This window comes from Ruminococcus sp. N15.MGS-57, assembly GCF_000980385.1.
In the GTDB taxonomy this organism is placed as follows: domain Bacteria; phylum Bacillota; class Clostridia; order Oscillospirales; family Ruminococcaceae; genus Hominimerdicola; species Hominimerdicola aceti.
Window position 1 is genome coordinate 1 of sequence record NZ_LARF01000020.1, and the last position, 42,094, is coordinate 42,094.

Sequence of the window (42,094 nt, forward strand, 5' to 3'; positions counted from 1 at the left end):
CACAACATAGAATATTTTTGTTTTTTGCGCTGTCTACTTGACAGGGGGCGGGTCAGTTTGAGTGCCGTCAATTTTTTTGCTATAGCAGAAAAGCTCTTAGATCATAGGAACGATCTAAGAGCTTTTATTCTGGTGCCGCTAACCGGACTTGAACCGGTACGGGTTTTACCCCGAGGGATTTTAAGTCCCTTGTGTCTGCCTATTCCACCACAGCGGCATACAAGATATATTATAACACTTTTTTTGCAAAATGTCAACGCTTTTTTGCAAATTAAAAGTTGTTAAACAGAAATAAATGGTAATTGTGGAATGGCAACGGTGTTTATTTTAAATCTTTTTGCCTTGAAACTGAAAATCTGTAGATAAATAAAGATATCAAAGCGGTGACGACTTCTGTTATCCAGAATGCGTTCCATACGCCTGTTGGTCCCGTGAGCTTGCAGAGGAAGAACGCAAGTGGCAGTATTATCGCAATAAATCTGCACAGAGATATCATAAGCGATGGAATGCCCATGCCAAGTCCCTCCAGCGCACCTGATGAGGTGACGGATACTGCGGAGATAACAAAGCCGATACAGATAAGGCGCAGTGCTGTTTTGCCTATGGCGATAGTGTCAGCGTTTTCCGTGAAAAGCCCTATGAGCTTGGCTGGGAAAAGTGCGCATATGATAGTTCCTGCCGCCAATATCACACCTGTCATGTAAAGAACAATGCGGTAAATTTTCTTCACACGCTCCCTCTCGCCTGCTCCGTAGTTAAAACTGATAACTGGTCGCATACCCTGAATAACACCATTTGCGGGTAGATAAAGAAAGGTTTGGAGCTTGTAGTAAATTCCAAGAACAAGCACATAGCTTTGTGAATATGCCGCAAGTATGCCGTTGAGGGCGGATATGAGAAGTGACGGCAGTGCAAGATTAAGCGTTGCAGGAATGCCTATGGAGTACATTTTTGCGATTATTATGCCGTCGGGACGCTTGTGTTTTGCGGAAAGTTTAACAGGAAGCTCACAGCGAAGATATGCTATTATGTATATGACAAGGGTCAGCACCTGACCGATACCGGTGGCGAGTGCAGCACCCATTATACCCATTTCAGGAAAAAATCCAACGCCAAAAATAAGCAGAGGGTCAAGGATTATGTTTGCGATACAGCCGCAGAGCATACTGAACATTGTTATCTTCATTCTGCCGACAGATTGGAATATCTTCTCAAATGCAATGGCAAGCATTAATGCAGGAGAGAATGTAAATACAATGTTGCAATACTGCACGCCAAGATCTACAACGTTTTTATTACTTGTGAACATAGATAGAAATGCAGGCATTATAAGTATACATATTATCATGAGGACAATGCCGTGCACCGCTGAAAGTGCAAGCCCCTGAGTTGCGGCAATGTCAGCCTTTTCCTTTCTGCCTGCACCAAGATATATGGCAATGACCGCATTGATGCCGATACCAAAGCCGATAGCAGTGGCACTTATAAAATTCTGCACAGGGAACACCAGTGAAAGCGATGTCATTGCGTCCTCGCTTATCTTTGCCACGAAAAAGCTGTCAATGATGTTGTAAAGAGAGTTTACAAGCATTGATATCACCATTGGCAGGGACATTGAAAGCAGAAGAGGGAAGATCGGTCTTGTTTTCATGAAATCACTGTTCATTTATTTTTTACACTCCTTTTGTCTGTGGGCAGAAAAAAAGCCGCACAGCCTGTTTGCTGTGTGGCGAAAAGTGACATACTGTCAGGAAAAATCCACGCAAGTTTTACAAAGTATATTTTAACATAGCGGTATGATTTTATCAATAAATTTTCTTTAATATTATGTTTCAAAAAAGTATACAAACACGCTAATTGTAGATTGACAAGATTTTTCTGCTATGGTAAAATGTTATTATGATAATTTATGTTAGGGGAGAAAGCGTAATGACTTTTATAGAGTGGCTCAAAGACTGTAATGAAGCAGACCCTTTGACTAAAAAGGTTTACATATGTAATGATTATCTCAATGCCGAGAGAATGTTGGAGAACTCAAGCGGTGAAAATATTGTTATAAGGCTTGAAAGATACACAGTCGCAGATCATGCAAAGCATATTATCGAAACCAGTGCCGAGTATATGGACAGCAGGATAATAACGATGTCAAACGCTGAGGGCTGTGAGATAGTAAGACGTATTATTGATGAAAGCGGTATAAGCTATTTCAAAAGCGATGATCATAATGCCTGCATGGAGATATTCAAGACAATATCAGAGCTTAGAATGAACTGTATAGGCCCTGATTCATTGTCCTTGGACAGCAGACGTATCAACAAGCTGAGTGCGATCTTTCAAGCATATGAAAATAAGCTTTCAGACAGCAAACTATATGACAGTGCAAAGCTCATAAGCATTGCTGGCGGTCTTATAAAGGCTGGTAAGGCAGACGTGAACAGCGTTCATTTTGCATATGACAAAGAAATAGAAGCTGACAAGCTGACAGCGGAGTATATAGGGCTTTTGCCTGATCCTGCGGTTATAGATAACATGGCTGATATGAGCGATGAGCAGTATCAGAATGGTCTGAGAAAATTAGCACAAAAGGCGGAGCTTTGGAGAAATTATGGCGTAACAAACGAGGTGGAGAGAACTGTTCTACATATCGTGAACAGTGGTTACGAGCTTTGCGATACCGCTGTGCTGTGTCCAGATGATGAGTATATGGACTTGCTCGTGAATATGTGCGATCAATACAAAGTCCCCGTGGAATTTCCTGAGGGCATTTCATGCAGACACAGTGACGTTGTTGCATTTTTCAGGGCAATGCTCAAATGGTGCAAAAATGACTATAGATTTGACCTTTTCAAAGATGTGATGCTCTCTCCTGTTTTCAAATATGAGGAGAAAATAGAGGACGGCAAGACCAAAAGCAAGGGCAGGATATTCCTTGAAGCACAGAATTCTGGAAACGGCTGGGGCATTGAATGGTATAGCACAAGGGATAGTCAGGTGTTTACGGACTTTTATGATGTCTTTAAAAAAGAAAATGTCAGCGCAAAAGAGTTTTACGGTGGCGTACTGAAATTGGTAAAAAAATATGTGAATGGAGCAAACGCCGAGCAGAGAAGTTCCATATCAAGCGTTAAGGACGCTTTGATAGGCAGATATATATTTTATGCAGACTATGACAAGAGTCTTAGCTTGCAGGAAGCAATGACTGAGATCACCGACATTGCAGAGAACGCAAGGTATTCTTTGCCTGCATCAAAAGGTGCTGTTACCTGCTGTCTTATGGGGCGGTATTCTGCGCTTTTCATGAAAAACATATATGTTCTTGGTTTGACAACAGGAAGATTTCCTGTCATGCAGGACGAGTCACCTGTTCTGAACGATAAGGAGAGAGAACAGCTTTTCGGCAACCGTGACCATTGTTCTGACGCTATCGAGCGCAGAAAGCTCACTGACCTTGTGAGAACTGTTCTCATGGCTGAGAGAGCAAACCTTGTTGTAAGCTGTAGTGTTTATGATACCGTAGAAATAAGAGCGCAAAGCCCGTCGGCAGTGTATACTGTTATTGCGGCTGAAAAGGGCATTGATGTAAACAAAATAGAAGTGTATGATTATCTTTCTGACAGACGCAAGGTGAGCGTGCGTTCTGAGATATCATTAAACAGTGATTTTCTAAACAAGGCAGAAAAAATCGGGCTTCATGATGACGGTGCAAAGCAAAGCGAAAGCCTTACGGAGTATCTTGATAAGCAAAGAGAAAGCCGTATAGATATATTGCGTGAAATGTGCGAAAATAAACATTTTATCATTTCTGCCACAAGCCTTTCGACTATGCTTCAGTGTCCGCTGAGGTTTTTCTATGAGCGTATTGCCCATGTTGAAAAGCCGCAGGAGGTGGATATAGACCGCAGTGCATGGCTCAAAGGCAATGTCAAGGGAATGTATATACATGAGATAATGGAGAATTATGCAAAGGTTGTGCTTAAAGGCAAAAGTGCGGCTGAGGTGTCTGAAATTGTTGACACAGCGGCGCTTTATGAGATATTCGAGAGTGTTACGAAAAAATACCTTCTTGATTATCCACCGTTGGATATGGCTGTTGCGCAGAGTGAGAGAGAGGAATATTACAACTGTGTCAAAGCTTATCTTGACGAACTGCACGGCGATATACACTCAGGCAAACGTGAGGTCGTTGAGGTCGAGTATCCATTTGTCGGCGATGTGAAAATAGGAGAGTATGAAGTCACCATAAGGGGTAGGATAGACCGCCTTGACAGGATAATAGATGGCACAAAGGTGTCATATCAGATAGTTGACTACAAGACGGAGGATATCAAAAAATTCAGGGAGAAGCTTCCAGAAGATCCGCAGGACTATATTTATGCCCTTGCACTTGAAAATGGTCTTACGCCTGTGGGAGAAGTGAGCGAAAGTGATATCGTTGCCGCAGATTACGTTTTCATTCTTGAAAAAGGGAATTGCCATGTAGTTAACAATAAGGATAATTCTGGAATCGAAAACATGATAACAATAACATTTAAGAAAATAGTAGAAGAGGGCTTTAAAAAGTGTATTGTGAATAAGAATGATAAAATTACTCCATGCACGTTTTGTCCTGCTTATGAAGAAGTTTGCTCAGGGGGTGCAACAGAATGAGTGAAGAACAGATAAGAAGCTATATAATAGACAAAGACAGTTATGATAAGAATATCCTTGTTGAAGCAGGTGCAGGTGCAGGTAAGACAAGGCTTATAATACAGCGTGTTATAGGTCAGATAGGCGCAGGTATACCTGTTGAAAAGATAGTCCTTATAACCTTCACCAACGCTGCTGCAAACGAGCTTTATGAGAGGATACAGGCAGGGCTTACGGAGAATATTGCAAAATGCAGCGGTGAGGAAAAGAAGCTGTATGAGAACGCTGTTATGAATTTACAGCGCATGAAGATAAGCACTATACACAGCTTTTGTTTGAGTATGCTGTCAGAACAGCCTTTTGAAGCTGACCTGCATTTGGGATTAAAACTTGCCGAGGACGGTGAAACAAAGCAGGCACAGGCTGACTTTTTCGAGAGATATTACCGCACAAATGGTGCGAACATGGAAGATTTCGGCTTTCTGAACAGCAATCAATATAAGCTCAGAGACAGCCGTGTGAAAAACTTTCTTATGGAAACATTTCTTGAGTGTGCTGAATACAGAGATGTTGAGTTTGTTAGGGATAAAAGCTATGACAGTGTGACATTTGACACCATAAATAAGCTTGCCTATAAAGAAATGTGTAACTATAGGGATAGTCTTGTGCGTGCATTCTATAATGGTGCTTTGGGTGGAAAATACGAAGATATAGCAGGTTTTCTTGTTGGTGATGTGACAAAGTTTTTTCCTGATAATATGAATGTCTACGACCCAAAGTATAATTATGTAAAAGTTTGCGCTAATCTTAAAGCTTGCAAAAAGTTCCTTGAGCCTTTTAATAAGACTAAAATTAAGAAAGATCATCCAAAGAGCAATGAGAACATGGCTATTTTCAGCCCAAGTGGGTTTGATAATGTAAAGAAAGAAAATGCACTGTATGCCCTCAACAAGACAGCAACGTATATAGAGCAGGCTGTAAAGGTTTATCAGGAGAGTGAAGACGGGGAGAGCGTTTCAAATGACGGGCTTTTGTATCACACTCACGAGCTTCTCAAAAACAGCATTGAGGCAAGAGCGTTTTTCAAAAACAAGTATTCCTGCATTTATATAGATGAGTTTCAGGATACTGATGTTATGCAGACTGAGCTTCTGCTGTATCTTTGCGCTGACGACAGCAATCTTGCAGCAGGCGGTGATATATGGCAATGCCCGCTCCGTGACGGTGCGCTGTTTGCGGTGGGCGACCCTAAACAGTCTATCTACGGCTTCCGTGATGCTGATATCAGGCTTTATAACAAAATGAAAGCCAAATTCCAGAACAATAACGAGAAAAACTGCGAGTTTTTCTCACTTGATTACAACTTCCGCTCTGATGAGCAGCTTATAGCTTGGGTAAATGAAAAGTTCCAGCCTGAAATAAACGGCAAATATGGTATGACATACAGCGATATGATATCAAAGGCTGATAAGCCTGCGGCTGTTTCCGACGATGTTATCAGAGGGGCGTATTTTGTCAAAGATCCGGGTGCTGAAAGCGTGGCTAAGATAATTTCAGACCTTGTGAACGGTGGAAAGATATTCGACAAGGGCGTGGAAAGACCTATAAAATACAGTGATTTTCTTCTGCTTCTTTGGAACACAACTCAAATGGAGTTTTATTCAATGGTCTTGACAGATAGTGGCATACCATATACAATGTGGGGCAAACGTCCTCAGAAAAACAGTCTGGTGCTGAAAAGATTTATTGCTCTTGCAGAGTTCGTTTTTGAAAGCTACAGCCCTACCGCAAAGGAAAAGGCTTATTCTATCCTTTGGAGATGTAGGCCTGACAGCATCGATTTTGAAGACGCTGAAATTGACGTAGACGATTATGAACAAAACTGTGAAAGTAATGACGCCACACTTGTTGCAGTAAAGACGTCTGCCGATACTGTCAATGAGCCTATAGCGAAGCTTTATAAGATACTTGATTTTCCTGAGCTTCTTTTCGATAATACCAGCAACAGAGAATATGAGCTTTCAAATCTTATCTATCTTATTGAAAAGTGGGAAAAGCAGGATTTTGCAGGAAGCGGCGAGCTTATGGACATGATGAAAAACGAGCTTTCTGTGCTGAAAGAAAAAGAGCTTATCCTTGACAGCAGTGAGCAGAACTGCGTAAGGCTCATGAATCTTCACAAGGCAAAGGGTCTTGAGGGAAATATCGTTATTATGGCGGAGGCTAAAAATCATAAATTCAGCGGTGGAAAGTACACCGACCTTGTGGCTAAAAGACAGGTCTATGTACCTTTGAAAACAAGCGATTATTCATATATGGACTATTTGAAATTCTATCCTAATGAGAGGAAGCAGGCAGAGGATAAATATTTTGGCGAACAGCTCAGGCTTGAATATGTTGCGGCCACAAGAGCAAAGCAGGCTTTTATATTTGTGTATACTTTTGAACGGAAAAAACCTGTGATCGACAAACTTACAATGAGCAAAATAGGCAGAGAATTGCCGCAGATAAACAATGCCACAGCGCAAAGTGCTGTGCAGGCGGCGCAGATAAACGTCAAGGATATATTCGACGAGGTGAACAACAGCCGAAAAGCTTTTGATGAAAGCGTTAAAAAGCTCAGTGAGAAATATGTTAGCAAAATCACTCCTAGCCACCTTGAGGACGGCAAAAAAGTCACTATACCAAGTGGAGTGGAGAAACTGTCTTATGAACGTCCAAAGGGCATAGATATCGGTCATATGGTACATCGTGCCTTTGAGCTTGCGGTGAATATGCGTGGAAAGCTGTTTCCGTATAACGAAACGCCACAGCAGAAGGAGCTTATTCAGAAGATTGTCAGCAGAGCGTATCTCGACTTTGAGGACGAGTGCAGTTCGCAGGATTCTGAGAGCTTTTATAAGGACTATATCAACTATCAGCTTCACAGTTTTTTGAAAGACAAGGATATCGAAAAATTGCTCAAAACTGCGCAGGCAGTGTATACAGAGCTTCCATTCTACAGTATGGACGGCAATGAATACAGCAACGGAGTTATGGATCTTGTGCTTAAAATGTCAGACAAAAGCTTTATCATAATCGACTATAAGACCAACATACAGGAAGAAGCCGACAGAAAGCTTTTTGAGGAGAGAATTTTAAAGACATATCGTTCACAGCTTGATTTTTACGAAAAGATACTCAGAAAAATGCTCTCGCTCAGTGAGGAAACTGAGGTGGAGTGCCATATTTACTTTATGAATGACGATAAATATATGAAAAACTAGAGCAAAGTCGCTTAAAATATGAATGTGTTAATATTATGAATAATATTATAATTTGTATCGTTCGGTTGACAATGTGATTGAGGTGTGGTATAATAAATCAGTTAATAATGTCGAAAAAAGTAAAAAAAGCAACAATAAGTCTACACTAAGCGTAAGGAGAACGTGAATATGGACGTGTACAAATTATGGACCTGCGATGATAACAGCGAAAGCCAACTGAGTTCCACCTCTTCGGAGATAGAAAAGGAAATTGACGTTCTCAGGAAAACTTTTGATTTTGTCAGGCTTCTGAAAGCGGACGGTCCTCATGGAGTGAGCGGCTGCGTTGAAAATCCATGTCAGTGTTTTTCTTTTTGGAAAGTGGACGAGCCTTGTGAAAACTGTATATCCTTAAAAACTTTTATTGATAAAAAGCCGAGAACTAAGCTTGAATTTATGGGAACTGACATTTATCAGGTCTTTTCAAAGTATGTTCAGGTTGACGGAGAGCCGTATGTTTTGGAGCTTATCAAAAAGCTTGATGAGGACTCTCTGCTGGGTGTTCAGGACAGAGAAAAGATAATGAATAAGCTGTCAAAATATCATAAGGCAATGTATACTGATGCATTGACAGGTGCGAGCAACAGGAGATATTTTGAAGATAAGCTTAAAAAGTCCCATGTGCCTGCGGGCGTTGCGATGATAGATCTTGACGACTTCAAGGTTTATAATGATACATGCGGTCATGACGCAGGAGATATGGTGCTTGTGACAGTGGTTGATGCTATAAGGCGCTGTATTAGAAAATCTGATGAGCTTGTGCGTTATGGTGGCGACGAGTTTTTGCTTGTCATGCCTGGTATTCAGGAGGACGATTTTGCCCATAAGCTCAGGAAGATAAAACGAAATATCCATGCGGCAACTGTGCCAGGGTATTCAAATATACGTCTGTCAGCAAGCGTCGGCGGCGTTTTCTCTGATGGCAATAGCCTTGACGAAGCTGTCAGCAAGGCTGATAAGCTTATGTATCAGGCAAAGACAAAGAAAGATACAGTTGTCACAGATGGTCACGAAAGTGTTGTCGGTGAGCCTCAAAAGCAGGAGATACTTATTGTTGACGATTCAAATATAAACAGAGAGATACTCTCTGAAATGCTTGGCAATGAATATATCATACATGAGGCGGCAAGCGGCGAGGAGTGTATTGACCTGCTTAATCAGTATGGCACTGGAATTTCACTTGTGCTTTTAGATATAATCATGCCCGAAATGGACGGATTTGAAGTCCTTGACTATATGGCGGAACATCATTGGATAGATGATATCCCTGTTATAATGATATCAAGCGAGGATTCTGCGTCCTCTATAAGAAAAGCATATGAGTTTGGCGTTTCTGATTATATCAGCAGACCATTTGATTCACGCGTTGTGTATCAGCGTGTGTTCAATACCATTAAGCTTTATGCAAAACAGCGCAGACTTATTTCCCTTGTCAGCGACCAGATGTACGAAAAAGATAAAAACAACCGTATGATGATAAGCATACTCAGCCAGATAGTAGAGTTCAGAAACGGCGAGAGTGGAAGCCATGTGGTGAACATAAAGCGCATAACGGAGCTGCTTTTAGATAGGCTTCCTATGCGCACAAACAAGTATACTGTCAGCGGCACTGAGCAGCTTCTCATGCCAATGGCTGCGGCACTCCATGATATCGGCAAGATAGGCATTGACGATAAGATACTCAATAAGCCCGGCAGGCTAACCAAAGAGGAGTTTGAGATAATGAAAACTCACTCCGCTATCGGAGCGAATATGCTTGAAAGTCTTGAGCAGTTCCGTGACGAGCCACTCTTGAAGATAGCCCATGACATATGCAGGTGGCACCATGAGCGTTATGACGGCAGGGGCTATCCTGACGGACTAAAAGGCGACGAGATACCGATATCGGCTCAGATAGTTTCTGTCGCTGACGTTTATGACGCACTTGTCAGCGAGCGAGTTTACAAAAAGGCGTATTCTCATGAAAAGGCTATGGCATTGATACTTAACGGAGAGTGCGGCACATTCAACCCTGTGCTTGTCGAATGTCTTAAAGATATTCAGAACGAGCTTGCAAAGGGCGTAGAATAAGAGATGATATGATTTGTAAGGAGTGTCCTGATGACTACTAGAGAATTTTATGAAAGCATTGGCGCAAGTTATGACAGCGTTCTGGTACGTTTCGGCAGTGAGAAAATGATAACAAAGTTTGCAAAAAGATTTGCTGATGATACAACTTTTCAGGATATGTGCAAGGCTTTAGAGGAGAAAAACGCCAAGGAAGCTTTCCGTATGGCTCACACCCTCAAAGGCATTTGCAGCAATCTTGGCTTTGATGAGCTTTACAAGGCGAGCTATGACCTTACAGAGGATCTTAGGGACGGTGAGCTGTCAGGCTATGAGCAGGATTATGAAAAGGTCTGCGAAAAATATAAGATAGTTTATGACAATGTGACAAAAATAGATAGCTGAGTTTTGACCGATAGTCTGTCAGACTGTCGGTTTTATGGTGAGGAGGAGCTTCCAACCCATGAGCTTAGAATGATGTCTGCGTTCAATGCGAAGATAGCAAACTTCAATCGCAAAACTATCAAGGGCAGACAGCGTTTCAGAATGAAATATTTAATTCGCCCCAGAAAATAGCAAAACACCCGTATCATGTGCGATACGGGTGTTTTTTATCAGAAGCCTTGTTCTTTAAGCTCTTTTACTATATCTACATAAAATTCTCTCACGTCAAAATCCTTGATGTTCTCCCTGAAAAGGTCGATAACATCGCCATGAGAAATGCCACGCTTGCCCTTGTGTTCTATCATCTTGGAGTTTTCACCATAAAGTCCCGACTCAACTGTTACTAGCCCGTCATTGCCCTTGCCGTATGGCTTGTTGAGCAGATAGCCGATATTTAACGGAAAACCTGCGGAACGTATGCTGTTCATTTTGCTCATCACGGAGTGGTAGGAAACCAACTGGCTGTCAGGGGTGCTTGCGTTAAGCTCAGAGCAGTTTTTGTAAGTCAGGTCATAAACGCCATCTAAAAAGCTTGGGCCTTTGTCACCCAGAGCAGTGAAAAGCTTGTTGTATTTTCTATCAACAAAGCTCTGTATGCTCTCAGGTATCTTCCCAAGAAGCATATCAACGAATTTACAGCCATAGTGTGGCGTGTTTATGGTGGTAAGGGTTGCCACATATTTGTCCATGCCGAGGTGAGAGATAGCGTATCTCGAGTCAAGCCCACCCTTTGAGTGTGCGATTATGTTGACCTTTTCTGCGCCAGTTTCTGCAATGACTTCTTTTATCCTTTCAGCTACCTCAGTGGCACTGACGGATACTTTGTTGGCGGACTGTTGCTTGCCGTAATAGACCTCTGCGCCATTTCTAATAAGTTCATTAGGTACCCTGCCCCAATAGTTTATTACCTGCCAATCACGGAAGAATATGCCATGCACCATAAGTATAGGATACTTTGTCTTGCATATCTCGTTCTCTTTTCGTGCAGCGTCAAGGTCAAGCTTTGCCTGCTCGAAGTAGTATTCACTTCTCGCTGTCTTGTAGAATTTTCTGAACACGATGCAGTTCACAAGAGGTATGTACCAGGTGAATAACAGAATAACATACCACAGTATTTTCACCTGACGTGCCGAAGCCGCTATCCGCACAATGCCACTCAGACACAAAAGCGTTGTTATAGCATAAGCGCAAAGTGCATTTGCAAGAAGCCGCCAACCATTCAGCTTTGTAAAGCAAAGCACTATCACTATTATAATCTGTATAACGCTTTGCAAAACACCGCAACCAAGTACAAACGCTCCGGAATCAAGCCGTCGGATTTTTCCATTAGAACCTTTGCGCCCATGTGATTTGAACATGAAAACCAAGGTGTATAGTGCCAAAAGTATGATGATAAGCGTTTTGAGCAGAGAATTTATGTCAATAAGTTTCCACAGCGCAGGTGCGTTTGCAAGCAGAAGCACCGGTATAGAAAGAAAAGTTCCCCTAATTTTTTTCATTTTTTACCCCTTAAAGATTATTTTTCAGCTTTACGTGTCTAATATCGTTTCCCACAAACATAATAGGCATGAAACAGCCTGTGAGCCTCGAAACTATACGCTCATTATATTTTGCATTGTATTCTTCATTGGTGAGATTGGTAGAGATTATCGTTGGCCTGCTAAGGTTGATACGCTCGTTGATTATTTCATAGATCACGGAATCTGTAAAGCTCGTTTGAAATTCTGAGCCGAGGTCGTCAAGGATAACAAGGTCGGCATTCTCTATGATGTCAAGTGTCTGACCTGTAGCTCTGCCGAAATGCTCGTCCTCTATCTGTCTGAGAAGCTTCAGCAGAGAGGCGAAAATGACGCTGTAGCCCTTTTGTATAAGTTCATTTGCAATGCAGGCTGAAAGAAAAGTCTTGCCAAGACCTGTTTTGCCAATGAAAAACAGTGATGGAGAGTTTTCATGAAATTTGTCAGCATATGCACGACAGTTTGAATACACCGTTCTCATTTTATCTCTCGGTGACATTCCGTTACCATCACTTTCAGGATAAAATTCTATTCTGAACTCAGAGAAATCGTGGAGCTGGATACTGCAATTCTCGTTAAGCTCCTCAGTGGTGTATTTTTTCAGCAAGTCGGTGAAGCACTTGCACTTCACTCCGTCACGATAGCCATAATCACAGCATTTAGGACAGTAATAGTGATAATCAAGGTAGTCTTCAGGATAACCTCCCATTTTAAGCAGTCCTTTAATGGCACGTTTAGTATTGGCATTGTTTTGACGCATTTTTTGTATATATTCTCTTCCATGAGCATTTTTGCCTACTATGCCCTTCATTAGTTCACAGTTATTTGCTTTTAGTGATCTTGTAAGAACCTCTATTTCAGGAAGTCGCTGTGCTATCTCCTGAGCGTGAACCTCATGCTCGTTCATGACAGCTTCACGCCGTCTTTTAAGTTCATTTTCAGCCTTGTCATATGCGGTTATTGAATATTTCATTTTCTACTCCTTATCATAGCTTTCCTGATTTTTCTAGATCGAAATTCATTGCGAATTTTTCAAAATCATCAAGATTATAGGAAGTTTGCTTATTAGTATTCTTATTTTTCTTTGAGGTGTGGTACTTTTCGTCCTCGTGTGTGACCTGTTCAGGGGTAGTGATGCTCTTGCCAGCCCAGTTTGACAGTATAGTGTCTATATATTTGTAATTCAGTTTGTTGGTATTGTCAACGCACTTGTTATAGGCTATCTCCAGCATTTCAACAGTGAAGCCCATTGTTCGCCACTTTTCTATAAACTCGAGCTGCTGCTTTGACGGCTTAGCGGTCTGTCCGAAAATTTTCAGTACCTTGAATTCATACTTTTTTATGTTGGAAAGCCTAATTATTTCTTGTTCAATTTGTTGATAAGTACAGATGTCTTGTTCAAACCACCCACGCATTACTGTCACAAGGTAAGACACGTTGTGCTTTTCAAGTGACACACAGTATTCTGCGGCTAAGAGAATAGATGCAGCATCAAATCGGTAATATTCATAAAGAGCAAGAAGTTCCCCTTGCTCAGTTCCATTGATAGTGCGTTGTAAAACGGTTTGTATCTCGTCAAAAAGATGTGCAAGGTTAGGGTCCTTCTGCTGTTTTTCCAATATCTCAGAATTCTTGTATCTTATGCACAGCTTGTTTGAAACGCTCTGACGTTTCGGGGCAACTGCCTCAACTTTTGAAACAGGCTCGGCCTTTGTTTCAGGCTCTGAAACAGGTGTAGAAACGGCTTTGACCTGTGCAGGCTTTGTCGTATCACTGTGTTCTGTGGTGATGACTCCTAGCGATACCCAGTGTGTCACAGCGTCAATGACAGTGTTCTCAGGAAGTCCTGACTTTTCCGCAAGCTTTGCACTGTCGCATTCACGTTCCGTTGAACAGAGTATGCAGAGAAGTACCTTTACAAAGTCGCCATCACTTAATTTTATGTATTTGTCGACCACTTTAGACGGCACTGAAAAACTGCTTCCCCAGCGGTCGCAATCAAAAGTATATTTCATTATGTATCCTCGCAAATATGATTAAAACTATCCCAAATAATTATATCACATAATCTGAGCATTTGCAACAAAAATTGTGCATTTGACTTTTGGTAAATAAAATGCTATAATAGGCTAATACCAAAGAAACGGAGAGATAAAAATGATAAGAAAATTTGTGCCTGAGGACAGGGAAGATTATATCAGATTTTCCACTGAGTTCTATAATTCTTCTGCAGTGGACAAGCCTGTTCCAAGAGAGCATTTTGAGCAGGGATTCGATGAAATGATGAGGTCTGACGTGTACGTGCAGGGTTATATGCTCGTTTGTGACGGCAATAATGTTGGCTACTGTGTTACAATGAAAACATATTCAGTTGAAGCAGGCGGTATTACTATATGGATAGACGAGCTTTTTGTGCTGGAGGAATACCGCTCAAAAGGTCTAGGCAGGGAGCTTTTTAAGTATATCGAGGAAAATGGCGACAAAAAGCTCCGCCGTATCCGACTTGAAGTCGAGCTTGAAAACGGCAGAGCCATATCGCTTTATAAGAAAATGGGCTTTGAGCCTGCGCCTTACGACGGAATGTGGAAAACTATTTTATAGTCCTTTCGTGAATTTCCCTTGAAATGCTGTCACAAACCTTATTAAGGGCGGCGTGGTCCATCGCGGCGATATAATACTTTTCTATCTCGTCATGGACTTTCTTGGCTTTCTTGATGCCTGAATACACTTCCTCGGCAAGGTCGGAGGCGGTGACTTTATCTAATCTCAGTCTTGTTTTCAGGGCTGAGATCTTTTTCTTGTCATAAAATCTGCCCATGTTGATAGCTTTTTCAAAGTCGTCAAGCTTGCTTATAGGGGAATTTATCACAAATGCGATGCCAGCCTCCGGGATAAGCAAATGCTCATAAAGGGTGTTGCCAAATAGGATAGCAGGGCAGAGGATAACATCATAACCTCGCTTTACAGCCTGCTGTGCCATGAGGGTGACGAACTTGTGGGAAGCGGCATAATAATCATCGTTCATGGCGAACACGTCAAGGTAGCTGTCAAGAGTGGCAAGCTGCGTCATACAGCCGTATTCCGTCAAAGCGGTCAACTGTCTAAGATCAGTTTTGCCGCTGCCAGAGCCTTTTTTGTTTAGAAGACGTTTTGCTGATCGTTCTGTGAAGCTTTTCAGCTTTTCCTCCAGCAGACAGCCTTCACCGCAATTGTAGGTATCAAAGCAAACGTTAGACAGGGCAGTGGTAAACCTTTTGCTTCTTGCCAAAAGCGACTTGTTTTTGTCTGTGACCTCGATTATTTCAGATTTGAAGGCCTTCAGCTTTTCTTCGTCCCAATACTCTCCTAAGTTGATTATTTTCTGACAAACTCCTGGATATGAACATTCCATAACGTGGGGCGCAGTGCCGTCGCAGATTATGGCCTTTGATGTATGCAGAACGATTGCATCAAGGGAAGCAGGGTCAGAGGAGCAATAAAATCTAGTGACGTCCTCTGTCGGTTCAAACTCAGCTGCTATCTTTTTCATAAGTGAAGATTTTCCCGTGCCTGCACCTCCTTTGAGTATGAATGTGAAATACTCCTTATCAGCCATTATCTTGCCAAATTCCGTGGAAAACCCATTCTGCGTCATTGCACCCAAAAAATACTTTTCTGACATAAATTACCCTCCATATCTCAAACGCATTAGATCAGTGTGACTGCGTTTGCATTTTCATTTTTATAATATGTCAGAAAAAGCATGATTGTTCAAAAAAATTAGGTGGACAAAAAAAGCTTGATAAAAGTAAAAAAAACTTTCATTGCATGACGTTGCAACTTGATATTGTAATAACGACTTTATCTTTCCTGCCGACAGTTGGGTACAAAACACCGTCCGCCTAGTTTTATATCTGTACATTGTACCACGCAGCAAGCACCAAAGTCAAGCAAACTATTCGATTCGATATAGTTTGAAACTATATCTATCCCACAGAAATAAATATTTTACTATCGCCCTTTTTCGTGCTATACTAAATACCAGCAAACCAATAGGAAATAAACTATAATAAAATGAAAGAGGTAATAAAAATGAGCAATAATATCAAAGCACCATGCCGCTACGATTTTGTGGGCAGCTTTCTCAGACCTGACTATCTGAAAAAGGCAAGAGCAGATTTTGAAAAGGGCGCTATCACAGCCGAGCAGCTTAAAGAGGTAGAGGATAAGGCTATCCTTGACCTCGTTGCAAAGCAGAAAAAGGCTGGTTATCATATCATCACTGACGGAGAGTTTCGCAGAGCAACATGGCATCTTGACTTTATGTGGGGCTTTAATGGCGTTGGTCACAGCAAGACACAGACAGGTCTGCCATTCCATGGCGAGGCCGCAATGATAGACGATACATACCTCACAGGCAAGGTATCAGTTGGCGACCACCCATTTGTTGAGCATTTTAAATTCGTTAAGGCTCTCGAGGACGAGAACACAGTCGCAAAGCAGACTATCCCTGCACCTGCACAGTTTCTTGAGCAGATGATAATGCCTTTCGCACTGGAGAACACAAAGAAGTATTATAACGATACAGAAGAGCTTGTTCAGGATATCGCAAAGGGCTACAGAAAAGTCATCGCTGATCTTTACGCAGCAGGCTGCCGCAACATTCAGTTCGACGACTGCTCATGGGGCATGATAGTTGACCCTAATGCAAAGGCTATTTTTGGAGTTGACGACGCAGGACTTGAGGATATAAAAAGACTTCTGCTGAGAATAAACAACCTTGCTATCGAGGGCAAGCCTGAGGATCTTGTTATCACAACTCACGTTTGCCGTGGTAACTTCCACTCAACATATGCAAGCAGTGGCGCATATGACAGCGTTGCAGAAACACTTTTTGCAGGCGAAAATGTAAGTGCGTATTATCTTGAATTTGATGATGAGCGTTCAGGTGGCTTTGAACCTTTGAAAGCAGTAAGCGGTGACAAGAAGGTAGTTCTCGGACTTATCACATCAAAGAAACCTGAACTTGAGGACAAGCAGGCTGTTATCGACCGTATCCACGAGGCTGCAAAATACATCTCACTTGACAGACTTTGCCTTAGCCCACAGTGCGGTTTTGCGTCCTGCGAGATAGGCAACAAGCTCACAGAGGAGGAGCAGTGGGCAAAGCTTGCTCTTGTTAAGGAGATCGCAGAGAAAGTTTGGGGATAACCAACAGATTTAACATATATCCCGAGGGATACTCAATATTCTTGATAAAAAAATGACTCGCGTCAAAACATATCCAACTTATTAACAGATCATACGAGTGCAGAGAAAAGGATAAATAAAAACAGGTAGATAACTCAATTGAGGTATCTACCTGTTCTGTTCATAGTTCACTATATAGGTCATTCATATTAGTTCTTTGAAAATGTCTATATAGTATCTATCAAATTGATGTGAGTCATTTTTTTAGCTTAAATATGTTGCCACACGCAACATATTTTTATAGCCTATGTACCCAATCAATAGCCGCCTCTGCCCAATGAGCCGCCACCGGCTGATAGTGACCTTCCCATGTGGCAGTGGTTTCGTCGCACAATGCAAGTCCATGTCCACCGTATTCATAAATGTGGCTCTCAAATGGAATGTGATACTTTGAAAGACTGCACATATACCAAAGTGTGTTCTCAACCCTTACACAGCCATCATCAGCACAGTGCCAGATAAATGTAGGAGGAGTGTTCTCCGATACTCTCTTCTCCATTGAAACAAGCTCTCTGAGCTCCGATGATTTTTCCTCGCCAATAATATTGAGTATTGAGCCTTCATGAGTGTATTCAGGGTCGGATGTGATAACAGGATAGCCCAAGATAGAGCCGTTTACCTTGATGTCTTCAGGATTGCAGCCAAGAGGCTTTGTGAGCAGCTCGCTGTTCCAGAAGTTTGCCATTGTTGCCGCAAGGTGTCCGCCTGCTGAAAAACCGCATACTATTATCTTGTCAGGATCAATGTCAAATTTCTCCGCATTATCTCTAACATATTTGACAGCCGCCCCACATTCCAAAGCGTCAGTAGGAAATTTTTTTTTGACGCATGAGTATCTTAGCACAAATGCACATATGCCTGCACCCAAAAATCTGAATGCAACAGGTTCAGCTTCACGCTCAGAACACCAATCATATCCTCCGCCCGGGCAGATTATAATTGCCTTGTGCTTCTTTCTGCCTATTTCCTCAGTAAGTGTGTTGTAATAGCAATCAAGCACAGGTGCGCAGCCTTCGCTTGAAACGCCAGCCTTTTCATAATCCACTTTTATTTCTACTGTTTCTTTAAGCATTTTATTTCCTCCGAAAAATTTATTCTGTAGCCGCCTGCTGGTCTGTCTGAGAGGACGAGTCAGCAGGTGCTGCATTTTCTGTCATATTCACGCAGACGATATAACCGTCAACGTTGTTGCCTGAGATAGTGTTAGGACGCTCATTGTTGCTGTCGTCAAGTGGTACAGGCACGTTTGTGGTGCTGCCCTTGTCTGCGGCAACGTAGTAAACTGAATACTCAGTGTCGTCAAAAGCCGTGAATGTAAGCGGCTTTTCAAATGTATAATTCTTGACAAAATCTATGTATTCTTCAAGGCAAAGCTTGTTTGCTGTCATTATCTCAGCGTGTGGTATACCCACATATCTGAAATGATAAGCCATAGGGCTTACACCTGTGATGTCAGCTTTGTCCTCTGGGTATCTGAGGATAAGTCCGTATTTCCAGCAGTTTTCAGATATCCAACTATAATCTCCCTCTCCTGTGAACTCAGGATATGCGCCTGTGCTTGCATCATAAAGATGCAGGTCAAAGGCAAGTCCAGTGTCATGCTCGTAGCAGGCAGAGCTGCTGTCTTCATTATCTTCCGCAGGCATAGCTGTGTTTATCATAAGTGTTGATATCTTCTTGTCAGCATAAAAATCATTGCCCATTTTGCTAAAGGCTTCAAAGGTCTCTTTTTTAGCCGTCAGTTGAGTGCTGCTGGTGGACATTATTTGACTTCCGTTCTTGTCAAACAAATAGGAATAAACTGTGTCTGTGTTATTCACTGTACCGGTGAAGGAGTGGTCGCCATTAACGAGAATAAGATCTCCATTTACCATATCGGTTTTGTTTTTTGCGGTAACATACATATAATTGCCCGTAAGCTTTTTTACAGCTTTTTTACTGCTGCTGTCAGCCTTGACCGCAGAGGAGTTTGACGAGCTGTCGGAAATTTTCTTAGGGCTGTCAGCTTTTGAACTGCACGATGTAGATATTCCCAGAATGATCAAAAGCAGTATGGCAAGAGCCGCTGCAATATTCTTGTATTTATAACGTTTTACTTTTGGCACTTAACATCACCTTCCTGTATAACATACACTTAAATTATAACACATTTTTCGTAATAAGTGAACCATATGCCACTGTAGTGTCGGCACTTTTGTTATATCAGACAAATGTTTTGCGGGCGTTTTATGCAACAAGCACAAACATAATAAGGGCTGTACCGTAAAACAGTACAGCCCTTAGCAATAAATATTCTGTTAGTTTCTTACATAGTCAACAACAGAATTTATGAACGCACGTCCCTCAGGTGACTTGGAAAGCTTATCAAAATCGCATGAGCAAACTACCACCTTGCCGCCGTCCCTTTCATACTCGTAGAGGAGTGAAAGATCGTGGTTGCGGTCAAAGTTGTCGATAGTTCTCACGATAACATTTTTCTCGCCCTTAAAGTCGTCAAGAATAACCGAGCGTGAGTTCTGAACTATCTCCCACCACTGAGGCGTTGAGTATTTTTCCCCTGCAAAGCCTGCAAGAGCAGGGTGTTCGGTGTCGATAAGAAGTCCCATTGTGCCAACAGGGTCAGGTTTTTTCATCATCTGTGAGATGATACAGAACATATGATAGCACCAGAAGTCCTGACAGTAGAAGCCTTCGATAGAGTTTTCAAGCTTTGAAAGGTCAGGGACGATAAGCACTGTCTTGCCCTGTTTCAGCAGACTTTCAGCTTCGTCATTTACCTCGTTAAAAATGTATGAGCCGCTTATATCTGTCTTTTCAACTGTCGGAATTACCCAAAGGTCATAGTGATTGCGTATATCAGTGCCATCTATTTCAAGTGAAAGCACAGCCTTTGTGTTCTTTGTGACCTGTGGGAGAGTAAACTCTACATCGCAAATGTCAGTGTAGTTGCCTTCTGCAACAAAATTCTTTTCGACCTTGCCAATGACATCACCGTTTTCAAGAGTGAGAGTGCAAATAAGCTTGCCGACTTTAAGGTCAGGTCTGTAATTGCAAAGCTCTGTGTGCGCCTTGAAACTGCTGACAGCTTCAAGAACATAGCTGTCAAAACGTGCCATTACAACAGCGTCATTGCAGAACTCTCTCCACTCACTGTCTGTGATAAGTCCCTTGCTGTCCATGAATGCGTCAAGTACACCCACAAGGGCAGTACCCTGACCGCTGAAATCCTGAATATCAAGTATCTGGAAACCACCAAGAAGTCTTGAACGGAAAACAGCCTCCATTTCTTCCTTATAGCACTGCACAGCAAGCTTGCCTGAGCATTTGAAATAATCCTCAGCCAGCGGAAGCAGACCCTTTTCATCAAGTCTTTCTCTGAATACCTCAAAGTTTCTGGCTTTAAGGGAGCCTGTGTATTTCTCTATCTCCTTGAAGTTCGGATAAGTTTCATACTGACCTATTTCGTGAGTAACGATAGGCACTTCAGGGATAAAATCTGCGTCAGCATCGCTTGCCTTGACATTTTTCATGGTCGTGCCGTACTGTATCTGAACAGTGCCGTCCTCTGAAATTTCCGTGGAGCTTGCCTGCTTCTTAGGTCTTATAATGCTGTCATAATCGTGATTTGCCGCAGGCTTGTCAGTCTGAATATGACCAAGTGGAGCGTCACACATAGCGTATGAGCCTCTTATAAGCCTGTCGTTTGCAAGTCTTACGCCAACAAAGAAATCGTCATTTTCTATAACGTTAGGGAACCACTGGAAATTGTTTGAACCTTGTGTGTAAAGGTGTCTGTTGTCAAATTTCTTGTAGCCCCCTATGATATCGTTGAGTATCTTCTTTGAGCCCCAAAGCTCGTTGCCCATTGACATCATGCAGTAGGAAGGGTGATTGCCGAAGAATTTCAGCATATTGAAGCCCTCTTCAACGAGGAAATCCTGCTCCTCCTGATTGTGGTTTTCCTCGCCCTCTTCTGTGATAGTTCCCCAGAAAGGAAGCTGTGGCTCCATATAAACTCCAAGCATATCTGCAGCGATAAACGCAGACTCAGGGGGACAGCAGGTGTGATAACGATAGTGGTTCATGCCGTAGGACTTTGATATCTTCATTACCCTCAGCCATTCCTCAAGGTCTGTAGGTGCAAAAGCGGTCTTAGGGAATATCATGCCGTCATGTTTTCCTCTGAGAAAGGTTTTTTCTCCGTTTATGGTGAACTTTCCACCCTCAGTCCTGAACTCACGCATACCAATGATATGCTCGCTCATGTCGCCGTCGATATCTATTCTCAGCTTGTAGAGATTAGGCTCATGCTCACTCCAAAGCAGGCAATCGTCACCCATTTTGTATAAAGCGTCAAGCTTGCCGTTTGTGTATTCAAAGCTCTGCACCTCAGGAGTGTGGCTTCTTTCGCTGTTGAAGCTCTCAGCACTTATGACAGCTTTTCCGCTTTTCCCGCCTGTTATGTCAGCAGTCACCCTTACTGTCTTGCTGTGGATATCGCACCAAAGCATAACATTTTCAGCGTGGGCGTTTTTGTAGCCTATAAGCTCGATGCGTCCTGTGATACCATTCCAGTTGGTTTGAGTGTCAGGTGAAGTCAGGTGTCCGCCCTTGGTCTTGTAGCCAACATTTGAAACGCAGATAGTCATTTCATGTATGCCAGTACCGATATACTCGTTCAGGTCATAGATGTGCGGAGTGCAAAGGCTCTCCTGCCTGCCTATCTTTTTGCCGTCTATATAAAGTTCAGTTATTCTTGTTCTTTCAAGATAAAGTTTAAGATTTTCACATTGCAGAGCAGAGAAGTCAACGTTTTTTCTGAACCATGCAAAGCCCTCAAATTTATATGTGTCTGTAAGAAAGCCTGTTTCTCTCTTAGTATTGTATTCGCCTTTTTTAGCGTTGGAAGTAGTGTTCGGAAGGTTTATTGTATCATCAAAAACAAGGTCAGTACCCTTACATTCCTTATCAAGGCACAGCAGCCACTCTCCGCTGAGGTCAAGCTTGTTTACCATTAAGCAACTATCCTTTCAAGTTCAAATTTTCAATATCCATTATAACATATGGTATTGCCCATTTCAACCGAAATCGTTTGATTTAACCAAAATGCTATAAAATTTTGTTGTTTTTAACAATAAAATATGATACAATAAGATAAAAAGAAATCTGCCAACTGGAGGTGCAGGAAAAATGCTTGAAAATACAGACAGAAAGCTGTTGTGGCTGTGGCTCGATGTTGCGTTCGGACCTGCGGACAAGCGCTTGTGGGACGTTATGTCATATTATGACAGCGTTGAAGAAATGTGCGATGATCTATTGTCACTGCGCTGTGGTTATGTTACTCAGCAGGAGGCTGAAAAGATAGCCTGCTGTACGTTCTTTCAGGCGAAACAGGTGGCTGAATACTGCGAGAAAAAGGGTATATATATCCTCACCCCTGACGATCCTCTTTATCCTGAACGGTTGAAACAGATAGAATGTCCACCTGCTGTGCTTTTCTGCCGTGGCGATGTAAGCTGTCTGTCTATTGAAAAGAGCGTTGCCATTATTGGCACTAGAGAACCAAGCGATTATTCTGTAGCCGTGGCGGAGGAGTTTTCAAGTTTTCTTGCAGAGCGAGGAGTAAATATCATAAGCGGATTTGCTATGGGTATCGACACTGCCGCACACCGCAGTGCGATGCGTGCAGGTGGAAGCACTGTAGCTGTTATGGGCTGTGGGCTAGAATATGATTATCCTCGTGGCAGGACGGGCTTCAAGCGTGAGATAGCAACACATGGGGTAGCCATATCGGAATTTTTCCCGCAGGCAAGACCTGTTCCTGAGAATTTTCGTATAAGAAACCGCATTGTTTCGGCACTTTCACATTGCGTTCTTGTGGTTGAAGCAGGAATACGCAGCGGCACCCTGAATACTGTAAATCATGCTTTATCCCAGAATAAAGACGTTTTTGTTATACCGCCTCATGACATTTTCAGCGAGAAATACGCAGGACAGTGTGCGCTTCTCCGTGACGGAGCAATAGAAGTCTATTCACCGAAAGATATCCTCTATCTCCTTAACAAGGCAAAAATATAGAAAAAAGGCTGCGACTTTTTGCCGCAGCCTTTTGTGATATCTGAAATTACTTTGAAAGTGGGCTTTCTCTGTAGATGATGTCCTCTCTCTTTGGTCCGTTTGAAACCATCGTGATAGGGAAGCCGATATGCTTTTCAACGAAGTCGATATACTTCTTGCAGTTTTCAGGAAGATCTTCATACTTCTTGATGCCCCTGATGTCTGACTTCCAACCGTCGAGAACTTCAAAAACAGGCTTTGCCTTTTCAAGCTTTCTTGTTGTAGGGAAGTCTGTTGTTACCTCGCCGTCTATCTCATAGCCTACGCATACAGGTATCTTGTCAAGATAGCCAAGAACGTCAACTACTGTGAAAGCAACATCTGTTGCGCCCTGGATACGGCAGCCATACTTAGTTGCAACGCAGTCGAACCAACCCATTCTTCTAGGTCTGCCTGTTGTTGCACCAAACTCTCCACCGTCGCCGCCTCTCTTTCTCAGCTCGTCAGCCTCGTCGCCGAATATCTCAGAAATGAATGCACCTGCACCAACTGCGGAAGAATAAGCCTTAACAACAGTTACGATAGTCTTTATCTCATAAGGAGGTATACCTGCACCGATAGCACCGTATGCCGCTAGTGTAGATGAAGATGTTACCATTGGATAGATACCGTGGTCAGGATCCTTCAGTGAGCCAAGCTGACCCTCAAGAAGAACGTTCTTGCCCTCTTTGATAGCGTTCCAAAGGAAAGCAGATACGTCGCAAACGTATGGTGCTACCATTTCCTTATACTCCATAAGAGTATTGAAAAGCTCATCAGCGTCGATAGGAGGCTTATGATAAAGGTGTTCAAGAAGAATGTTCTTCGTTTCAAGAACTCTCTTGATCTTTGTCTTGAGAGCTTCCTCGTCGAACAGCTCCTGTACCTGGAAACCTATCTTTGCATATTTATCAGAATAGAAAGGTGCGATACCCGATTTTGTTGAGCCGAAGCTTGCCTTTCCGAGTCTTTCTTCTTCGTACTGATCGAACAAAACGTGATATGGCATTACCATTTGCGCTCTGTCGGAAATAAGTATCTTAGGCATTGGAACGCCTTCGGAAGTTACTTTTTTAAGCTCATTGAAAAATACAGGGATATTAAGTGCAACACCGTTGCCGATAATATTTGTTGTGTGATCATAGAATACGCCGGAAGGCAAAGTGTGCAAAGCGAACTTTCCGTAGTGATTTACAATAGTATGTCCTGCGTTAGCACCGCCCTGAAATCTTACTACTATATCAGACTTTTCAGCAAGCATATCGGTAAGCTTGCCCTTACCCTCGTCGCCCCAGTTTGCGCCGACAATCGCTCTAACCATTTAATTTTATCCTCCTTGCCATAAAACAGCAAAATTAGTAGCAGATATTTATCAAAATCAATACTGCCACTAGAATATTATAGCACAAAACATTCTATATGTAAAGGCACTTTTAAACATTTAACACTTTTATAACATTTAGCGTATTACCATGCTGCTATGATAAAGAATAAAAAGTTTTAATATATCTTGCAAAAATCAGATTTGTGTATTATAATATAGTGTAACGGCTCGTGCTGTGAGATAACAAAATAAAATACGAGGGGATAACGATGACAAAAAGAAAACAATGTGCGGCTCTTGCGCTTGCATTGACGCTGACAATTTCTATGTTCGGCTGTGAAAAAGACAAAGAAACAACACAGTCGTCTGCGGTGTCGCAGATAAAGACAAGCGACTCAGCTCAACCAAGCAATGTGAAGGTCAAGGAATACAAATTTCCGGAGTTTTTAAATAAAATAAAAAGCCTTGACGAGCTTTCACGAAAGCTTTATACAAGCTTTGACAGCACTCAGTATGTTGCCGAGGTTGAGGAGCAGCCCTTTGAGGAATATAAATGTGAAAAGCTTCTTGCGGATCTTTTCTTCACTTATCGTGACGGCAGAGCAGTGGGACTTCTTGACAAGTCGGGAAACGTTGTGCTTGAAGCTGATGAGTACACTGAAATAACTGTGGTTAGCAATGGTATTCTACAGCTTTCTTATGATAAAGAGCGCAACGCTCCTATGCAGTATATGAAATATGACAGCGACGGAAATTTAAGTGACTATAAGCATAAGAAATTCTCCGCTGACAGCCTTTATACATATGAGTCGCAGGCTGATGACAGCGGCACGGACGCTGTTTATTCACTTATGATTCCTGACGGTAAAAATGTTGTGTCATCAGACGGCTCGGATAAGTGGGATTCTGTTGAGAAGATATCAGCCGACAGCATAGATACAAATAAGGCGTACAAAGGCTTTTACAAGCTTACAAAGAATGGCGGCATATACTATGCTTGCTTTGATGACTTTTATAATTATGATATCTACGAGGGCGCATATGCAAAGGTTTGTGTGAAAGTAGGCGGAGAATACGGAGAATGCTATCTTGCCGATCATGATGATTACAACGAGCTTGTGAAAATGATAGACAGCTTCGGCAACGCTTCATACAGGACGGCTCCGTCTAAAGATCCGGGACTTGATTTTATACAGATAACTCTAGGACTTAAAGAGAACACCAAAACAGAGATAACTATTTCTTCTGACGGCTATTGCCTGACGGACACCATAGAAGCTGCTAAGGGTGAGGCTGTGAACAAGTATTTCTCCTATCTTGACAAGGAAGATTTCGCAGATCTTATACTTTGGTGTGAACAGGTGCTTGCGGAGGAGTATCAAAAGTAGATTTAAACTTTTTATAAATAATTTGCAGGATAGCGTAAAATTCCTGCAAAAATTGTTTTTTTAGCTCTTGCAAGTTGTTGACATTAGATAGAACTTGTGCTATTATATTAAAGGTGTGGCGGTTTTCCTGCATATTTTCAATGAACACTGCAAATACTTCTCTTGTGACGAAAGTTACTAATGAAGAACGGGAGGTATCTGGGTGTCTGAACAAGAAGAAAATGTAGAGAGCGAAAAGCTTGCTGAGGATATAAGGCAGATAAAGGAAATGGGTTCTGTCACATTGCCAGACGCAAAGCACGTTATACACTGCCTGAACATTATCGGTCAGGTGGAGGGGCATTATATTTTGCCTGCACAAAACAAAACCACCAAGTATGAGCATATCATACCTGCCCTTGTTGCTATCGAGCAGGATAGGAGCATAGAGGGGCTTGTGATAATCCTCAACACTGTGGGCGGAGATGTGGAAGCAGGACTTGCCATTGCAGAGCTTATTGCTAGTATGAAAACGCCTACTGTGTCAATGGTTGTGGGCGGAGGTCACTCCATAGGCGTGCCGTTGGCGGTGTGTGCGAAAAAGTCATTTATAGTGCCAAGCGCCACAATGACCATACACCCTGTTAGAATGAACGGGCTTGTGCTGGGAGTACCTCAGACGCTTTCTTATTTTGACAAAATGCAGGAAAGGATAGTTCGCTTTGTGTGCGATAATTCAGCCATAAAGCCTGAGCGTTTCCGTGAGCTTATGATGTCAACGGGCGAGCTTGTAATGGACGTTGGTTCTGTTATCGACGGGGAGCAGGCTGTAAAAGAGGGGCTTATCGACAGGCTCGGAGGGCTTTCCGAGGCGATAGACTGCCTTTATGATATGATAGAAAACAGTTCTGAAAAGGAGAAAGCTGAAAATGTTTCAGACAATAATCGACCTTTATGACGTATTCAGGACTGACGTAGATATCGGAGAAGAGTTTGAGGATGATGATACTGCTGTGGACACAGACCCGGCACATTATCTCAGCCGTGACGGCTTTTATCTCTGACAAATAACAAAATTTCGGAGGACAGCAATGGGTATCATCAATGCGATTTTTCAGGCTATAATTCAGGGCTTGACGGAGTTTCTTCCAGTTTCAAGTTCAGGACATCTTTCACTGTATCAGCATTTTACAGGAAACAGCGGAGAGGGAGCTTTGTTTTTCTCAGCGATACTTCACCTTGGCACACTGGTAGCAGTATTTGTGGCTTTCAGGAAGACAATATGGGATATGATAAAAGAGCTTGGCGTTATGATAAAGGATATTTTTACAGGCAAGTTCACTCTTAAAAATATGAATCCTCCAAGGCGTATGATAGTTATGATAATTGTTTCCTGCTTCTGCCTTGTACCGTTCCTGCCATTTAAGGGCTGGTTTGAGGGCATTGCAGAGGATTCAAGCATTTTCGCAGAGGGTCTATGTTTCCTTTATACATCGGCAATACTTTTTATGTCAGACCGCTGTGTAAAGGGTAAAAAGACTCAGGGCAATATAGCTTATAAGGACGCAATAACGGTCGGACTTTTTCAGGGAGTTGCACTGTTGCCTGGCGTTTCAAGATCAGGCTCGACTATCTCAGCGGGACTTTTCTCAGGCATGAACAGAGAAACATCGGTAAAGTATTCTTTCATTCTGGGCATACCTGTTATACTTATGAGCTGTCTGCTTGAAGTCAAGGACGCAGTTTCAACACATACTGATATAGATTGGGTTAGCTGTGCAGTTGGATTTGTAGTTGCCGCATTTGTGGGACTTTGTGCTATCAAGCTTGTAAACTGGCTCGTTAAAACGGATAAATTCAAGGTGTTTGCTTATTATACCCTTGTGCTTGGCGTCATAGTCCTTGTTATCTCATTTATTGAGATGTGCATGGGTCACCCTATATCCTTTGCAAAGTAATGACATAAGATAATACAGTTTCTGTGAAAAAGCTTGAAATTCTGTTTTCAGGCTTTTTTGTGGGTTATAAAGGCAAATAACATTTTGCCTTTATTTGCTTAAATAAGACAAATACCGAAAGGAATGGTAAAATAAATGGCAGCTCAAAAGAAAGGCTCAAAGCCTGCGCCAAAGCAGACAGCGGCAAAGAAAAAGCCCGCACAAAAGCCTGCGCAAGCTGCAAAAAAGAATACAAAACAGCAAAAGCCTCAGAGTAAGCCGCCACAGTCAAATTCCATGACAGCAGTGAGAGAAAGAGAGAACAGACGCTTCTGGTCTTACATACTTTTCTTTTTCGGCATACTTGAACTGCTTATCACGTTCGTGGAAGGGGACGGCTTGTGGAAATGTCTCCATGAGCTGAACCGAGGACTTTTCGGCGTGACAGTATTTCTGTTTGCACCTATGATCATCTATGTTGCCCTTATGATAGCTTCAGATGTGACACACAACAAGGTCATAGCGAAGGTGGTGGAGGGAAGCGTTCTTATGCTTCTTATAAGCGGCATGGCTCAGATAATCCAAGTGGGCTCTGTGGACGGAAGTTCGTTCTGGCTTAAACTTGTGGGGCTTTTCAATGATGGAAAACAGCTCCGCGGCGGCGGACTTACAAGCGCATTGCTTGGCTGGCCTTTGCTTTCGCTTTTCAAAAGAGTTGGCGCAGGTATCGTTATCGTGCTTGTGGCGTTCACTTTTATAATGCTGCTTACAAATGTTACGCTTCCGCAGCTTCTCAAAGCGATTTCAAAGCCTTTTGTAAAGAGCTATGAAGCGGTGAACGAGGAGCGTATCGAGCGTGCGGCTCAGCCTCCGAAGCCTCCAAGAGAGAAGAAAGAACCTAAGCGTAACGGCAGAGTGGATATTGCAAAGTTCTATCCTGATGATGGCCCTGACACTGCGGCGGAAGCCTTTGTGCCTGTTGCAGAGGCGGAAGAAGCCACCGACAAGGTTGACGCTTCAAAGATAGATATGCCGGTCCACCCTGTGAAAGCTCCTGTGATAACACATGAAAAGCTTGAAGAAACGGCTAAGACTACCGATAATGAGGAGCTTAAAAAGATAATAGAAAACGCCATAGGCGACAGCAGAGAAGAAAAGAAGTCCAAGGACGAGCCTGTTAAGCCACCAGTAGTGAATGTTGATAAGAACGGTCAGACAACGTTCTTTGAGAAAGATAATAAAATATCTGCTTACGTTTATCCGCCTGTGGATATACTCAAATATGCTAAAAATCCTGTGGCTTCCGAGATAGTCCAGCAGGAGATACAAGAGAAATCTGCGAAGCTTGTGGAAACGCTTGAAACATATGGCGCTAAAACAAGGATCGTGGGCATACACAGAGGTCCGTCCGTTACAAGATATGAGCTTCAGCCTGCAGCAGGCGTAAGAGTGTCGAAGATAACGGGTCTTGCAGACGATATCGCACTTAACCTTGCGGCAATGAGCGTTCGTATCGAAGCTCCTGTGCCGGGCAAGGCGTGCATAGGCATAGAAGTGCCGAACGATCATAGAGATACGGTTTCTCTCCGTGAGCTTATCGACAGCGAGGAATACAGAAAGGCAAAGGGCAAGCTTACCTTTGCAGTGGGCAAGGATATCGAGGGTAATATCATTATCGGCGATATCGCCAAAATGCCGCATATGCTCGTTGCAGGTACAACAGGTTCAGGTAAGTCTGTTTTTACAAACTCTATCATACTTTCTATACTTTACCATGCGTCGCCTGACGAAGTAAAGCTTATTCTTATCGACCCTAAAAAGGTCGAGTTTCCTATTTATAATAAGATACCTCATTTGCTTATCCCTGTTGTTACCGAGCCTTTAAAGGCGGCTGGTGCGCTTGGTTGGGCGGTAAATGAAATGAACAAGCGTTATCTTATGTTCGAGGCGAACAATGTAAAGAATTTGCAGGAGTTTAACGACATGGTTCTTGAAGAACGCAATAAGCCTGCCGAGGAGCAGGACGAAGTCCGTGCAAAGATCGACCTGCTGCCGCAGATAGTTATTGTGGTCGATGAGTTCGCCGATCTTATGATGGCTGCGAGGAGCGAGGTAGAGGACTCAGTTTTAAGACTTGCACAGCTTGCTCGTGCGGCAGGAATACATATGATAATCGCAACACAGTCCCCTAGGGCGGACGTGTTGACAGGACTTATCAAGTCAAATATCCCATCGAGAGTTTCTCTCAGTGTATCCAGCAACGTTGACTCACGAGTTATACTTGATGAAAGCGGTGCAGAGAAGCTTCTTGGAAACGGTGACCTGCTTTATAAGCCTGTTGGCGTTAAAAAGCCTATAAGAATGCAGAGCGGCTATGCAGCGACTTCTGAGATAAGAGAGGTTGTAAACTTCCTCAAGAACGAGCATACCGCAGAATATAGCGACGAAGTTATCGCAGAGGTGGAGGAGAATACTCCACAGCCAAAGGACAGCGGTTCGGCAGGCAGCGATAATGTTTCCGTAAATCCTGATGATGACCTTGTAAATCAGGCAATATCCATAATTGTGCAGACAAATAACGCTTCCACCGCGTTCTTGCAGAGAAAGCTAAAGCTCGGTTTCCCTAGAGCCGCCCGTATCATGGACGAGATAGAGGAAATGGGCATAATAGGACCACAGGAAGGCTCTAAGGCACGAAAGATAAACATAACAAAAGAAGAATGGGCTGAAATGCAGGCAAGAAGATAGCTCAGGCGGAAAGGGATAACATGGCAGGCAGATCTGCGAAAAAGAAAAATTCGACAGCACCGCTTAAAAAGGCGGTAACGCTCATAGCGGTTTTTGTGGTGCTGCTTTTTACAGTGCTTGACCTGACAGGGTTAGTTTCTTTCGACAACTTGCTTATCAAGGCAGGCGTTGAGGACAAGCCGGCGGAACACGCTCAGACAGAGGTGCATTTTATCGATGTTGGTCAGGGCGACAGCACCCTTGTGATATCACAAGGCGAGGCTATGCTCATTGACAGCGGCGATAAAGATGACAGCAATAAAATAGAAAAATATCTTGAAAAGCAGGGAGTGACAGAGTTAAAATATCTCATTGCCACCCACCCTCACGCTGACCATATTGGTGAAATGAGCGAGATAATAGACCAGTTTCAGGTGGATAAATTCATTATGCCGAAAGTCAAGGCTGATATGACGCCCACCACAACGATATATGAGAAAATGCTCAAAAGCATAAAGGCAAAGGGCTTGAAGATAACACAGGCAAAGCCTATGGAATTTGAGCTTGGAAGCTGTAAGGTTGAGCTTTTCACACCAAAAAAGGATTATGATGATCTTAATAACTATTCCACCCTTGTGAAGATAACAGACGGTGAGAACAGCTTTCTTATCACGGGGGATTGCGAGACCACTGAGGAGAAAGATATACTTTCTCAGGGTTATGACGTTTCCGCAAAGGTGCTTAAAGCAGGTCATCACGGCAGTTCCACTTCTTCGGGGGTCGATTTTCTTAACAAGGTCATGCCGAGATATGCTGTTATATCCTGCGGCAAGGGCAACAAGTATGGTCACCCACACGAGGAAACTGTCACAAGGCTGAAAAAATATGCTTCCCATTTGTATGTCACTGCAGATGTGGGAACGATAGTTTTCAGCTCAGATGGTGAGGGGTTGAGCGTTTCTGCTGAAAAGGGAGAAAAGTGATATGGAAGAGATTCTTATAGTTGACAGGATAGAAAACGGCTATGCCGTGTGTGAAACTGAGCAGGGAGAAAAAAAGGATATACCGCTTTCTGAAACAAAAGACGTTCACGAGGGTGACGTGCTTATCTTAAAGGACGGCGTTTATATCCCAGATAAGGACAAAACAGAAGCAAGAAGAAAAAGGATACTCGCCCTACAGGAGGATCTGTGGGATTAAATATATGCTGAAAGGTATAGATAGAAATGGAAAAAGATTTATTTACGCTTATCAATGAAAAGCTTTCAGGCTTATCAAAGGGACACAAGCTTATTGCGAACTACATTCTCTCCCACTATGACAAAGCGGCTTTTATGACGGCTCAGAAGCTTGGAAAAACTGTGGGTGTCAGCGAATCGACGGTGGTGAGATTTGCCTCAGAGCTTGGCTATGACGGCTATCCTGCCCTTCAAAAAGGCTTGCAGGAGCTTATGAGAAACAAGCTTACAACTGTTCAGAGAATAGAGGTCACTTCCGACCTTATGAGCAGTGACAACGTGCTTGAAAGGGTACTCAATCTCGACATCGACAAGATAAGGCGTACTTTGGAGGAAACCTCAAAGGAGGACTTTAACAATGCCGTTGACACTATCGTATCCTGCAATACCCTTTACATAATGGGTACGAGAAGTGCAGCTTCTATCGCTTCGTTCCTTGCTTATTATCTGGGACTTATTTTCCCCCATGTAAAGCTCGTTCAGAGTACGACTACTTCCGAGCTTTTTGAAAAGATAATGAGAATAGACGAAAAGGACGCCATGATAGGCATATCTTTCCCGAGATATTCAAAGCAGACCGTCAAGGCACTTAAATATGCAAAGAGCAACGGTGCGAACGTTATAGCTATAACAGACTCAAAGGCTTCGCCTATCGCAAAGTATGCAGACAGCCTGCTTCTTGCAAGAAGCGATATGGCTTCGTTCGTTGACTCTCTTGTTGCACCGCTGAGCCTTATAAATGCACTTATCGTTGCGGTATCCATAAGAAATATCGACAGAGTGTCCCAGACCTTTGAACGTCTTGAAAAGGTTTGGGCTGAGTATGACGTTTACGCAAAAAGCGAGGAAGATACACAGTGAGAAGATTTGACGCAGTTATAGCAGGCGCAGGTGCGGCAGGAATGTTCTGCGCAGTTCAGCTTGGCTGGCGTGGAAAGAGCGTTGCTGTTATCGAGCATAGCGGCTGTCAGGGCAGAAAACTCATGATAACAGGCAAGGGCAGGTGTAACGTCACAAACAACTGTACCGCTGACACTGTTATGAAAAATATCCCACGCAACAGCAAGTTCATGTATTCAGCACTGAGCAGATTTGCTCCAGAGGACGTTATGAGCTTTTTTGAGTGCCTTGGTGTGGAGCTAAAAACAGAGCGTGGCAACAGAGTTTTCCCTGTAAGCGACAACGCAAAGGATATCGTCAAGGCTCTTGTGAAAGCCTGCGAGGACAGTGGTGTGCAGTTTATCGACGATGAGGTAAAAGAGCTTATCATCAAGGACGGCAGAGCAGAGGGCTTTAAATGCGAGCATGGGGATTATTACGCAGACAGCGTTATCGTTGCAACTGGCGGAAAGTCCTATCCACGGACGGGCTCAACAGGCGACGGCTATAGGCTTGCGAAGTCTGTGGGGCATAAGGTCACGGCAATAACTCCGTCACTTTGCCCTGTAGTCACTTATGAGCGTGAGGAATGTGCTTCTGCAATGGGGCTTTCCCTTAGAAACTGCACCTTGACGCTTCGTGAAGAGGACAGAGATAAACCAATTTTCCACGAGCTTGGGGAAATGCTTTTCACACACTTTGGTCTGAGCGGACCGCTTGTACTTTCGGCTTCGGCTCACCTTGGTGATATGAATAAGTCAAGGTATTATATGGATATCGACCTTAAACCTGCACTGAGCCATGAACAGCTTGACAGCAGGATACTTCGTGATTTCGGAGATTTTCCAAACAGGGATTTTCAGAATTCACTGGGTAAGTTGCTGCCCTCGAAGATAATACCCCTTATAATAAAAAGGTGCGGCATCGATCCTGAGAAAAAGGTCAATCAGATAACCCGTGAGGAGCGTGAAAGGCTTGTTTCCACAGTGAAAAAGCTAACGTTCACGGTGAAGTGTATGCGCCCTGTAGAGGAAGCTATCATCACCCGTGGAGGAGTTGATGTTTCGCAGATAGACCCACGGTCAATGGAGTCAAAGCTGTGTAAAGGACTTTACTTTATCGGTGAGGTGCTTGACGTTGACGCTTATACAGGGGGTTTTAATTTGCAGATAGCGTTTTCCACGGCGTATAGCTGTGCGGATAAAATAGGATAAGGAGATTTTGATATGGGAATAAACGTGGCTCTCGACGGACCTTCCGGAGCAGGAAAGTCCACTATCGCAAAGGCGGTAGCGAAAAAGCTTGAATATGTATATGTAGACACAGGTGCGATGTACCGCTCTATAGCTTATTATGTTATAAGCAAGGGTGCAGACCTTTCTGACCCTGAGCAGATAAAACCCCTTCTTGGTGAGATATCCATAAAGCTCTGCTACACAGAAGCAGGGCAGAGAGTAATGCTCAATGACGAGGACGTTTCAGACAAAATAAGAACGCCTGAGATATCCATGGGTGCGTCAAAGGTGTCTGCTATACCTGAGGTAAGAGAATTTCTGCTTGAACTTCAGAAGAATATCGCAAAAGAAAACAACATCATCATGGATGGCAGAGATATCGGTACTGTGGTTTTGCCAAACGCTGACGTGAAGATATTTCTCACAGCCGCTCCAGAGGCAAGAGCAGAAAGACGTTTCAAGGAGCTTCAGGAAAAGGGCGACAAGTCTACATATGACGAGGTATTGCAGGATATAATCCAGCGTGACTATAACGATACACACAGAGAGATAGCACCGCTGAAAAAGGCTGATGACGCTGTTGAGGTGGACTCTACTGAGTTGACTCTTGAAGAGTCTGTTGAGGCTATCTACAAGGTAATAACTGACAAGACTAAAAAAAAAGAGCGTAAGATAAAAGAGATAATGCCTGTCAGACCTGTGAAAAAAGAACACAGGCTTGGTCATTTCCATATGTTTTGGTACACAGTGCTGAGATATATCGTTATCGGACTTTATCATCTGTATTTTAACATCACTTTCGAGGGTACGGAAAATATCCCAAAGGACGGCGGGAATATATTCGCTTCAAATCACAGAAGCTATCAAGACCCTGTTTTTATCGCACTGCCAACAAGAGTGCCGCTTTCTTATATGGCTAAGGAAGAGCTTTTTCATCAGAATGTGTTCTTCACTCTGCTTATAAAAGCGTTCGGAGCATTCCCTGTCACAAGAGGAAAGGGCGACACTCAGGTCATAGATACATCTATAGAGAAGCTTGAAAAGGGCAGAAACCTTGTCATCTTCCCTGAGGGAACACGTTCAAAGGACGGCAAGGTAGGAAAGGGCAAAACAGGTGTTGCATTGGTGGCGGCTGTGGCTCAGGTGCCTGTGGTCCCTGTTGGTATCAATTTCGAGGGCAAGCTCAAATTCAGAAAGCGTGTAGTTGTAAGATTTGGAAAGCCTATAGTGCCTGGCGAGATAGGCGTTACAGCCACCGACCCTCATTCTCTTAGGACTATCAAGAACGAGATCATGAAAAATATCACGGAGTTGGTACATTAAATGTTAACAAAGTGTAAAATTTGCGTTGCAAAGACCGCAGGTTTCTGTTTTGGTGTAGACAGAGCCGTAAAAATAGTGTATAATGAATTAGATAACCGAAATAATGTTGTAACGTTAGGCCCAATCATTCACAATCCAAACGTAGTTTCTGACCTTGAAGCAAAAGGAGTTTACTCCACCGATGTGGATAAGGTCACGAAAGACCAGACAGTTGTTATCAGATCCCACGGAGTTGGACTGGACGTGTATGAAAAGCTTGCAAAGGTAGGTGCGGAAGTAATTGACGCTACCTGTCCCTTTGTGGCAAGGATACACAAGATAGCAGCCGAAAAATCGGGCGAGGGATACGTTATTCTTATCGCAGGTGATGAGGCTCACCCGGAAATAATGGGTATAAGAGGTCATTGCAGCGGAGAGAGTTATGTGTTCAGTTCATGTGACGATTTTGAAAATTTGGTGAAAGAGAAAGATTTTTCGTCAAAAAAGGTTGCAATTCTGGCTCAGACAACGTATAATAAGAATATGTGGAGAAAGTGCGAAGAGCTTTTTGAGAGGTATCTGCCTGAGGCTGTGGTGTATAACACCATATGCAGTGCCACTTCTGAAAGACAGAAGGAGGCGGCGGAGCTTGCGAAGGCTGCCGACATAATGATAATAGTCGGAGGGCTGCACAGCTCCAATACTCACAAGCTTAAAGCCATATGCGATGAATATTGCAAATGTTGGCTTGTGGAGGACGCCGAAGGACTGAGGGCATGTGATATTGACTTATCAGGTGCAAAATTTATCGGGATTTCTGCTGGTGCATCGACGCCGGCTTATATAATCAAGGAGGTACAACAGACCATGAGTGAAATGTTGAACAATGTTGACGAAGAATTTAATTTTGAGGAGGAACTGGAAAAGACTCTGAAAAAAATACATACGGGAATGAAGGTTGAGGGCGTTGTCACCGATATCAATAACGGTGAAGTAGCCGTAGATATCGGAACAAAGCACACAGGCTATATTCCTGCATCTGAACTTACAGATGATCCTACTAAGAAGCCAGAGGATATCGTAAAGGTAGGCGACAAGATCGATCTGATCGTTCTTAAGACAAATGACCAGGAGGGTATCGTTACACTTTCTAAGAAGAAGGTTGACGCAGTTCTTGGTTTCCAGAAGATAGTTGAGGCTAAGGAGGCTGACGCTACACTTACAGGTACAGTTACAAACGTTGTTAAGGGCGGTGTACTCGTATCAGCTAACGGTGTTAAGGTATTTATCCCTGCTTCACAGGCAGCTCCAAGAAGAGATTTCGATCTTAACGATCTGCTCAAGCAGTCAGTAAGCTTCAAGATCCTTGAGGTAAACGAGGCTAAGCAGAGAGCAGTTGGTTCTATCCGTGCAGTAGCAAGAGAGGAAAGAGCAGCAGCTCAGGCTAAGTTCTTTGAGACAGCTCAGATCGGTTCTGAGGTAGAGGGTACAGTTAAGTCTATCACAGATTACGGCGTATTCGTAGATCTCGGTGGTGTTGACGGCCTTATCAGAAGAATGGATCTTTCTTGGAACAGGATCAAGCACCCTTCAGACGTTGTTTCTGTTGGCGATAAGATCACTGTTACTATCAAGGATATCGACAGCGAAACAAAGAAGGTTTCATTGACATATAAGAAGGCTTCTGAGAATCCATGGGAGATCTTCAAGGCTAACTATGAGGTAGGTCAGGTAGTTAAGGCTACTGTTGTTTCTATCACAAGCTTTGGTGCTTTTGCACAGATCATTGACGGCATCGACGGCCTTATCCATATCTCTCAGATCGCTAACCAGAGAGTAAACAATGTTGCAGATATCCTTTCTGTAGGTCAGGTAGTTGATTGCCAGATCACAGAGATTGATCTCGACAAGAAGAGGATCAGCCTGTCTATGAGAGCTTTGCTTCCTGCTGATGACGAGGCTTCTGAGGACGCTGAATAAGCAATAAAATTCATGGGGGCGAGTGATCGCCCTCGTTTTTTATTTTCAATGAAATAACGGCAGCTTTGTTCTGTCAAAAAATCCTTAGAAAAAACTAAAGATTTACCGAAAAGACTTAACTTTTTGATTCGTATGTGGTATAATAATATCAGATCAAATAAAGACGAAAGGTTAAATTTATGGATGAAATAAAAAACACGGCAGTGAAAAAACGCAAAAAGAAAAGATCCACTAATCCTGCTGTCAGAGTTCTCAAAATATTAGGCACAGCTTTGCTGTCGATATTCCTGATACTCATTATCACCTGTTCTATATTTGCAACAGTTCTGACTATTTACGTCCTTAACTTTGCAGATACCACAACAACTATCAGCCTTGACAAGACGGAAACAAGCAACATTTCGAGATTTTTGTCTGTTAACCCTGACTATGATGAAGATGATGAGGATTCACAGGAGTATGACCTTTATTATGCTCTGAAAAACAGCAATAAGCACGTTGTATGGGCTGATCTTGAGGATATTCCTCAGTATGTTCAGGATGCTTTTGTGTACACCGAGGACGAGAGATTTTATTCTCATGACGGCGTTGACTTCAAGAGAACGTTCGCTTCATTTGTCAATGTATTCATACCGATATACGGCGGCAGACAGATAGGTGGTTCGACTATCACTCAGCAGACTATCAAGAACATCACGGGTGATGACTCCAGAGATTCTATCCATGGTATCGAGCGTAAGATACGAGAGATCTTCCGTTCTATCAACGTGGAAAAGACCTACACAAAGGAAGATATCCTCCAAAGCTATCTTAACCTTGTGCCACTGACAACTCAGGAGTATGATATCATCGGAGTTCAGGCTGCTGCAAACTTCTATTTTGGCAAGGACGTAAAGGATCTTAACCTTGCTGAGGCAGCTTCACTTGCGGGTATGACAAGCTGGCCTGCTGCAAACAACCCATATGATAATATGAAAAACAACAAGCTCAGACAGAAGTATACGCTGGATCATATGCTCGATAACGGTGCAATTTCTGAGCAGGAATATAACGAAGCCCTCAACTATGAGCTTAAAATAACAGGCGACATCACCTATACAAGCTCATCTATCTATGAGGACGAAACAAAGGATCAGGGTCCGACATCTTATTTCATGGACGCTGCTATCAATCAGACTATACAGATAATCGCTGACTATTATGGCATTTCATGGGAGGACGCTTCCGCAAGACTTTATGACGGCGGATTTACTGCATACACCACTGTTGACAGAAGTATGCAGAAGAAGGTGGAAAAGGAAATGCAGAAGCAAAGCAATTTCACCACCTATGAAATGAACAAAAAGGACGATACTCTGTGGTCAGGCTTTATCGCTATGGACTACCAGGGCAATGTTAAGGCTATCGTTGGCGGACGTGATAAGAAAAAGGAGTCGAGAGTTTATAATATTGCTACTGATGCCAAACGTTCACCAGGTTCTTGTATCAAGCCTATTGCGTCATACGCTCCAGCGCTGGATCAGGACCTTATGACATGGTCAACGCTGTTCACTGATGAGCCTATCACTATTAAGGTAAAGGGCAAGGACAAAAAGTGGCCTGTAAACTATTCTGAAACAGGCGACAGTGCAAACTGGTCTTATCAGCAGCTTACAACTGTAGAAATGCTCACAAGGTCGCTGAACACTCTTCCTGCACAGCTTATCAAAAAAATGACACCTGCTTATTCCTATAACTTCCTTAAGGAAAAGCTTGACATCACTACGCTTGCAGACTCCGACGCTGACTATTCACCAGTAACTGTCGGCGGTCTTACAAATGGTACTAAGCTTGAGGAGCTTGTAGGCGCTTATATGATATTCGGCAATGGCGGTAAGAAGTATGACGTTACCTACGTTTCAAAGGTAGAGGACGCTGACGGAAACGCTATCTATGAAAAGAGCGACGGATACAAGCAGGCTATCAGCGAGTCTACCGCTTACGTTATGAACAGAATGATGCAGAATGTTATAACTCAGCAGGACGGTACTGGTAGATATGCTAAGCTAAACAATACTGACCTTGTCGGTAAGACAGGTACTTCATCTGACTGGTTTGACCTCTCTTTTGTAGGCTGTACTCCTGACTACGTTTCAGGTATCTGGATAGGTTATGAAAACCCTGCCACTATCCCTACGAACGAGTATCAGAATATCGGTGCGATTTGGAAGAACGTTTTTGGTGATATCGCTGAGAGTGAGAAGCATAAGTCATTTGACAAGACTTTCAAAATGCCTGATACAGTTGAAAAGCTCACCTACTGCACAAAGACAGGTAAGCTTGCGTCAAATTCATGCTATAGCACGGCAACTGGATATTACAAGAAATCCAACGAGCCTGAGTATTGTAGCGGAAATCATTAAAATTAAAGCCTCCATAACTCTATGGAGGCTTTTTTGAAAGGAAATCATTATGGAAAATAAACTGCGAATGTGCGTTCCATGCCATTTCGGGCTTGAAAGCGTGCTTGCATATGAGATAAAAAAGATAGGCGGTGAAAATCTTACTACAACTGACGGCAAGATAAGCTTTGAAGGTGGCTTTGACGTGCTTGCAAAGGCAAATCTTTGGATCGCCACAGGAGAGCGTGTACTTATCGAGCTTGGCAGCTTTAGAGCAGAAAGCTTTGAACAGCTTTTTGACGGTGTTATGAATCTTCCACTGGAGAACTTTATCGGCAGGGAGGACGCTTTCCCTGTTAAGGGTCATGCCCTTAATTCAAAGCTTCATTCTATCCCTGATTGTCAGAAGATAATCAAAAAAGCCTGCGTTAAAAGACTTGAAAAAGCCTATGGCATAAGCTATTTTGAGGAAACTGCGGCGAAACATCAGATACAGTTTGCTATCCATAAGGACATTGCGACTATCTATCTTGATACATCAGGTGTAGGACTTCACAAGCGTGGCTACAGAAGAAATTCCAACGACGCACCTATCAAGGAAACACTTGCCGCAGGTATAGTTGACCTTGCAAGAGTTCGTGCGGACTCAGTTGTGGTGGATCCTATGTGTGGTTCAGGTACATTTCTTATTGAGTCGGCATACAAGGCACTGAAAGTTGCACCTGGTCTGAGAAGAAATTTTGCGGCAGAGCAGTGGTCACAGATACCTGAAACAGCGTGGCGCAATGCAAGAGCCGAGGCTATGGACGCTATCGACAGGCAGGGTGCATTCAAGGCGTTTGGCTTTGATGTTGATGATATAGCGGTAGAGCTTACAAGAAACAACGCTAAAAAGGCAGGAGTTGGCTCAAAGCTTACAGTAAAACAGCAGGATATCTCAAAATACAGCCAGATAGAGGGTTCGATAACAATTGTCAATCCCCCATATGGCGAGCGTATGCTTGAAATAAAGGAAGCCGAGGAGCTTTATAAGAAAATGGGACAAAGACTTTGCCCGTCAAAGGAGAACCCATGCTATATAATCTCCCCACACGAGGAGTTTGAGATGTTTTTTGGCAAAAAGGCTGACAAAAAGCGCAAGCTTTACAACGGCATGATAAAATGTAATCTGTATATGTATTTCAAGTGAGGTGCGTGGTGGGTTTGAAATTATCAGAACTTGACGGGATCATATTCGATATGGACGGCGTTATTTTCGACAGCGAAGTAATAGGTCTTGAAAGCTGGGAGCGCCTTGGAAAGAAATATGGTCTGACCAACGTTCACGAAAATGCTATGAAGTGCATTGGCAGAAGCACTGTTGATACAATGGCTATCCTAGAAGCCGCATATGGTGACAAAGTGTCAATACCCGAACTTTATGATGAAGCAAAAGTCATTTGTGCAGATATTATCGCTGAGTGTGGTTTGCCTCTGAAAAGCGGAGTAAGGGAGTTGCTTTCTTATCTTAAAGAGCGTGATATAAAGGTAGGACTTGCTTCATCAACGTCTTACAAAGGGGTTATCAAAAATCTAAAGGGAGCAGGTCTGCTTGATTATTTCCATGTGATTATTGGCGGAGATATGATAAAACATTCAAAGCCACAGCCTGAGATATATTTACTTGCCTGTGAGAAGCTGGGAGTAAGGCCTGAGAAAACTGTTGCTGTAGAGGACTCTTACAATGGCATAAAGGCGGCTTACAATGCGAAGATGATACCAATAATGGTGCCAGATCTTATTGCACCGACAGATGAGATATTGTCAATGGTGTACAAGGAAATGGACAGTTTGGACGCTGTCCTTGAATATTTTAAAGCATAAACAAAACCCCTCGGCTTATCACCGAGGGGCTTTGTTTTAAGTATGATGAAATAAATGCAATGTACTCGTCAAATCCTCCGCACACTACTCTAAAAAACAGACCATGCAAGGGATTTCCATCCCAGCAGGAGCGAATAGACTTTTCTTTGGCAAACCCTTACGAAAAGAAACACCGCCCTACTCTACCAAAGTAACGGTGTTTCTTTTCACTAAATCTTTGGGAGAAACCGCTTAGCCAATAGGCTTATTCAGTACCCTTTTGTCATTTTCATTATATCACAATGCTAATAAAAAGTCAAGAGCTATAAGCAAATGACTATTTCAACTTCTGTAGTGCTACAATAGATATTGGACAAAATTAAGAAAAAAGAAAAGAGAGATAGACAAAAATCTGATAAAATAAAGTTACCACACCAAATTCAAATCAGAAAGGAAGCCTATCTCTCATGAATAGTATAACACAAGATATGAAGTTTCGTCAATCCTTAATGAATTACGCAAAGAAATATGGAGTGAGCCGAGCGAGCAGAAAATACAATAAATCACGTTCATATATATATTTCTGGCTGAAACGCTGGGACGGAAGTGTGGAGTCCCT

The 42,094-nt window shown here is 42.9% G+C and carries 31 protein-coding genes and 1 tRNA gene; 22 read left to right on the forward strand and 10 right to left on the reverse strand.

The genetic code is table 11. From position 1 onward, the window contains the following. Nucleotides 1-130: 130 nt before the first annotated feature. Nucleotides 131-217: transfer RNA gene (locus WS40_RS05900), tRNA-Leu, on the reverse strand. 105 nt (nucleotides 218-322) lie between these two features. Continuing rightward, nucleotides 323-1,666: an MATE family efflux transporter gene (locus tag WS40_RS05905; RefSeq protein ID WP_046440985.1), complete on the reverse strand. Its 1,344-nt coding sequence runs from the start codon at nucleotides 1,664-1,666 to the stop codon at nucleotides 323-325. A gap of 233 nt (nucleotides 1,667-1,899) precedes the next feature. Here WS40_RS05905 and WS40_RS05910 point away from each other — a divergent pair, with 233 nt between their 5' ends. From WS40_RS05910 to WS40_RS11465, 5 genes are all read left to right on the forward strand, one after another. Beyond that, a complete protein-coding gene (locus tag WS40_RS05910; protein ID WP_325208446.1) occupies nucleotides 1,900-4,647 on the forward strand; it encodes a PD-(D/E)XK nuclease family protein in 2,748 nt (915 codons plus the stop codon). Next, nucleotides 4,644-7,892, forward strand: coding sequence for a UvrD-helicase domain-containing protein (locus WS40_RS05915; RefSeq protein ID WP_046440988.1), 3,249 nt, complete (start codon nucleotides 4,644-4,646; stop codon nucleotides 7,890-7,892). Before WS40_RS05910 ends, WS40_RS05915 begins: the two co-directional genes overlap by 4 nt. 168 nt (nucleotides 7,893-8,060) lie before the next feature. Beyond that, nucleotides 8,061-10,001, forward strand: a complete 1,941-nt coding sequence (locus tag WS40_RS05920) for a diguanylate cyclase (RefSeq protein WP_325208447.1) — start codon at nucleotides 8,061-8,063, stop codon at nucleotides 9,999-10,001. A 30-nt stretch (nucleotides 10,002-10,031) separates the two neighbouring features. Beyond that, complete coding sequence (locus WS40_RS05925) at nucleotides 10,032-10,382, forward strand: Hpt domain-containing protein (RefSeq protein ID WP_046440991.1); 351 nt, start codon at nucleotides 10,032-10,034, stop codon at nucleotides 10,380-10,382. A gap of 3 nt (nucleotides 10,383-10,385) precedes the next feature. Continuing rightward, nucleotides 10,386-10,553 (forward strand): hypothetical protein, encoded by a 168-nt coding sequence (locus WS40_RS11465; RefSeq protein WP_325208448.1) that lies wholly within the window; start codon nucleotides 10,386-10,388, stop codon nucleotides 10,551-10,553. Nucleotides 10,554-10,591: 38 nt separating this feature from the next. On the opposite strand, the gene WS40_RS05930 is transcribed toward WS40_RS11465, so the two are convergent. From WS40_RS05930 to WS40_RS05940, 3 genes are read right to left on the reverse strand one after another with little or no spacing between them, the layout of a single operon-like run. After that, nucleotides 10,592-11,920, reverse strand: a complete 1,329-nt coding sequence (locus tag WS40_RS05930; protein WP_325208449.1) for an esterase/lipase family protein — start codon at nucleotides 11,918-11,920, stop codon at nucleotides 10,592-10,594. Between the two features lie 10 nt (nucleotides 11,921-11,930). Then, a complete protein-coding gene (locus WS40_RS05935) occupies nucleotides 11,931-12,911 on the reverse strand; it encodes an ATP-binding protein (protein WP_046440993.1) in 981 nt (326 codons plus the stop codon). A 13-nt stretch (nucleotides 12,912-12,924) separates the two neighbouring features. After that, nucleotides 12,925-13,953, reverse strand: a complete 1,029-nt coding sequence (locus WS40_RS05940; RefSeq protein WP_046440995.1) for a DnaD domain protein — start codon at nucleotides 13,951-13,953, stop codon at nucleotides 12,925-12,927. Between the two features lie 142 nt (nucleotides 13,954-14,095). On the opposite strand from WS40_RS05940, the gene WS40_RS05945 reads away from it, so the two are divergent. After that, nucleotides 14,096-14,539, forward strand: a complete 444-nt coding sequence (locus WS40_RS05945; protein WP_022287322.1) for a GNAT family N-acetyltransferase — start codon at nucleotides 14,096-14,098, stop codon at nucleotides 14,537-14,539. Here WS40_RS05945 and WS40_RS05950 read toward each other — a convergent pair. Next, a complete protein-coding gene (locus WS40_RS05950; protein ID WP_046440997.1) occupies nucleotides 14,529-15,599 on the reverse strand; it encodes an ATPase in 1,071 nt (356 codons plus the stop codon). The genes WS40_RS05945 and WS40_RS05950 overlap by 11 nt on opposite strands. A gap of 410 nt (nucleotides 15,600-16,009) precedes the next feature. Here WS40_RS05950 and WS40_RS05955 point away from each other — a divergent pair, with 410 nt between their 5' ends. Continuing rightward, a complete protein-coding gene (locus tag WS40_RS05955) occupies nucleotides 16,010-17,128 on the forward strand; it encodes a 5-methyltetrahydropteroyltriglutamate--homocysteine S-methyltransferase (protein ID WP_046440999.1) in 1,119 nt (372 codons plus the stop codon). Between the two features lie 277 nt (nucleotides 17,129-17,405). On the opposite strand, the gene WS40_RS05960 is transcribed toward WS40_RS05955, so the two are convergent. The 3 genes from WS40_RS05960 to WS40_RS05970 form a co-directional block, all read right to left on the reverse strand. Further along, complete coding sequence (locus tag WS40_RS05960) at nucleotides 17,406-18,239, reverse strand: alpha/beta hydrolase (protein ID WP_038671553.1); 834 nt, start codon at nucleotides 18,237-18,239, stop codon at nucleotides 17,406-17,408. Between the two features lie 19 nt (nucleotides 18,240-18,258). Next, nucleotides 18,259-19,272: a M15 family metallopeptidase gene (locus WS40_RS11470; protein ID WP_325208450.1), complete on the reverse strand. Its 1,014-nt coding sequence runs from the start codon at nucleotides 19,270-19,272 to the stop codon at nucleotides 18,259-18,261. 192 nt (nucleotides 19,273-19,464) lie between these two features. Continuing rightward, nucleotides 19,465-22,182, reverse strand: a complete 2,718-nt coding sequence (locus WS40_RS05970) for a beta-glucuronidase (protein ID WP_046441001.1) — start codon at nucleotides 22,180-22,182, stop codon at nucleotides 19,465-19,467. Nucleotides 22,183-22,357: 175 nt separating this feature from the next. On the opposite strand from WS40_RS05970, the gene dprA reads away from it, so the two are divergent. Further along, nucleotides 22,358-23,245 carry a DNA-processing protein DprA gene (gene dprA, locus WS40_RS05975; RefSeq protein WP_046441003.1) on the forward strand — a complete coding sequence of 296 codons (888 nt, stop codon included), beginning with the start codon at nucleotides 22,358-22,360 and terminating at the stop codon, nucleotides 23,243-23,245. A 46-nt stretch (nucleotides 23,246-23,291) separates the two neighbouring features. Here the strand turns inward: dprA and WS40_RS05980 are convergent, their stop codons facing one another. Further along, complete coding sequence (locus tag WS40_RS05980; RefSeq protein ID WP_046441005.1) at nucleotides 23,292-24,584, reverse strand: adenylosuccinate synthase; 1,293 nt, start codon at nucleotides 24,582-24,584, stop codon at nucleotides 23,292-23,294. Nucleotides 24,585-24,856: 272 nt separating this feature from the next. Here WS40_RS05980 and WS40_RS05985 point away from each other — a divergent pair, with 272 nt between their 5' ends. From WS40_RS05985 to WS40_RS06045, 14 genes are all read left to right on the forward strand, one after another. Beyond that, nucleotides 24,857-25,975 (forward strand): hypothetical protein, encoded by a 1,119-nt coding sequence (locus WS40_RS05985; RefSeq protein WP_046441007.1) that lies wholly within the window; start codon nucleotides 24,857-24,859, stop codon nucleotides 25,973-25,975. 268 nt (nucleotides 25,976-26,243) lie between these two features. Next, on the forward strand, nucleotides 26,244-26,912 hold the full coding sequence (locus tag WS40_RS05990; RefSeq protein ID WP_081856029.1) for a ClpP family protease: 669 nt from the start codon (nucleotides 26,244-26,246) through the stop codon (nucleotides 26,910-26,912). Then, on the forward strand, nucleotides 26,884-27,018 hold the full coding sequence (locus WS40_RS11475; RefSeq protein WP_022287311.1) for a hypothetical protein: 135 nt from the start codon (nucleotides 26,884-26,886) through the stop codon (nucleotides 27,016-27,018). The genes WS40_RS05990 and WS40_RS11475 overlap by 29 nt, the downstream gene beginning before the upstream one ends. Nucleotides 27,019-27,045: 27 nt before the next feature. After that, complete coding sequence (locus WS40_RS05995; protein WP_046441011.1) at nucleotides 27,046-27,912, forward strand: undecaprenyl-diphosphate phosphatase; 867 nt, start codon at nucleotides 27,046-27,048, stop codon at nucleotides 27,910-27,912. Between the two features lie 135 nt (nucleotides 27,913-28,047). Next, entirely contained in the window at nucleotides 28,048-30,639 is a 2,592-nt protein-coding gene (locus WS40_RS06000) for an FtsK/SpoIIIE family DNA translocase (RefSeq protein WP_046441013.1), read from the forward strand. A 20-nt stretch (nucleotides 30,640-30,659) separates the two neighbouring features. After that, on the forward strand, nucleotides 30,660-31,601 hold the full coding sequence (locus tag WS40_RS06005; protein ID WP_046441015.1) for a ComEC/Rec2 family competence protein: 942 nt from the start codon (nucleotides 30,660-30,662) through the stop codon (nucleotides 31,599-31,601). Between the two features lies 1 nt (nucleotide 31,602). After that, entirely contained in the window at nucleotides 31,603-31,818 is a 216-nt protein-coding gene (locus WS40_RS06010) for a DUF3006 domain-containing protein (RefSeq protein ID WP_038671565.1), read from the forward strand. A 26-nt stretch (nucleotides 31,819-31,844) separates the two neighbouring features. After that, on the forward strand, nucleotides 31,845-32,717 hold the full coding sequence (locus WS40_RS06015) for a MurR/RpiR family transcriptional regulator (RefSeq protein WP_022287306.1): 873 nt from the start codon (nucleotides 31,845-31,847) through the stop codon (nucleotides 32,715-32,717). Continuing rightward, complete coding sequence (locus tag WS40_RS06020; protein ID WP_118159891.1) at nucleotides 32,714-33,949, forward strand: NAD(P)/FAD-dependent oxidoreductase; 1,236 nt, start codon at nucleotides 32,714-32,716, stop codon at nucleotides 33,947-33,949. The genes WS40_RS06015 and WS40_RS06020 overlap by 4 nt, the downstream gene beginning before the upstream one ends. 12 nt (nucleotides 33,950-33,961) lie before the next feature. After that, a complete protein-coding gene (cmk, locus tag WS40_RS06025; RefSeq protein ID WP_046441017.1) occupies nucleotides 33,962-35,293 on the forward strand; it encodes a (d)CMP kinase in 1,332 nt (443 codons plus the stop codon). Then, nucleotides 35,294-37,252, forward strand: a complete 1,959-nt coding sequence (locus tag WS40_RS06030; RefSeq protein WP_022287303.1) for a bifunctional 4-hydroxy-3-methylbut-2-enyl diphosphate reductase/30S ribosomal protein S1 — start codon at nucleotides 35,294-35,296, stop codon at nucleotides 37,250-37,252. 179 nt (nucleotides 37,253-37,431) lie between these two features. Then, nucleotides 37,432-39,654: a transglycosylase domain-containing protein gene (locus WS40_RS06035; protein WP_046441020.1), complete on the forward strand. Its 2,223-nt coding sequence runs from the start codon at nucleotides 37,432-37,434 to the stop codon at nucleotides 39,652-39,654. Between the two features lie 49 nt (nucleotides 39,655-39,703). Continuing rightward, entirely contained in the window at nucleotides 39,704-40,822 is a 1,119-nt protein-coding gene (locus tag WS40_RS06040; protein WP_046441022.1) for a THUMP domain-containing class I SAM-dependent RNA methyltransferase, read from the forward strand. Nucleotides 40,823-40,836: 14 nt separating this feature from the next. Further along, entirely contained in the window at nucleotides 40,837-41,496 is a 660-nt protein-coding gene (locus tag WS40_RS06045) for an HAD family hydrolase (protein WP_325208451.1), read from the forward strand. Nucleotides 41,497-42,094 lie beyond the last annotated feature (598 nt).

Bases quoted from the DNA above. Each gene is read 5' to 3' on its own strand.
- WS40_RS05935 (WP_046440993.1), bottom strand. From the start codon at position 12,911: ATGAAATATTCAATAACCGCATATGACAAGGCTGAAAATGAACTTAAA.
- WS40_RS06035 (WP_046441020.1), top strand. From the start codon at position 37,432: ATGGATGAAATAAAAAACACGGCAGTGAAAAAACGCAAAAAGAAAAGA.
- WS40_RS05995 (WP_046441011.1), top strand. From the start codon at position 27,046: ATGGGTATCATCAATGCGATTTTTCAGGCTATAATTCAGGGCTTGACG.
- cmk (WP_046441017.1), top strand. From the start codon at position 33,962: ATGGGAATAAACGTGGCTCTCGACGGACCTTCCGGAGCAGGAAAGTCC.
- WS40_RS06005 (WP_046441015.1), top strand. From the start codon at position 30,660: ATGGCAGGCAGATCTGCGAAAAAGAAAAATTCGACAGCACCGCTTAAA.
- WS40_RS05950 (WP_046440997.1), bottom strand. From the start codon at position 15,599: ATGTCAGAAAAGTATTTTTTGGGTGCAATGACGCAGAATGGGTTTTCC.
- WS40_RS06015 (WP_022287306.1), top strand. From the start codon at position 31,845: ATGGAAAAAGATTTATTTACGCTTATCAATGAAAAGCTTTCAGGCTTA.
- WS40_RS06040 (WP_046441022.1), top strand. From the start codon at position 39,704: ATGGAAAATAAACTGCGAATGTGCGTTCCATGCCATTTCGGGCTTGAA.
- WS40_RS05945 (WP_022287322.1), top strand. From the start codon at position 14,096: ATGATAAGAAAATTTGTGCCTGAGGACAGGGAAGATTATATCAGATTT.
- WS40_RS05915 (WP_046440988.1), top strand. From the start codon at position 4,644: ATGAGTGAAGAACAGATAAGAAGCTATATAATAGACAAAGACAGTTAT.
- WS40_RS05955 (WP_046440999.1), top strand. From the start codon at position 16,010: ATGAGCAATAATATCAAAGCACCATGCCGCTACGATTTTGTGGGCAGC.
- WS40_RS05920 (WP_325208447.1), top strand. From the start codon at position 8,061: ATGGACGTGTACAAATTATGGACCTGCGATGATAACAGCGAAAGCCAA.
- WS40_RS05940 (WP_046440995.1), bottom strand. From the start codon at position 13,953: ATGAAATATACTTTTGATTGCGACCGCTGGGGAAGCAGTTTTTCAGTG.
- WS40_RS06010 (WP_038671565.1), top strand. From the start codon at position 31,603: ATGGAAGAGATTCTTATAGTTGACAGGATAGAAAACGGCTATGCCGTG.
- WS40_RS05910 (WP_325208446.1), top strand. From the start codon at position 1,900: ATGATAATTTATGTTAGGGGAGAAAGCGTAATGACTTTTATAGAGTGG.
- WS40_RS11475 (WP_022287311.1), top strand. From the start codon at position 26,884: ATGTTTCAGACAATAATCGACCTTTATGACGTATTCAGGACTGACGTA.
- WS40_RS05990 (WP_081856029.1), top strand. From the start codon at position 26,244: ATGGGTTCTGTCACATTGCCAGACGCAAAGCACGTTATACACTGCCTG.
- WS40_RS05960 (WP_038671553.1), bottom strand. From the start codon at position 18,239: ATGCTTAAAGAAACAGTAGAAATAAAAGTGGATTATGAAAAGGCTGGC.
- WS40_RS06030 (WP_022287303.1), top strand. From the start codon at position 35,294: ATGTTAACAAAGTGTAAAATTTGCGTTGCAAAGACCGCAGGTTTCTGT.
- WS40_RS05985 (WP_046441007.1), top strand. From the start codon at position 24,857: ATGACAAAAAGAAAACAATGTGCGGCTCTTGCGCTTGCATTGACGCTG.
- WS40_RS05930 (WP_325208449.1), bottom strand. From the start codon at position 11,920: ATGAAAAAAATTAGGGGAACTTTTCTTTCTATACCGGTGCTTCTGCTT.
- WS40_RS05925 (WP_046440991.1), top strand. From the start codon at position 10,032: ATGACTACTAGAGAATTTTATGAAAGCATTGGCGCAAGTTATGACAGC.
- WS40_RS05970 (WP_046441001.1), bottom strand. From the start codon at position 22,182: ATGGTAAACAAGCTTGACCTCAGCGGAGAGTGGCTGCTGTGCCTTGAT.
- WS40_RS06000 (WP_046441013.1), top strand. From the start codon at position 28,048: ATGGCAGCTCAAAAGAAAGGCTCAAAGCCTGCGCCAAAGCAGACAGCG.
- dprA (WP_046441003.1), top strand. From the start codon at position 22,358: ATGCTTGAAAATACAGACAGAAAGCTGTTGTGGCTGTGGCTCGATGTT.
- WS40_RS05905 (WP_046440985.1), bottom strand. From the start codon at position 1,666: ATGAACAGTGATTTCATGAAAACAAGACCGATCTTCCCTCTTCTGCTT.
- WS40_RS05980 (WP_046441005.1), bottom strand. From the start codon at position 24,584: ATGGTTAGAGCGATTGTCGGCGCAAACTGGGGCGACGAGGGTAAGGGC.